Source organism: Desulforhopalus sp., assembly GCA_030247675.1.
In the GTDB taxonomy this organism is placed as follows: Bacteria; Desulfobacterota; Desulfobulbia; order Desulfobulbales; family Desulfocapsaceae; genus Desulforhopalus_A.
In genome coordinates this window covers 115,343-173,013 of the sequence record JAOTRX010000010.1, presented here as the reverse complement: position 1 = coordinate 173,013, position 57,671 = coordinate 115,343, and the positions used below count along the sequence as shown (strand labels likewise).

Genomic DNA, 57,671 nt, shown 5'->3' with positions numbered 1-57,671 from the left:
TTTTTGTATACGTTTTTGCTCATCGCTTTGGCAAAAGCCAAACAACAAACAAAAGAATAATCCTGGGGACTGCTAATGGACATTGAGGATATAAGCTTCGGAGACGAAGTCACCACCAATATTAAAAATCAAGATCTGGTCAAGGAACGAAGGCGGCAGATAGCCGATGGGGCCGTTAAGCTCTTCATAAAGCATGGATACCACAAAACAACCACCCGCGCCCTGGCCAGGGAAACCGGGCTGTCCATTGGTTCGCTGTATGAATACGTATCGACAAAGGATGACGTGCTCTACCTGGTGTGTATTGCTATCCATTCGGAGGTTGAAAAAGGAGTGAAGGAGGCCCTCGCCAGGCCAACCATCGGTAAAGCGGCTCTGGCCGAGGTCATCCGCGAGTATTTTCTTGCCTGTAATAGAATGAGCGACCACGTCCTGCTGATGTATCAGGTCACCCACTTCCTTCCTCTGAAATGGCAGGAAAAGGTGCTTGAAGCGGAATTGCGGATCACCGGTCTTTTTATTGAAGCGATGTACGAACTTCGCAGCATAGGCAAGTTACCGATGCTCGAAGATGATACGATCAATCTAATCGGCCATAACATATCAGTACTCGGACATACCTGGGCCTTTAGGCGCTGGTACTTCGGTAAACACTTTACCATCGAGCAGTATATAGAAAAACAAACCGAATTTATTATGAGTTTTCTTGAGGAAGCAAAAAATGCCGGTCACGATCCAGCGACGGTTGTGTCGATTTAGAAGTCCCTTGACTGCCATTTGCCTCCTACAAACCATGACCCGCTCATCCTCAGCTTTTTGAGCGACACAAGGAGAAATCATGAATGCGAATGTTGTAGTCTACCGGCCGAAAAACCTTGTACGAGTAATCACCGCCACCTCCCTTTTCGACGGCCATGATGCCTCCACCAACATCATGCGCAGGATTATGCAGGACTCAGGGGTTGAAGTTATCCATCTGGCGCATAACCGCTCGGTTCAAGAACTGGTTGACACAGCCATCGCCGAAGACGCTCAGGGTATCGCCATGTCGAGCTACCAGGGCGGGCATATGGAAGCCTTCAAATACATGATCGACCTTTTAAAGGAGAAAAACGCCTCGCATATTAAGGTCTTCGGCGGCGGCGGCGGGGTCATTGTCGCCGACGAGATAAAAGAACTCGAACAATACGGTGTGGCGAAGATCTATTCTCCTGAGGACGGCGCCTCGATGGGCCTCCAGGGAATGATTAACCATATGGTTGAACTCCTCGATTTTCCGACCCTTCCCTACCACGACCTGCAGCCGGATCATCTGCTCTGGAACAACCCGAAGGCCATCGCCGGCTATATCTCCGCTGTCCAGCAGGCCAAGATCGGCGGCCAGGACAATCTTGGTCAGCTCATGGCGGCTATCAGCCCGCTTGCCGAGAAAAACCACCCGCCGGTCATTGGCATTACCGGTACCGGTGGCGCCGGCAAGTCATCGCTCACCGACGAGATACTTGTCAGGTTCCTCCATGATCTGAAAGATATCCGCATTGCCGTCATCTGCTGCGATCCCTCCCGGAAGAAAACCGGCGGCGCCTTGCTCGGCGACCGTATCCGCATGAATTCGCTCAGCCAGTCGGAAAACATCTATATGCGCAGCCTGGCAACCAGGGATTCTGCCAGCGAGGTCTCCGAGGCACTGCCGGAGGCAATCCAGGTGGCAAAGGCCGCCGGCTTCGATCTGATCATTGCCGAAACCGCCGGCATAGGCCAGGGCGATTCGAAGATCACCGAAATCGCCGATGTTGCCATCTATGTCATGACCAGCGAGTACGGCGCCCCGTCGCAGCTGGAGAAAATCGACATGCTCGACTACGCCGACATCATCGTCGTCAATAAATTTGAAAAAAAGGGCAGCGACGATGCCATTCGTGATATCCGCAAGCAGGTGCAGCGCAACCACAAGGCCTGGGACATGGCGGCGGAGGACTTCCCGGTATACGGCACCATCGCCTCAAAATTCAACGACGACGGCATCACCGCCCTCTACCATGGAATTATCGAGGAACTGAAGAAGAAAACCGGCCTGGAGCTCCACCCCAGCCTGCCCAAGCCGGCGGAGAAGATGTCCTCGTCCAAGACTATCGTCATCCCCTCGCAACGCATTCGCTACCTGGCCGAGATCTCGGATACGGTCCGCAGCTACCACAATACCACCAAAAAACAGGCCACAGCGGTTCGCCGCCACCACCACCTGCAGAAAAGCCTGGAAATATTGCTGGCCGACGATCAGGACAAGCCGGAGGTTGCCAAACTGCTCGGCCACCTGAAGGAAAAAACCGCCGCTCTGGCCGGGGCCATCAGCCAAGAAACCTCCGGCCTCCTGCATGGCTGGGAAAAAACCAAGGAAGACTATTCCGGCGACCAGTTGGTGTATACGGTGCGCAACCGGAAAATCTGCGTGCCCCTCGTCACTCAGTCCTTGTCCCACTCCAAGATTCGCAAGGTGGCATTACCAAAATTCACCGATCCGGCAGATATTTACACCTGGATGCGCAAGGAAAATCTACCCGGCTACTTCCCCTACACCGGCGGGGTCTTCCCGATGAAACGAACGGGCGAAGACCCAACCCGGATGTTCGCCGGCGAGGGCGGCCCTGCCCAGACCAACAAGCGCTTCAAACTGCTTTCCGAGAATTATCCGGCCAAACGGCTGTCCACCGCCTTTGATTCCGTTACCCTCTATGGCTGGGACCCGGCGATTCGCCCGGATATCTACGGCAAGATCGGCACCTCGGGAGTCAGCATCTGCACCCTTGACGATCTGAAACTTCTCTACGACGGCTTTGACCTGTGTTCACCGACGACCTCGGTGTCCATGACCATCAACGGCCCGGCGCCGATCATCCTGGCGATGTTCATGAATACCGCCATCGACCAGCAGGTGGAAAAATTCGCCGCAGAGCATAACCGCCGTCCGGACACCTCGGAATACGCTGAGATCAAAGCCCTGGTCCTCGCCAACGTCCGGGGCACCGTCCAGGCGGATATCCTCAAGGAAGACCAGGGGCAGAACACCTGCATCTTCTCCATCGAATTTGCCTTAAAGATGATGGGCGACATTCAGGAGTACTTCATCGCCAATAAGGTCAAGAACTTCTATTCGGTGTCGGTGTCCGGCTATCATATCGCCGAGGCCGGGGCCAACCCGCTGACCCAGCTGGCTTTGACCCTTTCCAACGGCTTCACCTACGTTGAATACTATCTGGCGCGGGGCATGTCCATTGACGAGATAGCCCCGAACCTGTCGTTCTTCTTCTCCAACGGTATGGACCCCGAATACACCGTTATCGGCCGGGTCGCCAGGCGCATCTGGGCGGTTGCCATGCGCGAAAAATACGGCGCCTCAACCACTTCCCAACGGCTCAAATACCATATCCAGACCTCCGGCCGGTCGCTGCACAGCCAGGAAATCCAGTTTAACGATACCCGCACCACCCTGCAGGCCCTTTGCGCCATCTATGACAACTGCAACAGCCTGCACACCAACGCCTACGACGAGGCGATCACCACCCCATCCTCGGAATCGGTGCGCCGGGCGCTGGCTATTCAACTGATTATCAACCGGGAATGGGGCCTGGCGAAAAACGAAAACCCCAACCAGGGCAGTTTTATTGTCGAGGAACTTACCGACCTCGTCGAGGAAGCGGTCCTGGCGGAATTTGACCGGCTCACCGAACGGGGCGGCGTTCTCGGTGCCATGGAAACCGGCTACCAGCGGAGCAAGATCCAGGAAGAATCGATGTATTACGAGCGCCAGAAGCATTCAGGCGAATTGCCGATCATCGGCGTCAACACCTTCCGTAACCCGAATGCCGACTTCGATGCCCTGAATGCCACCCTGGAATTGGCCCGGTCCACCGATGACGAAAAGAACGAGCAGATCAGCAGACTTGCCTCCTTCCATGAACGCCATAAACATGAAAGCGAGGCGGCTCTCAGCCGATTGCAAGGGGTTGCCCTCTCCGGTGGCAATATCTTTGCCGAGCTCCTGGATACGGTGAAATCCTGCAGTCTCGGGCAGATCGCCAACGCATTGTACGCGGTGGGAGGGCGGTACCGGCGGAATATGTAGGCGGGTATTCACACCGCAAGGGCTGGTTTTCGATTGGGCTTACTAGCTGCCAACGTAGCCTTACCGCCAGGCAAAGGTGGGTTGTTCGTAATGACCGACCCTGATCTCCCGCCCGAGAAGTGCGACCTCGCGAAATTGAAGGAGCATGGCAGCGGTCGGGGCGGCAATCCAGGTGTCACCAACCGGCATGAAAAGCACCGGTTGGTGATCGCCGCCGACGGTTTCGAGCAGGGGTGCATCACGGCGTAACAATTCGGCGCAGGGAATGCGGTGGATCGAGGAGACCTCGCGGTCGTTCTTGACGAGCACGACCCCGGGCCCGCCCCAAACCACCACCGGCGTGATGATGAACCCGGATCTGGTTATAAAGTCATCAAGGCAGCCAAACACCCGGTCGGGCGTCAGTTCCAGGCCAACCTCCTCGTTCAGTTCACGGAGGGCGGCCTGTTCCGGGCTTTCACCGGCATCCAGGCGACCGCCCGGCAAGGCCCACTGCCCCGGATGATTCTTCATGGTTTTTGCCCTTCTCGTCAAAATTAGGGCAGCGCTATCAAGTGGCACCGGAGCAAGGCCGTCCAAATCGCCCTCGCCGCAATAGTCAACGACGCAGAGCGCCACCGCCGCTTGCCGCAATTTGGCCGGCGGCAGGGCAAGCCGCTGATGACCTGCGATTTTTCCGGCGATATCCTGCCGTAGTTTTTCGGTGCAGAGAAGATCGATGACGGCCACCTCTTACCCTTTGCTGGAAACGGGAAAAGGGCTCGGGACCTTCGCCTCTTCTGAGCCGTGGGTGTAGCCAACCACGGTAAAATCCCTGGAAACCTGCTCAATAAACCGGTGGTAATTGGGGTCCTTGCCGCGCAGACAGGTCGACAGATGGATAACCTCGACCCCGGACTTCTTCAGTTTCGCAAGTTTATGGTCAAGGTCACCGCCGGTATGAAAGAATGCTACCAATTCAACGTGTTGCCCACGATACCTGGCAAAGCTTTCAGTTTTTTCAAAAAAGCTGCGCAGACAACCTTTACCGGTACAACGCTTGGTGGTTTCTTCCCGTACCAGGATGGCGATTTTTAATGGCAAAGCCCCTTCCCTCCAATTCTCATTGAATTGACTGATACAAATTGTCCGACTTGACGGTTATAGTAATGATCCTTGGTGAATATGCAAATATCGACCGCCGCTCTCGACAATGTTTACTCAATCCGCCCAAATCCCTATAGACTCCGGCAAACAATAAAACTGTGCTACTGTTTGGGCAATGCGTAGCATCACCACTCGGAGATACTTATGAATCAAAACCACTTCTATCTTGTTGAAAAGCAGGGTCCCATCGCCTGGGTATACCTCAATCGTCCGGAAAAGAAAAACGCCATGGGCCCGGCGGCCTGGACGGAGCCGCTGGCTATCTTTGCCGGCCTCGATGAAGACCCGGAGATTCGGGTAGTCATTGTCGCCGGCAAGGGATCCTGCTTCTCGGCAGGAATTGATCTCCAGGGAATGGTTCCCCAACTTCCTGAACTCATGGATAAAAACCAATCAGGTGCCACCAAATGGCGCTTTCTCCCGAAGATCAGGCAGCTCCAGAACGGCATCTCGGCCATTGAAAAATGCCGAAAACCGGTCATTGCCGCCATTCACGGCCATTGCGTCGGGGCCGGACTCGACATGGCCACCGCCTGCGACATCCGTATCTGTTCAGCGGACGCCCAGTTCTCCTTGAAAGAGGCGGCGGTCGGTTTTGTCGCCGATGTCGGCGTTCTCCAACGCATCCCTTTGATCGTCGGCCAGGGTTATGCCCGGGAACTGGCCTATACCGCAAGAACTATCGATGCCGCCAAGGCCAAAGAGATCCTTCTGGTAAACGAGGTCTGCCCCGACCAACAGGCCCTCATGGAAAGAGCCCTGACACTGGCCACCGAGATCGCCGGCAACTCGCCGCTGGCCGTCCAGGCATCGAAGGACGTCCTCAATTATTGCGTAGGGAAATCGATCGATGACGGCCTGAAATATGTGGCCTCGATCAGCGCTAATATCATCCCCTCCAGGGACTTACAGGAGGCGGTGACCGCCTTCGCCGAAAAACGCAAACCACAATTTACCGGAACCTGATTGCCATGTCTGAAGACCTTAATCAGTACCTGCTGCCCACCTTCTTCCTCGATTTCGACAGCCCCGAGGTGGCGGCTTTTGCAAACGGCGTCTGCCGCGAGGAAAAAATGCCGATGAACCGGGCACTTGCCCTGTACTACGCGGTGCGCGACCAAATCAAGTACGATCCCTACGATCTGCGCTACTCTCCTGAGGCGATGAAGGCCAGCTCGGTCCTCAAAAAACAATCCGGCTATTGCGTTGCTAAGGCGGTTCTGCTGGCTGCGGTCGGCAGGCAACAGGGCATCCCCTGCCGCCTGGGCTTCGCCGATGTCACCAATCACCTGTCAACCGCCAAACTGCGGGCGATGATGGGCACCGACCTCTTTGTCTACCACGGCTATACGGAGATGTACCTGCAGGAAAAATGGGTCAAGGCGACCCCCGCCTTCAACCTGGCGCTATGCACCAAGTTTGGCGTGGTCCCTCTTGAGTTTGACGGCATCCATGACTCGATCTTTCATCCCTACGACACCCATGGCCAAAGACACATGGAATATGTAAAGGATCACGGTCACTTCGCCGACCTGCCCTTTGCCAGAATCTTCGAGGCCTACGGCAAAACCTACCCGAGATTCTTTGAGAACTTCGGCGGGCAACTAAGCGATTTTGCGGCAGACGCGGCAGCTGAACTGGGACAGAAGTAGACCGCCGCTAAAGACCCGCCCGGGCCGCGCTACACCACACCTCCGGCGACCATGGCGGCTATCTGGTCGTCCGTGTACCCGGCCTCGGCCAGAATCTCCCTGGTTGCCGCCCCGAAGGCAGTGGGCATCGTCCTGATGCTGCCCGGTGTCCTGCTCAGCTTCACCGGGATCCCAAAGCCGTGGCGCTCTGCCCCGTTGGCGTCGGTGTAGCTGTAAACCATCTCCCGCTCTTGAAACAGCTCGTTGGTCAGGACCTCATCCATGGTTCTGACCACCGTGCAGCAGATGTCAAGACCTGCCAGCTCCGCTTCCCAGGCGGCAAGGGTCTTGCCGAGAAAGGTTTGGCGAAGAAAGTCGATGATCTCTTGCCGCCGTGTCTCGTCATACTGCAGGGCAATATATTCCGGACACTGCAGGTGATCACAAAGTCCGCGCCAGAACTTGTTTTCGACGGCGCCGAGGGCGAGATACCGGCCGTCGGCGGTTTCATAGGTGTTGTAGCAGGCGTAGCGATGGGAAAGCAGGGCATCACCTTGTTGCGGAGGCTGTCCGTTTTGCCGGGCAAAATAATACGGCAGGGAAAGAAAGCCGACCATACCGTCGGTCATTGAGATATCGATATACTGGCCTTCGCCGGTTCTTTCCCTGGCAAGCAGGGCCAAGAGGATGCCAATGACCGCATTCAGTCCACCGCCGGCAATGTCGGCGACCTGCACGCCGGGGATGGCCGGCGGCCGGTGCTTCTCGCCAATAAGGCTGAGCACCCCCGAGGCGCTCAAATAATTGACATCGTGGCCGGCCCGGAGACGTGCGGGACCGGTCTGACCGAAACCACTAATCGAGCAGTAGATGATCCGGGGATTTTTCTGCCGTACCGTCTGGTAATCCACCCCCAGCCGCTCCACAACCCCGGGGCGAAAACCCTCAAGGATGACATCGGCCTTCTCCACCAGCCGGAAGAATACCTCCATGCCTTGCGGGCTTTTCAGATTCAACGACAGGTGGCGTTTATTGCGGTTCAAATCGCTGAAAAACAGGCCGTCGCTCTGAAACTTTTTATCCTCGATGGCAATGACCTGGGCACCGTGATCGCCAAGAATCATCGAACAATAGGGGCCGGGGAGCATCCGCGACAAATCGAGCACCCGAATTCCTGTCAAAACACCTTGCTGTGGCATAATTTTCTTTCCCCCTATGGATTCATGAAAGGCCGTCCCACCCGTAAAATACCTCAGAATTCTATGCCTTTCTGGGCTTTAATGCCTTTTTCGTAGGCGTGTTTGATGCATTGGATGTTCGAAACGGTATCGGCAACTTCCACCAACTGCGGATCGGCATTTCTACCGGTCAGGATGACCGACAGACGCTTTGGTTTTTGCCGCAGCAAACCAACGATATGCTCAACAGCCAGGAAATCGTAGTGCGGCAGATAGGTAATCTCATCGAGAATCACCAGATCATAGAGGTCGCTGAGAATCTTTTCCTCGGCAAGGGCAAAGCCATCTCGGGCGACATCGCGATCCTCTTCGATATTTTCCTTATTAAAAACAAAGCCCTTGCCACAGATAAACCAATCGAGGTTGTCGGTCTTGCCGGCCATCAGCCGCTCGCCATATTTCCCCTGACCCTTTAAAAACTGAATGACGCATACCTTTTGCCCGTGGCCAAGTGCCCGAAATGCCGCGCCGAGAGCAGCGGTAGTCTTCCCCTTACCGTTGCCGGTGATTACAATTATCCTGCCGTCTTCGTTCATAGCCTCTCCCTTCCTGGCGATTTTCCCGCTTTTTGCTCGAAAGCAGATCCTGCTGCAACACTACCACAGTATGTTGCCAAAACAACCTCAGATTGCCTTCCTTGTCGAATTTTCCGGTAAATAATCCGGTTGTTATCTCTTTCAAACCGAGGTATTGATAGAGCGCGAAACCAACCAATTGCCATCCCCGGCGAACGGTACTTTTTCATAACCTTCCGTAAGGCGTACAACGGACACAAGAGAATGACTTTTCAAGTTGCCATCAACGGTTACGGGCGAATCGGCCAGAGCGTGCTGCGTGCCATCTATTCAAGCCCGTTCAGGTCGAAGATGCGGATCGTCGCCATCAACGATCTGGCCGACATTGAAACCCTCACCTACCTGACCCGCTACGATACCACCCATGGCCGCTTTCCGTATCCCCTCCGCTTTGACAAGGATTTCCTGTATATAGGCGAAGACCCGATACGCATCATCAACCAGGCGGACCCGGGCAAGCTGCCCTGGCGTGAGCTTGGCATCGATCTGCTCTTTGAATGCTCCGGCTCCTTTTTCGATCTGGCCCCCGCTGAATCGCACCTGGCACAGGGGGCCAGACGGCTGCTCCTGTCACACCCCTCCCTGCCACAGGTGGATGCAACCATCATCTATGGCTATAACCAGGAACTGCTGCGCAGCAACCACCGCATCGTCTCCAACGCCTCGTGCACTACCAACTGCATCGTGCCGATTCTTGATATCCTGCACCGGGAGTTCGGTATCGAGAGCGGCGTCACCACCACCATCCATTCGGCGATGAACGACCAACCAGTGATCGATACCTACCATCACACCAATCTCCGCCTGACCCGCAGCGCCCTGCACTCGATCATCCCGGTCGACACTGGCCTGGCCAAAGGCATCAGCCGGCTCATGCCGCATCTGGCAAATCGTTTCGAATGCCTGCATGTGCGGGTGCCGACCATCAATGTCTCGCTGATGGACCTGGCCATCAACGTCGAAAAGAACACAACCGTAACCGAGATCAACGCCATCATGGCCAGGGAATCACAGAGCAGGCTCAAGGGGCTGCTCGGGTATACCGAAGAACCGCACGCCTCCGTCGACTTCAACACCGATCCCCGTTCGGCGGTCGTTGATGGCACCCAGACCAGGGTCAGCGGCGGACGACTAATCAAGATGCTCTGCTGGTTTGATAACGAATGGGCCTTTGCAAGCCGCATGCTGGACGTGGCCAACCACTGGCTTTCACTGCCGTCCGAAACCTAGCGGCGGCAACGGCATTGCCCCCGGCCGGCACCATATTCCGACAAGCGGAGCAGGCATCAGATTTCATCAACAATACATAGCACAAGAGAGGCGCCGATGATCATCTACCAACGAGACAAGAACATGCCCTGGAACCTCGATCGTATCCGCTTTCTGTATCCCCCCGACGATTTTACCGGAAGCTTCGCCAACGCCAAGATGCAAGAACGGCACAAGGCCCTTCAGGACCAAAAGATCAAGGTGATACTCGACCATCTGGAAGGTCACAGCAAGCCCCTGGAGGCAATGCAAGGACTCCATCCCCTCGACCACCTGCAGTTTCTCCATAACAACCTGGAGAAATTCCGCCAGGCCGGCGATCTGGAAAAGACGGTTTTGCTATTATATTTGAAGAAAAACACCCCCTTTGCCGCGGTCGGCGATTATGCCGAATGGAAATCCCTGCTGCTGCAGTGCGACCCAGCCCGTTTGTACGCCGAGGGCAAACCTTTCCCGTTTCAAAGCACTACCGCCTACCGCGGTTCGATGACCGGAAACCCCCTCGGCCTCAGCTGGTCGGTTAGTCGTGAGGATGTAGACTGGTTTCTTGAGCGCTGGCAAGACAAGAGCCTCGGCGGAGGCACCATCTTTGCCATGGAAATAACCAAGGAAGATATCCTGCTTTACAAAGAGGACGAGAAGCGGCAGGAGGTTCTCCTCCGCCCGGACGTGGCCGAGAACCGAATGGCGAGGGTAATCGACCGTCTGTAATCAGGGACAGCCGGCACCTAAAAAACACAGCCGGGCAAAGGCCTCCCCCACCCGGCATCTTGCCACAGTCAAACTACCGCCTATTCGACGGTAACACTCTTGGCCAGGTTGCGCGGTTGATCGACATCGCAGCCGCGTTTGGTGGCGATCTCGTAGGCCAGCAGCTGGGCCGGAATGGTGTAGAGGATGGGATTCATCGCCGAATGCACCTCGGGGAGATAGATAACGTCATCGGTGATCGTTCGCAGATGGCTGTCCCCTTCGGTACCGATAAGGATGATCCGCCCCTGCCGAGCCTTGATCTCCTCGACGTTGGAAATCGATTTCTGATAGACCTCATCCTGCGGTACCAGGGCTAGCACCGGCATGTCCTTGTCGATCAGGGCAATCGGGCCGTGCTTCAGTTCCCCCGAGGCGTAGCCTTCGGCGTGGATATAAGAGATCTCCTTGAGCTTGAGGGCTCCCTCCAGGGCGATCGGGAAATTGAGGCCACGTCCGACAAAGAGAAAATCCCGGCTATCGTAATATCTTTCAATAAGCTGCTCAATTTCCTTTTGGATACGCGGCAGCTCGCGGTCAATGACACCGGCGATACCGATCAATTCCCGGCCGAGTTCAAGCACCAGATGCTTGTCAAGGGTCCCTTTTTTCTGGGCGAGATAGAGGGTAAAGAGAAAGAGGGCCGCCAGCTGGGAGACGAAGGCCTTGGTGGAGGCAACGCCGATCTCCGGGCCGGCATGGGTGTACACCGTGCCATGGGCCTCGCGGGTCATGGTCGAGCCGACCACATTGCAGATGGTGATGATCTTTGAGCCCATCGCCTTGGCGATGCGAATCCCGGCCAGGGTGTCGGCGGTCTCCCCGGATTGTGAGATGGAGATGGTCAGTACCCGCTCGTTGATGAGGAGGTGCCGATACCGGAATTCCGAGGCGATATCGACCTCCACCGGGATGTGTGCGTATGCCTCTATCCAGTATTTGGCGACAAGGGCGGCATGCCAGGAGGTGCCGCAGGCCACGAGAAAAATCCGGTCAATGCCGGCCAGATCAGCCTTGCTGAGACCTATCTCCGGCAGCACCACCTCGCCGGTTTCCGGATTGATGCGGCCGCTCACCGTATTGGTAATCGCCTGCGGCTCCTCGAAGATCTCCTTCAGCATGAAATGTTTAAAACCGGCCTTTTCAGCCATCGCCGCGTTCCAGTTGATGGTCTTTACCTCTTTTTCCACGGGCAGGCCGGTGGCAAGCGAAAAGATCTGATGGCCGTCGGCGCGCAGGATGGCCAGCTCCATATCGTCCATGAAGATAACCTCCTTGGTATAGGGCAGGAGGGCCGGGATGTCCGAGGCAAGAAAGGTCCCCTGGTCCTTGCTGACCCCGAGTACCAGCGGGCTCTGATTGCGCACCGCCACCAGGGCATCGGGCATGCCCGTCCACAGAACGCCGATGGCGTAAGAGCCCTCGACCCTGCCGATGGCCTTTTTCACCGCAGCCACCAGATCGTCCTGCAAATAGTCCTCGATCAGGTGGGCAATGACCTCGGTGTCGGTCTGGGAGGTAAAGATATGGCCCTTTTCCCGTAATTCCTCGCGCAGGGAATGGTAGTTTTCAATAATGCCGTTATGGATGACCACCAAATTGCCGGTGCAATCGCTATGGGGATGGGCATTGGCGGTCGTCGGCGCGCCGTGGGTGGCCCAGCGGGTATGGCCAAGGCCGATATGGGCCGGGGCAATGATCGCATCGTCGATTATCGCCTCAAGCTGCGACAGTTTCCCTTCCGACCGGTGTTTGATCAGTTTGCCATCCTGCAGATAGACAATGCCGGCCGAGTCGTAGCCGCGATATTCCAGTCGCCGCAGGCCTTCAAGAATGACCGGAACAACCCGCCGTGACCCAACATAACCAACGATACCACACATACCGCACCCCTTATGAGTAAGTTCTATTCAGTACTTCGACACTATTCGACCGATATGCAACCACGCCGGCCGCAAGCAGCGCAATGCAGCCCATAAGGCCGGAAGCAAGAATCGTTCCGAAGGCCAGGATATGGCACCTTCGCAACGATCGCACACCCTAACACCGCATTTCCAGGCTTTGCCAGTTTTTTCTTCCATGCTCGTTAAAAAAAAGGTAGTATCGCCTGCAATTCGGCTATAAAGCTGAGTTGAGTAGCTTTTCTGCTCGTACGAAACGTATGCCCTTGTGGTACAACAGGCATTGCAACTGACTTTTCCTCCCATCTTACCGCATATTCCCATGGACGAAAGACAACGACTTAAGGAAATTCTTCTCGAAAAATCATACCGTCAGGGCACCTTTACCCTCACCTCCGGGAAGACCTCCGACTTCTATATCGACGGCAAGCAAACCGCATTGAGTGCCGAAGGGGCCTTTCTCTGTGGCAAATTGCTGTTTGAACTGTTGCAAAAATCACCCACCCCCATTCATGCAGTCGGCGGCATGACCCTCGGCGCCGATCCACTGGTAACGGCGGTGTCCATCGCCAGCTATCTGGCCGGCAAACCGATCCCAGCCTTCATAGTCCGTAAAGAGGCCAAAGGCCACGGCACCGCTAACTATATCGAAGGTCTGAAAAACATGCCCCCCGGCTGCACCGTCGCCCTGCTCGAAGATGTAGTGACCACCGGCGGCACCCTGATCAAGGTCATTGAAAGGGTGGAGGCGGCGGGATTTAAGGTCGGCCTCATCGCCACGATCATCGAGCGGCAGGAAGGTGGCACCGAGGCCCTTGCCAAGGCCGGTTATACCCTGCAGGCACTCTTCACCCGCGAGCAACTTCTCCAGTAGATGTCTATGAAGTGTAAAAAATGCTCGGGCAAGCTCGAAGTCCATCGCCAGTGCCGGCGGGTGCGGATGCGCTGTACCGTCTGTGGCCAGGAATATCAAATTCATGAAGTGGCCAGCGAGCTTGACCGGGAGACTGAAGAGATCCTCGAACGATACACCACCATCATTTACGACTGATGCCCCGGAAGGCTTCGCCCGACCTGGGTATATTTCCAAGACATTTCCATACCTTACCCAATCTTGCCCGAAAATATCGCTCTCCTTGTTTACATACGATTTGAGCGGCACCCAGTCTCATCTGCCATGACTTTGGTAATACATACCTGAAACCAAGGCCTCGCGTATTTTTTCCCGAAGAATCGGCTCCACTAAAAAACGGTCAGGTATTTGCTTTCGATTTTGATCACGTGTATACTCACAAACATGATAGAACAAGCACCCGCCCATAAGTCATTTGTCAAATCAAACGACGAGGCCACGATAATCTGCCCGAGCTGCAAAAGCGCCAAGATTATCGCTGTCCGGGAATTCCGGCATCGTCTGCATATGCTGAAAGTGAAATGCCGATGCGGCTACGCCTTCAAAGTGCAGCTGGAATTCCGTCGTCATTACCGGAAGCCGACCAACAAACTCCCTGCCACCTATGACCTCATTAAACCGGCCACGGGCGGCGGCATAGCGAAGGTTGTCAACCTCAGCCTGAGTGGCGCCTGCTTTGAGGTGCGCGGTATTCATGACCTGAAAATAGGCCAGAAGGGAATGCTGGTCTTCACCCTGGACAACCGCAAGGAGACGGTCCTTAAGAAGAGCATCATCATCAGGACCGTCGCCAACAACCGCATTGGTTGTGAATTTCTGGAAGATCAAGCCTTTGAAAAGGATTTAGGCTTCTACCTGCGGCCCTGATTGGGCGTCCAAGACCTTACCGATTATCTGCTCCGCCTGGTACAAAAAGCCCCGTAGTGTTTCGGCGTGTATGGCGCTGATGGCAAATCCCTCATTCGCTGAATGTAACAGCACCTGCTGCCGCTCCTCCAGGGAAAGAAGGTCTATCTTATTAAAGAGCGTCATCCTCGGCAGAGAACCAAGCTCCAGTTCATTCAACAACTTTTCCACCACCGCCATCTTATCGCGGTAGGACGGGCTTGACACATCGACTACGTGGACAAGAAGGTCCGCCTCCTTGAGTTCTTCCAGGGTGGCCATAAAGGCCTGGAGGAGGTCGGCGGGCAGGTTGTCGATAAAGCCGACGGTATCGGTGATAATAACCTCCAGTTCCGTTGGAAAGCGCAGCCTTCGGCTGGTCGGATCGAGGGTGGCAAAGAGCTTGTCCTCGGCGATGATATCGCTGTTGGTGAGGGTGTTGAGCAGGGTCGATTTTCCGGCATTGGTATACCCAACCAGGGAAAGGACCGGCAGCTCCTTCTTGCGCCGCTTGGCCCGGCGGCGATAGCGTTCCATGCTCACCTGCTGCAGCTCCTTGGCAAGGCGGGTCAGCCGGTCATTAATTCGCCGCCGGTCGATTTCGAGCTTGGTCTCACCCGGTCCCCGTGCTCCTATCCCGCCGGTCAGCCGCGACAGGGCATCGTCGCGCGACGACAGCCTGGGGAGCATGTATTTCAGCTGGGCCATCTCCACCTGCAGCTTGCCCTCCCGGCTCATCGCCCTGTTGGCAAAGATATCGAGGATGAGCTGGGTGCGGTCAATGACCCGCAAATCGGTGAAATCGGTGATCGATCTGATCTGCGAAGGGTTGAGCTCCTGGTTAAATATCAAGAGGTTGGCATCAAGCTGCAGGGCGCGGATCATGATGTCGGCAAGCTTTCCCTTGCCGAGAATGAGGCGGGGATTGATCTGGCTGCGCCGCTGCAATACCGTTTCCAGCACCAGGACATTATCCGACCGGGCAAGTTCGGACAGTTCGGCAAGCGAGTCCTCAGCCCGGCCCTTCGGGTCGGTTGTGACGCTAATGAGGATAGCCCGGTCGATCTTCTGATCGACGGCCTTGCCTTTATGACCGGCGCTCAGTTCCCCTTCAACGGTAGCAATCAACTCATCGATGGAATCACTTTGGTTTGCCGGATGAACTGGCGCAAGAAAGGCCCAGTTTTTGCCGTCCTTGCCGCCGGGGACAAGGTGCGTTGAGTACATTCTCTCTGGCAGGCCATCAGCCGCCACCTTGATCACCGACAGCAAATCAAGGCGCAAAAAGAGCAAGTCCATCAGGTCTTCGTCGCTGATATCCTCACCCGACAAATGGGTGTGAATGAGGCGCAGGCCGCGCAGCCTGCCGCCGGAGGCACGCACATTGCCAAGGGGAGGAATAACGATTTGGGAATGGCTGCCGACAATGATGTTTTCAACCTTACCGGAACGGTGCACCAGCATGCCTATCTGCCGGTTCAACTCAAACGACACCTGGCAGAGCGCCTTGGCCATCTCCGGGTTGATGATCAAATCCCGCCCTACCCGCTTGGCGGCCAAGCGCTCCAGGGCCTTTAGCTGGTTGGTCTTGAGCCCTTCGGTATTTCCAATAACTATGCTTATGGCAGCACCTCGCTGATTGTTTTATTCCCGGAAATTCTGGACATTCGGGTAGCGGCGGCCATAGCCGAAGGCCTTGGTGGTCACCTTCAGGCCCATTGGCGCCTGTTTGCGCTTATATTCATTGATGCGTACCCGGCGCAAAATGTCGCTGACCATTTTGTCGGCAAAACCGAGGGCGACGATCTCTGCCCGGCCCTTGCCTTGTTCGAGATGCAATTCGAGGATCTGATCAAGGACCTCATAGGGCGGCAGATCGTCCTGGTCCTTCTGGTCCGGCTTCAGTTCGGCGGTCGGCGCCTTGGTAATGGTCCTCTCCGGGATGATCTCGCGGTTTCTGTTGACGTAGGCCGCCAGCTCATAGACCAGCTGTTTGGGAACATCGGAAATCACCGCCAGACCACCGCTCATATCGCCGTAGAGGGTGCAATAGCCGACGGCCATTTCACTCTTGTTGCCGGTGGTGAGGAGCAAATGACCAAATTTATTGGATAAGGCCATCAGCAGATTGCCCCTGATGCGCGCCTGAAGGTTCTGTTCGGTGATGTCCTCGCCAAGTCCTGCAAAGAGTCCGGCAAGGTTACTGCGAAAGGTGTCAAACAACTCGGCAATCGGCAAGACAGTAAAGCGACAGCCGAGGTTTGCGGCTAGCTGCTGGGCATCTTCCATGGAATCAGGCGAACTGTACGGAGAAGGCAGAGCCACTCCCAGGACCTTGTCCGGTCCCAGGGCATCGACGGCAATGGCTGCCGTCAGGGCGGAGTCAATACCGCCTGACAAGCCGAGAACCACCGAAGAAAAGCCACATTTGCGCACATAATCACCAAGCCCCATACACAGCCCCCGGTACACCGCCTCCTGCTCGGAGATCAGCGGCGCGCCATGCATCTCACCCTGCCAGCCGTCGCTGTCGACAAGAATCATGTCTTCGCAGAAACCATGGGCCTGGGCGACGGTCGTGCCGCTGCTGTCCATGACCAGGCTCCGTCCGTCGAAAAGCAGGGAATCTTGGCCGCCGATCTGGTTGCAGTAGAGAAAGGGCAGGCCGTGCGACCGGCAGATTTTCTCAAAAATCCCTTTGCGGATCTTTTCTTTATCGCGCTGAAAAGGCGAGGCCGAGATGTTGATAAGGGCATCGATTTTCAGCCCCTTTTGTTTCGCCCTGGCAACGATGTCGGCAACCGGTTGCACCTGGTATTGGTTGACCTCGTCGCTCCACACATCTTCACAAACAGTGACACCGAAAGTCAGGCCCTGCACCTGATACAGCCCGGAAGGTTGTCCCGGCTCGAAATACCTTGTTTCATCAAAGACGTCGTAGGAGGGCAGCAATTGCTTATGGGCCCGGTAGACGATTTTGCCCTGCCGGGCGACCAGGGCGGTGTTATACAGAGCCTTGCCCCGCTGGCCGTCCCGCTTTTCAAAACAGCCGAACATGACATCGATATCCTGGGGGAGCTCGCAAATAAGCCTTGCCACAGCACGGTCGTGTGCCAGAAGAAAAGACGGTCTTTCGAGAAGGTCCTGGGGCGGATAGCCGGAGATTGCCAGTTCCGGAAAAATCGCCAGACTGCAGCCCCGCGCCCTGGCCTTCCCGGCCCATTCGACTATCTTCGCGCAATTGTTCTCAAAATCACCGATAACCGGATTCAGCTGAATGAGGGCAATCTTCACCGTCTTCTCCCTTTATAGCACTGCGATGTTCTTCCGCACCCTGTACCCCGGAAACTACTTGACCTTCCGGCGTTGATAGCGTTGCACGGCATTGTTGTGTTCGGCAAGAGTTTCAGAAAAATGGTGGGTCCCGTCATTTTTTGACACAAAGTACAAGTCTCTGGTCGGCGTCGGGGCAAGCACCGCCAGCAGGGCCTCCTTGCCGGGGCTGCAAATCGGTCCGGCGGGCAGTCCGGCGACGACATAGGTATTATACGGAGTTGCCGTCTGCAGGTCGGCGCGGGTAATTGTTCCGGAGAAATGTTCCAGGCCGTAGACCACCGTCGGGTCGGATTGCAGGCGCATCCCCTGCTGCAAGCGGTTGAGAAACACTCCGGCGATGAGAGGCCGCTCGGCCGCGGCCCCGGTCTCTTTTTCGACCATAGAAGCCAGGACCACCGTTTTTTCCCGGTCAGGTTTTTCGCCGTGCTTGGCGGTGATCTCTTCCCAGACCTTGTTGAAACGGCCGACCATAAGGCTCATGATCTTTTCCGCCCCCCGGCCGTCTCTCGTCAGGATGTAGGTGTCGGGATACAGGTAGCCCTCCAGGCTGTCCACCCCGGCCAGGCCCTGTTTGGCGATAAACTCCTTATCGACCAGCAGGTTGGCGAAGCTGCGCGGATCAAACCAGCCGCCCTCGGCAAAGATTGCCGCGATCTCGCTTGCCCGCAGCCCCTCACGGATGGTGACGGAGTGTTGAATCGGCTTGGCCGCAGCCAGCATCTTTAATACTTCCAGGGGATTCTTGCCGGTATCGAGGCGAAATTCACCGGCCTTCAGCATACCGCCATAGCCGGAGACCTTCGCCAGGATGAAAAAGCGCAGATCCTCGTCAATGATCCGCTTTTCCGCGAGAATGGCGGCTATTCCCTGAATGGATGAACCACGGGGGATGGTGACCACGGCATTTTCCCAGCGGGCCTGCGGGCCGGGACGAAGGCCATACAGGGCGAGCCAGCCGGAAAGAAGCAGCACCGGTATAATACAACAGAGGATTGCCACGAGGACAATCCTCTTTAGAAGCGAAAATATTACAGGTTTCACTGGCAATTAGAATCAGACTCCAGTCGAACTCTGCTTCACAGCGGCCTTTTTGGCTTTTTTCTGAGAAGCGCCGGCAAAGGCTATCCGTACCACCTCGTCCATGTCCTTGACCGGGAAGAACTCCATCTTCTCGCGGATATCCTTGGGGATTTCTTCCAGATCCTTCTTGTTCTGATCGGGAATGATGACCTTGTTGATCCCGGCACGCAGGGCGGCCAGGGCCTTTTCCTTCAGACCGCCGATCGGCAGGACGCGGCCGCGGAGGGTGACCTCGCCAGTCATCGCCAGCTTGCCGATGACCGTCTTGCCGGTGATTGCCGAATACAAAGCGGTGGCCATGGTGATACCGGCGGACGGGCCGTCCTTCGGGGTGGCCCCGGCGGGCACATGGATGTGGATGTCGATCTTCTCGAAATGATCCTCGGCAAGCCCCAATTCCGCCGAACGGCTGCGGCAATAGGTGAGCGCCGCCTGGGCCGACTCCTTCATGACATCACCGAGCTGGCCAGTGAGGGTCAACTTGCCCTTGCCGGGCATGAGATTGACCTCGATCTGCAGGATCTCCCCGCCCACCTCGGTCCAGGCCAGGCCGGTGACCAGACCGGGCTGCTCAAGCCGCTCGATCTCCGATTCGGGGATGGTCTTCGGCGGCCCAAGATAGCGGTCGATATTGCGGCCGGTGATGACATAGGGCCCTTTACCGCCTTCAGCGATTTTGCGTGCCGTCTTCCGGCATACCTTGCCGATCTCCCGCTCAAGGTTTCTCAGGCCGGCCTCATAGGTATAGTGGGTGGTGATGTATTGCAGGATCTCATCATCCATCTTCAGCTGGCTGGCCTTGAGACCGTTTTGCTTGATCTGCCGGGGCAGCAGGTACTTCCTGGCGATAACCACCTTTTCTTCAAGGGTATACCCGGACAGACGAATAACCTCCATCCGGTCGAGCAGCGGACTGGGGATGGTGTCACTCATATTGGCGGTGGTAATGAACATGACCTTCGACAGATCGATGGGCAGGTTCATATAGTGATCGGAGAACTCGAAATTCTGTTCCGGATCAAGCACTTCCAGAAGTGCCGACGAAGGATCGCCGCGGTAGTCGGAACCAATCTTGTCGATCTCGTCCATCATAAAGACCGGGTTATTGGAGGCAACGGTTTTCAGGCCCTGGACAATCCGCCCGGGCATGGCACCGATATAAGTGCGCCGGTGACCGCGGATCTCCGCCTCGTCGCGCATGCCGCCAAGCGACAGCCGGTAGAATTTCCGCCCCATAGCCCGGGCGATACTCTGCCCAAGTGAGGTCTTGCCAACGCCCGGAGGGCCGACAAAGCAGAGGATCGGCCCCTTGGTGCCCGGATTGAGTTTGCGTACCGCCAGATATTCGAGGATCCGCTCCTTCACCTTATCGAGACCGTGGTGGTCGTCGTCGAGAACCTGCTTGGCCGCCACCAGATCGAGTATGTCGACCGTGCTCTTCTTCCAGGGCACGTCAATAATCCAGTCGATATAGGTGCGGATGATCGTCGCCTCGGAGGAGTCGGGGTGCATCATCTCCATCCGGCTGAGCTGTTTCAAGGCCTCCTTGCGGATGCTCTTCGGCATCTTCATCTTTTTCAGCTTGCGCTCCAGCTCGTCGATCTCCTGGGTGCGATCATCGACATCGCCGAGCTCTTTCTGCAGGGCGTGCAGCTGCTCGCGGAGGAAATATTCGCGCTGCGACTTGCTCATCTCCTCCTTCGCGTCATTCTGGATCTTCGCTTGGACCGTCGATACCTCCAGTTCCTTGGTGAGCAGGTCGCTGACCAGCTTGAGGCGCTTCTCCGGGTCGGTCTCTTCAAGAATGAGCTGCGACTCGGCAATCTTCAGCCGCAGGTTCGAACCAACCAGATCGGCCAGACGGCCGGGCTCCTCGATATTATTGATGATCATCATCAGGTCGGCGGAGAGAATGCCGCGCAGCGACATGATCTTCTCCGTCTGCTCGCGCACCGATCGCATCAGGGCCTCGGTGACAACGGTAATCTCCTTGACCTCGGTCTCTTCGATGACCTCGACCGACACCTGGTAGGACGGCTCGGTGCGGATAAAGCTCTTGATCCTGGCCTTGGACATCGCCTGCACGAGCACCTTCAGCCGTCCATCGGGCAGCTTCAAGGTTCGCATGACCATGCAAACCATCCCCACCTGATAGAGATCTTCCTTGTCGGGATTATCCTTGGTGGCGTCTTTCTGGGTGACGAGCATCAGCAGTTTATTGGCCCCCAGGGCCTCGTTGACGGCCTCGACCGAACCGGGACGGCCGACAAACAGCGGGATAATCATATAGTTGAAGACTACCACATCGCGAACCGCCATCATCGGCAGAACTTCCGGAATTTCCATATCTTCGTTATTGGAAAAATCGTCCATGCCAATGCTTAATGAATCATTAAATTCCACTCAAACCTCCTGCGTAACAAGGGCTTCGGGCTCTTACCCGCGCCGCATTCAAATCAGTTTCTTGAATCTGCTCGTATTGTACTGTAATTATCTCTCTATTCAAATAGATAGCAACCAAAACCACCCTTCTGCCGAGAAAAACCTCGGAAATACTAAACATCCGGACAACTTAAGTCAAGCCGGGTTTATACCACAGCCGCCCTTCCCCGCCGCTTTTCCCTTGAAGTCTTGCCGAGATTTTCGCATAGTGAAAGGCAAAACAACCGGATAGTTTGCCCACCAGCCTATATTTAAATGAGGAAATTATGTTGACCGTGCAATCGTTTTTTGACCTTGCCGACTTCCCTTGCAGCAACTTCTTCACCCCGACCTCCTACGTCTGGCAGCCGCTCGCCGACCTGAAGAACAATATGGACGGCTATTCCTACCCGGAATACGACCGCACCCTGATCGGTGACGGCATCCCCCTGCCCGGCCATGTCATCATCCACGAGGGCCGTGCCATCCCGGGGACGGAGGCGGAAATCGTCTACGGCGATACGACCAAAGGCAAATTGAAGATCAGCCTGGCGGGTACGGTGCTGGAGGGGGCCTCGCTGATTATGGCCGGAGCGGTGCTCATGGGCCGAAAGATTGCCATTGGCCGCGGGGTACTGGTGGAAAGCGGGGCGATGATTAAATCACCGGCGATCATCGGCGACCACACCGAGGTCCGCCAGGGCGCCTACCTGCGCGGCTACTGCCTGGCCGGCAAACGCTGCGTCCTCGGCCATACCACCGAAATCAAACACTCGATCTTTCTCAACGACGCCAAAGCCGGGCACTTCGCCTACCTCGGCGACTCGATTCTCGGTAACGACACCAACCTCGGCGCCGGCACCAAATTCGCCAACCTGCGCTTCCTGCCGGGGACCATCACCATCTTCCATCAAGGCCACCGCATCGATACCGAGATGAAGAAGCTCGGCGCCGTCCTTGGCGATGCCTGCCAAACCGGCTGCAACTCGGTGACCAGCCCCGGCACCTTGATGGCCAAAGGAGGGGTGCTGATGCCTAACGCCACCGCCAAGAGCGGCTATCACCTTGAAAAGGCTGTACTTAAATAACAAGAGGAGCTTTGGATTTGTGGGGCTGGGCGCTTCCTTAATGATGAGGCTTTGTCCGGTGTGGGTATAAACTACGGGCTTGGCAATAAGGGCAAGGCACTTTATAAACGCGAAAATCCAAATACACCAATGAGCCTAGTGATCTAAGGCCATTAAAGACTTTCGTCCTCGGACCGGAAAACTTGCTTTCCGAGAGGAAGGAGTGAAAGCTATCATTGAGGTGGGTTATGGCCATCCGTGTCATGCAATCGCAGAGTAATCAAGACCGTGAAAATATTTACCGATTCTTATATGAAATCTGGTCAAATGAATTTCGCCGGTCTATGGCGGGCATGGATCACCAACGCCGAATTATGAAGGATGACCTTGATGACACGGCACATCACTTCATCGCCGTCGATGATTCCGACCGGATCCTTGGCTGTGTACGTGCCAATATTCTTGGAAAAACAAAGCTTTCCGACTCCCTCCAAAGGCATTTACAACCGGAGAAGTTGATCGAGCTGTTTACCGGCAATGGTGTCGGATACGCATCACACTTTGCCGTCGCTCCCGAAGCCAGGGGAAAGACCGTCGCCTCGCTGCTCATTGCAGCCCTCTACCAACACTATCTCAACGAGGGGGTTCTTGTCGGTATTTCGTACTGCGCCCTCAATCTCGTTTCCTTTTATTATCAACTTGGCTATCGGCCATACACGGAAAATTTCAGAATTGATGTTGGTATTCGTGTCCCGGTTGTCCACTGTCTCCGCGATTTCACCTATCTGAATGAAATCAAGAGCCCTCTGGCCAGAATATGCATAAAGGATCTCAACGACCATGGCGCCACAGCCAGAAAGATTGCCGAGCGATTTCCGGATTTCAAGAGACCTGGCTTTTCCCGGATACCAGTGCATCACCTCTGGGCTCGACTTGCCCATGCCACCAGCACCGACACAACCCGCAATGATCATCTTTTTTTTGGCCTGTCTGCAGAGGAACAACAAATTGTTGGACATCGTCTTTCGGAAATAGCCTTTGCCTCCGGTGAATATGTGTACCACCGCGGTGAGACCGAGAGAGGAATGGGGGTACTGTTGTCCGGCTGTCTGGGGGTCGAGGTGGCCGCCGGAGAGGATTCCAGGATCATCAATGTCGTTTTCCCAGGCGAGCCATTTGGCGAAATTGCCAGTATCAGCGGGGTACGAAGGACGGCGAGCCTTGTCGCCCTCGAGAATTCGCAAGCCTTCCTCCTGCCCTTTGACTTCCTGGACCGAATCGGTCGGGCGGATATGGGGCTCGGACTCAAGCTTGCCAAAAGGCTTTTAAAGACCATTGCCGGGCGATTTGTCAATCTCACCGATGAGGCGGTTCTTCTTGCCGGGCCATCGAGGCTTGCGCTGCGGGTCAACCGACCTGCCGAGGCAGCACCGGCTGACGCCGGCAAGGTGCAAGGCCGAGCAGAATCCTACCGCTTTCGTACCCTTGGCGATCAGGAAGGTGAATCCAAGCGCCTGATAAGCCAGGCAACTATAGGTGCCGACCTTGAATTTGCCGTGCTTGGCGGCCTCGGCCTCGCCGACGGGGCAAAGGTTCTCGACCTCGGTTCCGGGCCAGGTGTCACTTCGCTCCTTATCGCTCAACGTCTGCCGAAGGCCATTGTCACCGGTGTTGAGCCCGAAGATCTCCTGCGACAGAAAGCGAAAACGCTCGTTGCCAGCCAAGGCCTGGAGAATCGGTGTCGATTCTTGAAAGGAACCGGCGACCGGATTCCTTTAGGCAATGGCGAGGTCGATTTCAGTTATGCCCGGTTGCTCTTCCAGCACCTTTCGAACCCCCTCGAAGTTCTGAGCGAAATGCGCCGTGTCACCCGCCAGGGAGGCATCATCACCATACTTGATGTCGATGATCGCTCCAATATTATCCACCCGGCACCGAAAGGGCTGGAAGATCTTGAAAAACGCATTGCCCAGGTGCAGGCAGCCAACGGCGGCGACCGTTATGTTGGCCGCAAACTCCATGGTTATATGCACGCAACGGGCCTGCATAATATCGCCGTGGAGGCCATCCCGATAACGGCTGCCGTCCTGGGACGCGAGGCATTTTTCTCTATTGTCTACAGCTTTAAACGCCAGGTGCTTGAACGTGCCGGAGAGCTTGACGAGCAGACCGCGGCAATCTTTGCAGCACTGGAAGAGAGTATCGCTATGCCGACAACATTTGCCATGACTACGGTTTTTGCTGCCCACGCAACGGTGCCTTAGAGCGATGGGTATCTCTTTTGATGTTTAAGCAAAATCAAAAGTGATACCCCTCACCGAGCTATGTAATATGACTACTGCTTATTTGTGGTGCCGTACCCATTCGGCAAACCGGTCCATCCAGGTCTGCAGGAAGGCCCTGCTGCCTTCACCGATGTTTCCCGATGCGTCGATCAAACCCTCTTTAGCCTGCAGAAAAGCCTCCGGCTGGCCAAGGGTAGGCATATCAAGGTAGGCAAGGACATTGCGAAGGTGCTGTTGCGCCATGGCCGTGCCGATAGGGCCGGGTGATACTCCCAGGATTCCGGCTGGTTTTCCCGCCCAGGCACTCTGACCATACGGGCGAGATGCCTGATCAAGGGCATTTTTCAATACACCGGGGATGGAACGGTTATACTCCGGGGTGACGAACAATACGCCGCTGGCGGCACGTATTGTCTCTTTAAGCCGGATGACAGATTCGGCGGGGTTGCCATCACTGTCCTGGTTGTACAGCGGTAAATCGCCAATTTCGACGAGATTGAATCTGAAGTCTGCCGGGCCAAGTTTGACGATTGCCTGGGCAAGCGCTCTGTTTACCGATTCTTTCCGTAAACTGCCGACTACGACGGCAATTGTATAGGTGCTCATGCTGTTTCTCCTCTCATGTTGAACTGTTTTCCGGTAATGAATTGGACGAATGTCTTCCTTCTGGGCAACCTAGCGTAATTGCTTGTTGCTTTTGTCATTACCAACGATCAAGGCATCGAATGACCAGCGTCCTCCGCCGGTAAACATCAGGGTTAATGCCATGCCGACCACCAGGATATGGTATTCAAATCCTTCCCCGGCCTGCTTGCCAAACCAGTTCATAAAGAAGCCATTGGGGATGTGAACCATCAAGGCCGCCACTCCGATGGTAACGCCGACACCAAAGGCGCAAAGCCGGGTGAAGAGACCGGTGATCAAACCCACTGCACCGAGGGATTCGGCAAGCACCGCCATCAGGGCGAAGATATAGGGGATCCCCATGTTTTCGGTGAAAAAGTGCAAGGTCCCGGCAAAACCATGGCCACCGAACAAACCGAATACCTTCTGCAAGCCGTGCGGCAAAATGACCAATCCGAGGGTGATGCGCAGGATTGTGCTGGAAAGTTCATCGCGTGTATCAAGAAATCTGGTTAACATATCATTCACCATTGGTTGTAGTTGTTGCATCTCATTTCGCTCGTTGTCGAGCGATAATTTCCTGTATTATTGAATCGTTACATTCCGAAAGCATAGGCATCCATCCTGACTGTGCCATAGCTTGTCGCGGTGTGGATCTGTTTTCCGGGAATTCCGCCGCCAGCACCCATAGCCAGAAACAGTGGGAGAATGTGTTCTTCTGTTGGATGATTTCTCCGGGCGTGCGGAGCCTGCTCCCGGTAACTGAGCAGGGCCTCGCGATCGCCAGCCTCAATACGGTCCCGCATCCAGTCGGCGAAATCGGCAACCCATTGCGGCGACGAAAGGCCATCGCCTGAAAACATCATTTCACTGAGATTATGGGTCATTGCCCCCGAGCCGATGATCAGGACATTCTGCTGACGAAGCTCCTGCAGCGCCTCACCCAGGGCGTAATGGTATGCCGGTGAAAGGTTTGGCTGGATGGAAACCTGCACGACGGGAATATACGCCTCAGGGTACATGAGGAGGAGCGGAATCCACGCCCCGTGGTCGAGAGATGCGTGCTCGACCAGTTCCGCCTTGCCGTCGGTCCCTCTGACCAGCTGCAGCACGATGCGGGAAAGGTCTGGATTGCCCTTGGGTGAATACTGCATGGCATACAGGCGGGGGTCGAAGCCACCGAAATCGTAAATGGTTTTGTACGATGCAGTGCTTGAAACCATGACGTGATCGGTGGTCCAGTGCGCCGACAGAATGACGATGGCATCGGGCCGGGGAAACATGCCGGACGCCTCACACAGGAAACGGTAACTGGGATGATCCGTCTTGACCGCTATGTCGGGTGCTCCGTGGGATATGAAAAGGCTGGGTTGAGCCATGGTGATTCCTCATTTATTCAAATTGTGGATCAACACCGTGTCGATCCCTCTTGACTTGCACAATGGTGATGGAGTATTTGCAAATCAATTGGCTAAAAATGCAAACAAGGAATGCAAATATGCATACAGAACATGGCTGGGACGACTTCCTCTATTTCCTGAAGGTCGCTGCCTGCGGCAATATGAAGGCTGCGGCGGCGGAACTGGGTGTCAATTATTCGTCGGTATTCAGGCGAATCAATGGCCTCGAGGAACGGCTGAGCGTACGTCTCTTTGAACGGTTGAAATCGGGTTACAAGCTAACCAGGGCCGGAGAGGATATTCTCGACCGCGTCCAGCAGGTCGAGGAACAGATGAATGCCATACAGCGCCTCATCGAGGGCAAGGATGTGCATCTCAGCGGCTATTTGAAGATCTCAACCACGGATACCATCGGCTATTACTGGCTGCCTCCCTACATCGCTCGCTTCAAGAAACTGTATCCGGACATCATCATCGATCTGGACATCAATACCCGTTACACCAACTTGAGCAAAAGGGAGGCGGATATCGTTATGCCGGCGGTCAATACCCAGCCTGACTATATGGTCGGCAAAACGCTAGCGCCGATCTATGTCCGACTCTATGGTGCCAAATCCTACCTGGAGGAACACGGAACGCCGCAGACGGTCGCTGACTTCGACCGGCATCGTTTCCTTCTGCCGAACGAATCGCTCGCGGGAATGCCAGCCAACAAATGGCTGAGAAGGCATGTCGATGAAAAGAATATTGCAGCCTGCAGTGACAAACTGACCGGTCTGTACCATATGGCCCGTCAGGGACTGGGGCTGACGGTCATGCCGCATTATGTCGCCGAGTCTGACCCCGACATGATCGAAGTCATGCAACTGCCGGCAGAGTGCAACCATCATCTGTGGATTCTGACCCATCCTGACATTCGCTTTACCGCACGGGTTAAGGCGTTTATGCAGTTTATGTATCAAGAAACTGAGAGGAAACCGCTAGCGAGCCAGTGACCAAAACCTTGGGGAGCATGTCGCTTTTTTTCCAGGCAACGCGAGGTCCATCCCCCGAACTAAACAAACACGGAGTTTTTCTGTATTCATGGGGTTAGAAAGAGCGGAACTCATTTCATTTTTGGAAAATTGGCAGATGGTGGTTAGATTTCTCTTATCCGCTTCTTCTATCGGAATATGCACATGCCGGATAAACAGAACCGCAGGTATTGCACATGGGCAGGCCGGATTTCTTCCCCCGCTTCGTCGCCATCGTTCTGCTGATCGCCGCTTCACTGGTTATAAGCGGCTGCGGGGCAAAGCACAAAGTAGCTGTATATGTACCAGAAGTGGTCGAGCTCGATCCGGGCCGACAGCGGCTTGCCGATTGGTACGCCTTAATAAAAGAAAAGCGCGACTCCCCGGAAATGGAGAAACTGGAATCGGTCAATAATTTCTTCAATCAACTGGAATTCGTCGATGACCGGATCCACTGGGGAAAAGACGATTATTGGGCCACCCCCCCAGGAAATGTTGATAAGCAACGGTGGAGACTGCGAGGATTTTGCAACTGCCAAGTATTTTACCCTGCGCATGCTTGAAATCCCTGATCAAAGGATGCGTCTCACCTATGTCAAATCTCTGAAACTCAACCAGTCGCATATGGTCTTGAGCTACTATTCCGACCCGACTACCGAGCCCCTTGTCTTGGATAATCTGGTCAGCGTGATTCTTTTTGCCTGGCAAAGACCGGACCTCATTCCGGTCTATAGTTTTAACGCCCGGGAGCTCTGGCTGGCAAAAAAACAAGGCTCGTATCTTTTGGGAGGGCCAGAGCACTTGAGCCTCTGGCAAGACTTGCAATCACGGTTTAACCGAGAGGCCCAGGCTGCCCCGTTTCCGTAATAAAGCAGGGCGAGAATCCCGGTAAGGGATTAAAGGAAATATTATCCATCATAAAGGGATACAACCTTTCTCACGAATTTCGCCTCGCACCGGCAAACTCCTCAGTAAACAGTATGGGACTATTTCTGGGGTAAGGTTGACCCTGAAGCAAACTGGCAGATTGGCTGGTATTCTTAATACTGTCAACGAACAGTATGATCGACGCTCTGGCCTCCTGCAGTTGCCTTTCCGATTGATGCTTCTCCTTCAGTTTTTCAATAAATGGTTGAAGAATTTCTGAGAGATTGATTTCAAATCCATATTTTCCACACATATCTTAGTAATACCGAAACTATTTCTTATAATCACTCTGCCTGCCGGCAGGAATGGCACTCCGAACCAAACAATCTGCAAATTGCCTTCTCATGCCTTCCGGGACAGCAATCATGGATTCTTCATTATGACGTAGAACCAGCTATTTTTGCGTGCTTGTCAGAAAGAGGCAACTAACATCTTGCCTTTAGTTCGTAAACATATTTATATGGACTTTTAGGAGGTTACATGAACATTGATGGAGCAATTTCGTCGGTCTCCAAACAGTTCAACTTTCTGATTGGAATTGTTGTTACTTTTGGGAATGCTGGTTTCATAGAAACTAGTGAATCCCTTGTTATGTTCAAAGAAAAATGAAAACTGCACATATACTAATTGCCCTTTTTTTCTTCACTGCTGTCTCATAAATTTACGAGGGAATACCAATAATTAAAGGCCCGGAGAGCTTCTTGTGTTATAATGAAATTGCGAAATAACATATAAATACAAGGAGATCCGAGCCATGGCATATTGTAACACAATACTCAATCAACTTGCCGCATTTTTCCCGAGATATGATTTTGAAAAACTGGCCAACGAACATCATCGAGGACAAAAGTTCCGCTCCTATAATCGTTGGAGTCAGTTCTGAGCCATGATGATTGCGCAACTGACAGGCAGGAAGAGTTTACGTGATCTGGTTGGCAATATAGGCGCGCAGGGCAAGCGGATCTATCACCTGGGTATGAAAACAACCAGCAGAGCCACACTTGCCCGAGTCAATGACAGGCAGCCCTACGACATTTACAAAGAAATATTTTTCCAGCAGTTGCAGAAATGCCAGTGGCGTGCCCCCAAGCACCAGTTCAAATTCAAGGGTAAAATTTACCTCCTTGATGCCACAACCATCAAACTTTGCATCGCTGTCTTCCTTTGGGCAACCTTTCGACAGGCTAAGGGTGTGGGTAAGCTCCATTTCGGTCTTGATGCCGAAGGCCATCTCCCGGTATTCATGGACATGACCGTCGGTAAAAAACATGAAATAGACTGGACGCGAACTCTCAGCCTTCCGGCCGGGGCTTGTGTTGTCTATGATCGGGGCTTTACCGACTATAGTTGGTATGGCGATCTCGATAAAAAAAAGATCACGTTTGTCACCAGGCTGAAGTCCAACTCCAAAGCATATGCATACGGCAACAAACGAAAACCCGATAATCCAGCTGTTATCAGTGATCAGAAGGTTAAGCTACCGGGTTACACCTACACCTTCCGGAGAATTGATTACATCGATCCAGTGACCGGTATTGAGTATCAATTTCTGACGAACTCGAAGAAGCTGCAAGCGTCCGAGGTCCCCGCCATTTACAAAGAGCGGTGGAAAATCGAACTGTTTTTCAAATGGATCAAGCAAAACCTCAAGGTGAAAACCTTTCTCGGCACTTCGGAAAATGCGGTACTGACGCAATTGTGGATAGCCCTGTGTCTGTACCTTCTGCTGGCCTATTTAAAGTTTCAGGCTAAGCTGGGCTTGTCGCTTTCGGTCATCTTACGACTATTGCAACTAAATCTGTTTGATCGTCGCTTGTTTTCTGAGTTGTTTAAACCGCCTGACAAATCCCAAATTGTTGTTTCTCCACAACGTTCATTGTGGAATTAACTGTGAGACAGCAGTAAATTGAAAGAGCAAAATTGCACCGACTGGTATAACTCAAATTTTTTAATATTCTGTAAAGGATCTCCTTATGAACAAGCTAATATTCTGTCTTATTATTTTTTTGGTTGGTTGGGGGTGGCAAAGTGATGAAATGAAACGAGGTGTTGAATGGTTCGAGATAAAAAAATATGATAAAGCTATAGAACAGTTTCTTGCGGAAATAGAAAAAAAACCAAAATCTGAGGAAGCAAGATACTACCTGGCAAAATCATATTTATTAGGTGGAGGTATTTTAGGAATACCCCAATCATTAAAATGGAAAAATGAATTAAAAAATATTAATAGCAAGAATAAACAAATTGCCGAACTAGATGAGGATATAAGAAGGACTATATCTGAAAAATTAAAATCTATTGAAGGTGATATCGAAGGTCGTTATAGGAAAGCATTAATAATTGCTGAAGATTACGGCATTGAAAAATTCATAGACGAACTTCCATCTGTAATAGTTAACGGAGATTCTCAGGATTATAAAAAGGCAATTGAATTGTTGGTTAAAAATTTGCCAGGAGACAAATCAGCATCAAAACTTGGGTACGTTTTTTCATTAGACACAAACCTTGAAAAAAAGTTATATATCGCGCAAGTCTTGTGGAACAATAACAAAGACATGAATGCTGCAAATTATATAAAAGAAGTTACAGGCCCTAAATTTTTAAACGGCAATAGTTCTGAAGTTACCAAGGCATATAATGACTTAAAAACACTGCCCTCTGACTTAGTTAAAGATCTATTTTTAACCACATTAAAAAATTCCAAAGAAAGGACTATTCAATTCGTTCATTCAATAGAGTATTTAATCTCAGTGAAAGATAATGATGCAGGTAATTACATTTTAAGCACAATTGAAAAGGCTTTGAATCTCAAAGAACAAGAATCAGTATGTGGCCGTTTGGTTATAGAGAGTTCTCCTCTCGCAAGTTTCTCGAATCTTCCTGACTCTGAGAGAGTTATCAGAACTGCGCTAAACGTGTCAGCAACTCTTAAATCTTTTCCATGGATAGATAGAGGTAAATGTATGCGCTCCTATGTAAACATTATGGGAGATATCACTAAAGATAATAGATGGAATACCTTACCATTGGAATGGCACGGGATGGATTATTATGGTGAATTTGGTATAGTTGGGCGTTTTTTAGAAAGGAACTTAAGACTTGATTATATGTTCGAGACACCTGGCGGTGGGCCTATCGCGATTGTTCAAGAGAGGAAGGATGAGGTATCGGCTCAGATTTCGAAAGTCAAACCCGATTTTTTAAAAAAATATACAGAAAAGGGCGTCTGGGCCAATTCTGTAACAAGAAAATATTCTTTCAATACAATTAGTGCTGAATTTGCTTCACCAGAAGAAGTGTCAATGGAAGGAATTATTCAAAATGAGAAAGATGCAACTATTAATGACAGAATAAAAGTAACATTTAGAAAAGGAAAAGATGAATTTACTAAAAGTGAATGGCTAGTGTATGATTTTCATGTACTTAGTGACACTAGAAAAGAGGACAGATCTTCTGATTTAGAACAAAAGGATAGTCAAAATAATTCCAAGAGTTTTGATAATAAGAACACAGAAGAAAAATCAGAAACTTCAGTCGCCAATTCAGCAACAAATCCAAATATAGAAAAGGGGACAGACCACAAAAAAGCTATTAACACTGATAATCCTATCGCGTTAATGAAAAAACAAACCACCTTACATGAGAAAAAACCTAAATTATCTAAAGATGAAAGAAGATCGATGGCACTTAAACTTGTTGGCGATACTCTTGAGAGGGGTAAGAACGGGATAGAAAATTCAGTTACTTGGGAAGGAGAAAATATTTTAGGTGTTATTCCCATTAATACCTATAAATATTTGAATAAATACCCCTGTAGAGAATACAGGGTCATATCTTACGAGTATAGTAAGGCTGTTATAAAGACTGAATCTTCCCATGCTTGCAGGATTGAAGGGAAATGGTATCCGCTTGCAATGTTGGAGAATCCAAAGAAAAAAGGTATATCTAAAGAACAATTTTATAGCGAAATGATTGGCAAGAATTGGTAGCATATTAATAGAGAGCGGGAATACGCGTGGTCACACGGGGTCACGGGGTCACACGCAGGAATATGGGGTCAGAGTAAATTTAATCTTCGTGATGCACGGATTTTCACTTTTGCTCTGTTTGAATGCATAAGTAAGAGGTCATTGCAGGAAACCTCCAAGCGGTTCACAATGTTTGTGTAGCGCTCAAACTGGTGGGTTGTATCCAACGATAGGACCTGCCCCAATTACCTCAGGAAGGTCATCGGCGCGGCAGGTCACCCAAGGCGTTAACCACCAATATACAACTTGCAGGTTATAATAATAAGACCTATAATAAGTATATATTTTTGACCTAAATAAAAAAATTACAGGTGTGATTATGGAATCTGTATTAGCGAATTGCTCAGTGAGCATTTCGGAACTAAAGAAAAACCCTTCTGCCCTTATTGAACAGTCAGGCGGTGAGCCTATTGCCATTCTTAATCATAATAGACCAACAGCATATCTCATCCCCGCAGCGACATACGAAGCGTTACTCGAAAAAATTGAAAACTACCAACTCGGAGTCATTGTTAAAGAACGGCAGTATGAAAAAATTTCAGCCGTTGAAGTAACGTTAGATGAGCTATAAATTAAAGTTTCTCCCCACAGCCCTTAAGGAATGGAAAAAGCTCGACAATACTATTCAGATTCAACTCAAGAAAAAGTTAAAAGAACGTCTTGAATCTCCACATGTGCCCAGTTGCCAGCTTTCAGGTTTTGAAAACCATTACAAAATTAAACTCAGAGCCAGTGGTTACCGTCTTGTTTATGAAGTAATCGACGAAGAAATTTTTGTTTTGGTAATTGCAATCGGGAAAAGAGACAAAAATCTGGTCTATAAAAAGGCCAGTGAAAGAAAATAAAATGGTTAGCAATGCGCTCCAGTTGACCGTTGAACTGCGCGGCAACTGACCCTCCAGCAGACAATCCCTCCCCACAACCTAAGACTATCCCTGCCTATATCCCCTGCAGAACAAGGCGCAGTTCGATGCTTATCTGGTCAAAGACCGCGTGCATGCCAAGATGCTCAAAGAAGCGGCTGGAGCCATAAATGACACCCCACTCGGTGCGGTCGAGATCAAAATGAGCTTCCACTCCCAGGCTGCCGTTCTCCCATACTGCAAATATTGCCGGAAAATCAAAATCTTTCGTCACACCGCGCAGACTGAGCGAACCTTTGAGCAGACAGTTGGCAGTTGTCCTGTAGGGAATTTCGGCAAGCTCTCCTTGATCAATGATAAAGGTCGCCGTTGGAAATACCTTGGTGAAGAAAAAGTCATCGGATTTCAGGTGGGCGAGAAGAATCGGCTGAAGTTCATCACCGGCCAGATTGATGTTTTCCATGGCGTCCATATCAACAACCAGTTCCCCGGTAAGAGAACGTCCGTGCACGACAAGGCGCCCGCTTTTCAGCGGAAGTGTGCCGAAGTGCTTATTATTCTGGTTGCGACCGGACCATGCCACGATGCTGGCTGCGGTATCTACTTGATATTCTCCGTTTAAGGGTGGCAGTCGGCTTGTAGGATCAACGTCCCCCAGGGCTGCGTCGCCTTCCACCGGCAAACCTGCCCCGCGCCAGGCAACAATACCCCCATCCAAAACGAAAACCTGCCGGTATCCGCTCCTCTGGAGCTTTTCCGCCGCAGTCACCGCATCGAGAGAGTGTTTGCTGGAGCCGTAGAGGACAATGGTCTTGTCCGTATCTGCGCAGAGGGATTTCATATCATCAAGAAAGGTGACCTGATAGACACAGGCATTGACGGCCCCTGGAAGATGTATTTTGGCAAAATGCTCCGCCGGAAGGGTGTGAATGAGCAAGGCCCCATCTTTAATCTTCAGAAGGGCCTCCTCAGGCTTGATAAAGGTTACATTCATGGCATGCTCCACTTGTTGAACGACAGATCAAGTCTTGCGAAAGTGCAACATTGCAGAGAGGAAATTCTCCTCTTCTTGCCACTATAAGAATGGCCATCGGATACACAAGATTTCCGGGGCGTTGCCCAAGTTGGGAGAATGGTCACTTCGGTGAGAAGAATTTCCGGCTACATGCCTGAGATGATTTTTGCAGGTGTAAAGCGAATGGTGGACACGTTCAAATTCCCCGCCGGTGCATGGCCGCTTTGGGGTTTTCCGGCAGTCTTTTCGTCCCTGCCGCTCAGTAGCCTCCGGAGGCACCGCCGCCGCCAAAACTCCCGCCACCGCCCTTATCCCCACCTCCCGAGGAGGACCGGTTGTCTTTCGAACCATTGCTGCTGGAGAGTGCGTCGAGCAGCGTGCTGGCAACCATCCCGGCGCCGGTTACGGCCACCTCCTTGGCTATCTCGGCAGCGCTACGTTTGTGCACCATGCCCCGCATGATCATGATGACAAAGACCTGCAGGAAAAGTGGCGCCAGAACGCCGGCGAGAAAGGCAAAGAAGAAGGGATCGGTGCTCTGCCCGGCGGCGATGGGGAAGGATACGCCTGATTTTTTCAGGATAAAGAAAAACAGGCCGACGCCGAGGAGGAGAGCGCCCAGCCAGGAGCAGATAAGCCAAGGTAGTGGAATCGGAATATTTTTCTTTTTTCGAGGGTTTTTCTTGGGCATGCGGCTCCTCCATGGAGATGCGGTCAGGGCGCTGTGACGCCCCGTGCCGGGGCTGGGGTTTGTCTCTGCCTCTCTGTGCTATCACCAGCCACTGGCCTTATTCAAATACGATTCGGCAATTGTCCTTGGCAACTAAATTCACCATGAAGTTTTTTGCCATGCTTAACGTGGCACTCTTGCAATTTGAATCTGCCGAAGCTAAATTCATGTCAGGAATCTGAGACTTAAATGCTTAAAGGCACTTTTAGGTTGCTGCGAACACCTTGTCATAGATTACTACCATAACCATCTTCTAAAAGCCGGCACAGATACCAGATTATACTGTCTTATACCGCAAGAGCATAAGTTTCATTTGAGCAGGCAAGCTGCTCAACTCAGCTTTAATGGCCAAGAAAGAAAGTCTCCATCCATTCATCCACCGCATGCTGTGGATGCTGATCAGGGCGATTGCCCTGCTTGGTGTCGCCCTCGGCATGTTCACCACCTTCAAGTGCGCTGGCGAGGGATCATGGTACCAGGCGGGTGGCGGTCTGCTGGTCATGCTGCTCGGCCTGTTGCTTGAACGCTACCATCTCCGCCTCCTCAATGGTTACTTGCCGCCCCGCTGCCCCGAATGCGGCGAGGTTATGGATACCAGAGAGAAGCTCTGGGAGGTACCCGACGATTCGCCGCAATGGTATATGGAATACGCCTGTCGATCCTGCCAGCTGCACTATACCAACGATGTCCTCGGCAAGGCGATGTTCGGATGGCCGCCGAGAAACCCGTATACCCCTCCCGAACAAGCACCTTTTACCCTGGCCGATGGCCTGAAAACCGCGATCGCCGTGCTGGTTGCAGTCGGACTCATTGCTCTACTCTATTGGGCCGGGCTAGCATAAATGCGCGGCAAAAACAGATTCTGCATATCTCTTCAACACAGCCAAATCGTTTCACCAACGCAAGGCAGCCATATCGCGAAGACATCTCGATGAGTTTGCGCAGCTTGTCTACTCAAACGAAACGAATGGCCCTGCGACACAAGATGCATTTCTCAAAAAGCTCTATTGACTTTTTCATCCAGAAGCTAGTAATTCAACGTGAACGTTACGATTTTCATCGAAACAGGTCTGCAAAACAGTTGTTCTCAATTGAACAACAAAATCCAAATCAAACGGAGGGGTTTATGATTATCTCACTCGCAGATGGCCGGCAAATACCCATGGAGATGCATCGGGTAAAAATTGTTCAAAAAATCAATCTTCTTCCAGCTGCTGAACGGCTGCAATGCCTGCAGGCGGTCGGCTATAACACCTTTCTTCTCCCCTCCAGAGAAGTTTTCCTCGATATGCTGACCGATAGCGGGACCAATGCCATGAGCGACAACCAGCTCGCCGCCATGATGGTCGCCGACGATGCTTATGCCGGTTCCGAGAGCTTTTACAAGCTGGAACGTTCCGTTAAAAAGGTTTTTGGCTTCAACTACACCTTGCCGGTGCACCAGGGACGGGCGGCAGAACATCTGCTTGTCAAGGTTTTGCTGAAACCGGGCCAGGTAGTACTGAATAATTACCACTTCCCATCGACACGGGTCCATGTGGAGATTCTTGGCTCGCAGATTTTCGATCTGGTGAGCGACAGTGCGCTCATCCCCGCCGGCAACGAACCCTTTAAAGGCAACATTGATATCACCAAACTGAAAAATGCCGTGAAAGAATATGGTCCGGACCGAATAGCCTTTATCCGGATGGAGGCAACGACCAACCTCATCGGTGGCCAGCCCTTCTCCATGGCCAATCTGCGGGAGGTCAATAAGGTTGCCAGGGACAATGGCATCCTCCTCATCCTGGACGGCAGCCTCATTGGCGAGAATGCCTATTTTATCAAGCAACGCGAGGAGGGGTATCGCCATAAATCGATCCAAGACATCCTCAACGAGATGATGAGCTATGTGGATATTTATTATATGTCCGGCCGAAAAAGCGGCGGAGCCCGCGGTGGGCTGATTGCCACCAACATTAAAGAACAATTCGATCACCTGATGAACTGGCTGCCGGTTTACGAAGGCTTCTCCACCTATGGCGGCATGTCCACCAAGGAAATTGAGGCCATGGCGGTGGGCCTTGAAGAGATGACTCAGACGGAAGTGGCCGGGAGCAGCCCGGAATTCATCAAGTTTTTTGTCGAACGCTTACAACAGTACGGTGTGCCCGTCGTTACCCCGCCGGGCGGATTGGCCTGCCATATCGATGCCAAGGCCATCCTGCCGCACATCCCGCCCCTGCAGTATCCGGCAGAGGCCCTCAATGCGGCACTGTATCTTATCTCCGGAGCACGCGGGGTTGAGAGGGGGACGATGTCCGAAGACCGGGACAGGGACGGCAATGAGATCACCGCCAGAATGGAACTCGTTCGCCTTGCCGTACCGCGGCGCGCCTTTACCCTCGGCCATATCGAGTATGTGGCCGACCGCGTTGCCTGGCTGCATAAACATAAGGAACTGATCGGCGGGCTGAAGTTTGTCCAGGAACCACCGGTAATGCGCTTCTTCTTCGGCCGCCTCGAACCCCTGGGAGGCAATTGGGGCGCCAAGGTGGTAGAGGCATTCAAGGCCGATTTTGGCGAGGACTGCTAAGGACGTAACCGCTTAAAACTCTTGACCGGCCGGGCACAACCTACAAAAAGTGTACCCGGCCGGGATGGTCAAATCTCCGCCTGCCCGGCTCCGAGGAGCTCCCCCGAATTGATTGCCTCCGTCAAACCCCGCAAATCGTGATCCAGACGCCGGTCAGAGCCAAGGACCGGGGAAAAGGAGCGGATGCGCTTTAATAGCTCCCTGCCGCTATCGGAAAACTTCTCCTCGTCGCGCAAGGCCGCCGCATTGGAAAGGGCTACCAATAAGGACGCCACCACCCCTTGAAAGAGTTTCATGACTTCCAAGGCGTTCAGGGCGGCGTTCTGGCCCATGCTCACTTTGTCCTGATTCCCCGCCTCGGTGGGCCGCGACAGCAGGGTGTCCGGGTTGGCGCGCTGCACCGCCATCGCCGTCAAGGCGCTGCTCGTCAACTGCAGGGCTTTGACGCCACACCCCTCATAACCGACAAGGGTTTCCGGCAAACCGACGTTGAGACGCGCGTCGACCAGCAGGGCATATTGCCGGTCCATCAGATCGGCAACGGAGGCGGCGGCGATCTTCACCAGATCCATGGTCAGCGCCACGTGGCCGCCGTAAAAATTGCCGGCGAAGAGCATCTCCCCTTTTTCCGGGTCGACGATTGGGTTGTCGTTGACGCTGTTCAGTTCCCGGCCCAGCACCTGCCGCACCCAGGTCAGGGAGTCGCGCGCCGCGCCAATGACATGGGGGGCGCAGCGAATGGAATACGGGTCCTGCACCATCCGCCCATCCGCTTTGCCTTGATCGACCATCCGGCTTCCGGCAAAGGCGGCCCGCATGGCCGCTGCCGCGGCGATTTGACCGGGATGGTGCTTGAGGCTATGGGCAAGGGCGGTAAAGGCCTGCGAGCGGCCGTACAGCACTTCGGCACACAGGGCCGTAGCCCCTTCGCAAGCCTGGAGAGTTTTGGAGAAACGGGCCGCAACAATGGCGCCAAGGGCGGTCATGACGGCCGTACCGTTCATGATGGCCAGGGACTCCTTCGGCACGAATTGATGCGCTTTTAACCCGGCTTTTTGCAGGGCCTCTGCCGCCGGGCAAATACCACCCTCAAAATAGGCCTCGCGCTCACCCGCCAGCACCGAGGCCAGATAGGAAAGTGGTGTCAGATCACCGGAGGCGCCAACTGAACCCAAGGAGGGTATGACCGGGATAACCCCTTGGTTCAGAAGATTGCAGAGGGCCTGCAAAAGCTCGATGCGCACCGCGGAATAGCCTTTGGCAAGACTCACCAGCCGGGCAAAGACGACGGCGCGCCCCTCTTCGACGCTGAGCATCTCGCCCAGCCCACAACCGTGCTGGCGGATGATCTGGTAGGCAAACTCATGAGTGTGGTCCGCGTCTATGGTATGCCCGGAATTGTAGCCAACACCTGTGGAAACACCATATATCCTGTGGCCGGAAGACAGAGAGCGTTCGATGATGGCACGGCCCTCCTGCAATTTTTCCCGCCATTGCCGATTGTCGGAAAGTTGTACGTGTCTCCCCTCGAAGGCCACCGCCAGAAGATCTTCCAGCGCCATGTCAGCATCGCCGACAACTATCTTCTCCTGCCAACCTGAGGCATCCGGTTGTTTTTCACTGTTCATGAATCCCGCACTCCTTTGATGTGAAAGCCTGAGACAAAAGCTTTGCCTTAATCTCCTGCTTATGAACTTTGCCGCTGCCGGTTTTTGGCAAGACCTCGGTGAAAATCACCCGCTTGGGAATTTTGTAGGGCGCGAGTTGTCCCTTCAGGGCGGCGATCAAGCCCTCGGCACTCACTGCGCCTGCTTCCTTCAGCACCACGAACGCCACCGCAATTTCGCCGCGATTGGCATCAGGCGCCCCAACCACCGCCGCCTCAGATACCTGGGGCAGGGCCTCAATGGCATGTTCCACTTCGGCGGCGTAGATATTTTCGCCGGAACAGATGATTACATCGGTTTTCCGGCCGACAATATACAAAAAGCCTTCTTCGTCACGCCTGCCCAGATCACCAGTGTGGAACCAGCCGTTCCGCAGAGCCTCGGCAGTTGCCTGGGGATTGTCCCAGTATCCGGCGAAGATCGTCGGGCCCTTGACAATCATTTCGCCGGCGGCACCGGCAGGTACATCCCGGCCATCGTCCCCGACTATGCGAACCGTGGTGTGGAAGACCTCCTTGCCGATGGAGCCAACCTTGCGTTCGGCGTCGATAAGCTCAAGAGCAGTGATCCGCTGGGTTTCGGTCATGCCGTATCCTTGGGCGAAATGCACTGCCTTTTCCGTATGATACTGACGCATCAGTTCAACAGGCATGGGCGCCCCCCCGGACATGAAAAAATGCACATGGGAAAAGTCGGCATCGGCCCAGGCCGGGGCCTTGGTCAGCATCTTGAACATCACCGGCACGGCGAAGATATAATTGATTTTCTCCCTTTCTATGAGATGCAGGACCTCGGAAGGATTGTCAAACGGCCGGAGTATCAGGATTCCCCCGGCGTAGATGACCGGCGCGGCGGATGCGGCCAAGGCGCCGATATGAAAGAGGGGCGCTATCACCAGAGAGATGGTGCCGGGGTTGAGGCCGTAGCTGAGGAGGCCATGGATGGCTCCGAAAAGAAAATTCTGGTGGGTCAGCACCGCCCCTTTGAGGGTGCCGGTCGTGCCAGAGGTAAACATGATGACAACCGGGTCGGTCAGTGCCACCTCCCAGGATATATGCGGCTCGCCGCCTGCGTCCTCCGCAGGAGGCCCGTCAAAAGCCGTAGCCGCTTCAAGAGTCCCTTCCGAGTGCATGAGATAGCAGGAAACCGGCGTGTCAGTGGCCTTCAGCTCATCGACCACCGCGCCAAAGCTTGCAGAATACAGCAGGATCTTTGGCCTGCAGGTGAGGACAATCCGTTGCAATTCCGGCGCCGCCAGCTGATGATTGAGAGGTACCAGAACCGCGCCGATCTTGGCACAGGCAAAAAAGATCTCTAAAAAGGCGCTGCCGTTTACCATGAGCACGGCAACACGATCGCCCATGCCCACTTGCAGACCAAGCAGGGCATGGGCGGCATGATTGACCCGTTCGTTAAACTGCCGGTTGGTGCAACAAAAGTCTTCCTGTTTTAGAAAGGTCCGCTGCGGATACAGATGTGCCCTCTTGGAACTCCATTCACCGATATTCATAAGCCTCTTCCCCGTTTTTATACCGCAAGGGCATAGGTTTTCTTTCGAGCAGGCAGGCCGCTCAACTCAGCTTTACTCGATCTTCTTAAAAATGACGGCGACAAAGGTGCCGCCAGAGGAGATGCCGTTGATAAGGCCATAGCGCATCGATCTTCGGCTGCCGGCGGAGCGGATAAAGTTCAGCCCGGCAATCGGTTCATGCAGGCCGATGACGGGGGCTGCACATTGATGGCCGAGTGACAACGCCATCGCTGCCGCACGTATGCCGCCGGAGGAAAGGCTTTCGCCGAGCGCGCCTTTTAAGGCGGTGATCCCCGGCCCCTTGCCCGCCAGAGGAAATATCCGCTGCAGGGCATCGGCCTCCAACCGGTCGAGACGCGGATTGCCGTTGGCCGAGGCGCAGACATAATCGATATCGGCCGGAGTAAGGGCCGAGGCTTCCAGGGCCCGGGTCATGGCCAGACAGGGTCCGCTGGGATCGGTCGGCCAGCCCGCCCCGGCGGTTGGCGCAGAACTCATTCCCCAGCCGACAATTTCACAATAGGGGGTGGCTCCTCGGGCGAGAGCACCTTCCAACGATTCCAGGCAGACGATACCGGCACCTTCGCCGATGACCGTGCCGTTACCCTGCACATCGAAAGGCCGCAGTCCTTCGACCCCACCGTTTAGCGGTGACAGGGTCTTGAAGTGCGATACTACATTGAAACAAAACTCGGAGAGGATATCTCCGCCACCGGCCAGGACCGCTGCCGCCCGGCCCCGCATGATCTGCGCCGCCGCATAGGTCAGGGCCGTCTCCGCCCCGACTTCATGATGATTGACGGTGGTGTTGATGCCGCGCACCCCCAGCTCGATGGCCACATGGCCCGCCGGAGCGTTCATCACCGTATTGGGGACGAGAATGGGATTAACCCGTCGCGGCCCCTCATTGAAGAGCACCTTGCCGAATTGCGCCGCAACATCGGTACCGCCGAAACAGGTGCCGAGAATAACGCCCACCGCATCCCGATTTTCAGGTCCGATGGATAGGCAAGCATCGTCCAGGGCCATACGCGCCGAGGCGGCAATCATCTGTGACAACCTGTCCATGCGGCGGATACTGGCGGGACGAATGTGATCCTTGGCGGCAAAACCGGTAACCTCACCGGCCAATTTGCTGGCAAAGCCCGAGGTATCAAACGAGCTGATCGGACGAATCCCGCAAGCACCGCTGAAAAGTTGTCCGGTGAAGGCGGTCTTGCCGACCCCGAGGGGGCTTACCATGCCGACGCCGCTAATAACGACTCGCCTATTCATGGCCGCACCCATTCCCAGAAAATCTGCCGAAAACCAGGGCAGTGTTGTTACCGCCAAAGGCAAAGGAGTTGGAGAGCACAACCCGAAGAGCCGCATCCCTGGCACCTTCGGTGACGTAATCGAGGTCACAATCGGGATCGGGAACAGTGGAATGGATCGTCGGTGGAATAAAGGCATGATACAAAGCCAGCAGGCTGACAACGCCCTCGATGGCCCCGGCGGCGCCCAGGGTGTGTCCGGTCATCGATTTGCTGGAACTTACCGGAACCTGATAGGCCCGATCGCCGAGGAGGTGTTTGATGGCCTTGGTTTCTATCTTGTCGTTGGCCGGGGTGCCGGTGCCGTGGGCATTGATGTAATCGACCGCCTCAGGGCCTACACCTGCATCTTCCAGGGCACGCGCCATGGCCAGGGCGGCTCCACCTCCCTCAGGGTCGGGCGAGGTCATGTGGTGGGCGTCGCAGCTGACGCCATAGCCGAGGACCTCGCCGTAGATACGCGCGCCGCGCTGCACGGCATGGGTGTACTCTTCGAGGATCATAATCCCGGCCCCTTCGCCGAGGGAAAGCCCCTGACGGTTTTTATCGAAGGGCTTGCAGTATTGGGGATCTACCGCCTGCAGAGAGTTAAAGGCCGAGTAGGTTATCCGGCACAGTGGTTCGGTGCCGCCGCAGATGATCGCCTTGGCCGCCCCGGTTTGCACCAGATCGCGGGCATAGCCGATAGCCGTGGCGCCGGAGGAGCAGGCTGTCATAAAGGTGGTTTTCGGTCCCATGAGTTCTAATTGAATGGCAATTTGATCAGCCGAAGAGGCGCAGCCAAAAGAAGAGAAGGCCGAATACGCCGGCATCTTGCCGGCACCATGCAGGTAGTCGCGATACACCGCCTCGCATTCCAGCATGCCCCCTGCCCCGCCACCGATGACCACACCAATTTTCGGGAGCAAGCCAGCAGGCAGCGGGAAAAGGCCAGCATCGTTTAAGGCCTCAATGGCGGCGACCATGGCCATGGCATCGGAGCGTGAGAGACGCTTTAAGCTGAAGCCCCGGGGAAGCATTGCTGCGGGCCGGAAATCTTTGACCTCGCCGCCGGTTTGCGTCCGGAAATCGGTTGCATCAAAAACGCTTACCGGGCCGATTCCGCAACGGCCGGTACGCAGGGCCCTGTAAAATTCAGCAACATTGCCGGCCGTCGCGTTGACGGTACCCAGACCGGTTACCACAACCTTCTTTAAATCCATAGATCTCCCCTTCATTTGCCGGCGTTTATATATTGATTTCTCTTTACATTACCCGGCATTAAAAGCAAAGGGCCAGTCTAGCACAGGAGAATTTCAGTCGCAGCATTTATTTCAGCTGCTCGCCAATGCACACAACCGGCTATCTCCATCAAGGCTCCTCTAAACTCCCCGTCTCGCCAGATCTGAATACCAAGGAAGTACGCCTTTGTAAAAGAGTTGCTGTATCAAGGTACAATATCAAGACCCCTGGCGGCAGGAACATACGATCAACATCGGCCCATCAAGCTGCCTTCTCCCCGTGAGAACCGGAAGATCGGCAGGACTCATTCTGATTCTCCAAGCTAGGCTTTTCTTTTAAATGAATTTCCGCCGGAGTGCCGCCAGTCTCCGGCCAATCCGGCGTAAGGTGCCGCCTTGGCCGTTGTTCTGTCGATCGGCCCCGTGGTCGAGAAAGGAGCTGTAAAGACGCACCCACCACGTGATATGGCGAGGATGGGTAAACCAGCGGCAACGGTACCAGGCAAGACGGCCATCAACCCCGTAATACAGACGGGCCCACCACTCGGGCGGCAAAAAGGTGTCGCGGAGGATGGCAAGCAGGCTTTTTCCCCGCTGCTCTCTGAGATGCCACCGCGGCCACCCTTTAAACGGCTCGCCAACGGCGGCAGGTGATATCGCCGGTCCCGGCACGAATTTTTCCGCGACCTGGTCCTGCCAGGGCGTCAGACACCCAAGCAGGGGCAGGGCCCTGAGGACTTCCGGATATTCAGCTTCCATCACTTGCCTGTCAATTTCCATCCATCTGGTTTCGATCAGAGTGATGATATCGGCGGCAGCGATCAGCTTGAATGGCTCATAGGTCAGTGGGGCGTGAAACCCGTGGTGGAAAACGTGCCAAAGCATGTCCTCGTGCCCGAGGGTGAGAGCCTGCCAGCCGGCCAAATTGAAAAGGACAGCCCGGGGCCGCAGGCTGGCAAAGTCATGTCGCCGGTAATAGGGTGGGCAGTCGGGAAACAGGCGCAGGTGGATTTCGATGCAGACGGTAAGGCCATCTATGGTTGTGTGCAGGGACGGGAGGTGAAAGTGATCGATCGGCTGGGGTGCATTCGAGGCGGCGTATCCCCTGGCGATGAGCAGATCCTGGGCCTGTTGTGCTTTGTCCGGCGGCAGGAGAAGGTCGATATCCCGCATCGGACGCAGACCGATCTCCGGATAAACGGTATGGCACAGGGCGGCACCCTTCAGGACCAGGGCCTCGATGCCGGCCTTGGCGAAAATTGTCAAAACCTCCCCGAGAACCCGGCCATAGACCGTATTTGCATGGCGATGACGGAGGTAGAGCAGACGGAGGGCACGTCGGCAGTGCTCGGGAATTTCGCTGGCGCGAGTCTGCAGATGCCAGTGTAGCAGAGGCGCAAGCCCATGGGCCTCTGCCTCGGTCAGCAGGCGGTCCCAGTCGTGTACCTGCCCACAGGCCCCGTCGATCAGGGCTGCAAGGCCGGGAAAGGTAGTTGCCCTGGCGCAGATATGAAGTAGTTTTACGGTCACAGAAAGAGCTTCAGGTCTCGCCGAACAGGATCGGTCGAAAACAGTCCAATAAGCCGTCAAACCTGCTGTATTTCAGGATGTGAGACGGAGTTTGCCGGGTGCTGTTCGCCTTTCCGCGAAAGCCATAGTCAGGGAGGCCGTTCGCCTGGGTACCGGCAATCGAGTAGAGCAGGATCTCGTTGTCGAATCGCTCAAATTTAAATTCGGCGTTCTGGGCCGGAATTGGTGTATCCAGCATGGTTTTTCCCTTAGTGGCTGGTGGAGACCTGACGCAATGCCGCTTTGAATTGTGAAACCTACCCGAAGCGCAATGGTAAGTCAAAAGAGAACCTGAAAGGACAAAGCAAACGCCTACCTGATCTCGTTCACCGTGGTATTCCTTTCGGCTCGAGAGCCACGGTACAAAGTGAGATGCCATAGCCTTATGACTTGATTCCAAGACCCGCCCGGACAGGCGGTGGACCATGTCGATCTAGGGTGCTGTGACGATCAAGAGGGATGTCGCTGATAAGGGAAAAAAGTTCGAAGAGTGCGGATCCAATCCTCAGAAAAGATCAGACCGCAGCCGATTCGATGAAGAGCTGGAAATTCTAAGAGGTTCTTCTAGGATCTTTTGCAAAAGATGATGTTTAAGCTCCAGCACCTTTTTGCGCAAATTTCGACAAGGACGTACCGGAAAACCTGCAGTCCTTGTCGGATTTGGAGAGGGATTATCGAGAAAAAGATGTGCTTTCGAACATCCTCAAACTGTATGCATTCGCCTAATTAGGCTCTGGAACGGCCATGGAGCAGGACGCCGTTCCACTGGCGCCAGATGAAGTAACGGTTGCACCGACCGTTAGAAAGCCTCCACCGGCATGGTTAGGCCCTATACCGAGGGAATATTCGCCGGCCGCATCGGTGACGATATCAAAGGAGCCTGTAACTACCCAACCCGTGGTCTCAAAAGCCACATTAATAGGTACACCTGCCCCGGGCGGGGTGACTGAACCGTAGACGGCAAAGGAAATGTTGTCTGAGGTTTGGTCCCCTGCTATCCAGTCAATGGTGCAGGCCGCCAGAGTTCTGCCGCTCGTTTGCGCATGGGCCGGCAATACGACATTGCCGATAATGGGCGCCACCCAGCGCTCTGGCAAGACCGCACAACCGGCTAAGGCCCCAAGACCTACGGCCAATTTTTTCAGCGCCTTTCTTCTTTCCGTATCAACTTGAGAATGTCCCACCTTCATTTCCCCCCTTGATTGCTTAGTTTTTATATCTGCATCACCTGTATAGCCCCAGCTTCGACATACCCGCATGCCTCTAATGAGGCTCAATCAAATCGATATTGCATCTTTAAGTTGTTAATCTTAAACAAATACCCCAGAAAAACAACAAAAATTTAGAAACTTAAGTCGTTTGGCAAAAAATATCTGGCGAACGATCGATGGACAGGATGGTTATCAGTGATCAAAAAGGTGGTCTGCCAGGTTGAGCAATGCGCCGTCCTGAAAAATGTACTCTAGCAATTTTTCCCAGATTGAATTGGCTTAAAACCACTCTCCGGCATAAAAAGACGAATGAACAACGCGCATTTTTAACTGGACAAGTCCGCGGCAAAAAGTTTGAAATTGAGATGTTGGTTATTCAAAACCAGCTCTGCCACTGTCACCGGCATCAAACAGGCTTGCCGGCATGCCATCCACGCCATCCCGGCGCAGCATAGACAAGGAGAAGATCATGAAGACATCGATTGGCGCCAATACCCTGGCCTGCCCCAACCCGGTCTGGTGTGTCGGCAGTTATGATGCCGACGGCAAGGCAAATGTCATGACCATTGCCTGGGGAGGCATCTGCTGTTCAAAACCGCCGGCGGTGACCGTCTCGCTGCGCAAGGCCACCCACACCTACGGCTCGATCATGGCACGGAAAGCCTATACGGTCAGCGTTCCTTCCGAGAAATATGTCGCTGAGGCTGATTATTTTGGTCTTGTTTCCGGCAAAAATACTGACAAATTTCAAACCACCGGCTTGACGGCCAAGCGCTCGGAGGTAGTTGATGCTCCCTATGTCGACGAATTCCCGCTCATTATCGAGTGCAAGCTCATCCATACCTTCGACCTTGGACTGCACACCCAGTTCGTCGGCGAGATCGTCGATATCAAGGCCGACACCGAAGCTGTCAACATCAAGGGCCAGCCCATGCTCGACAAGCTGGCTCCTTTTGTGTTTGGCCCGGGAATTCAAGAATATTGGTCGCTCGGCAAGCTTGTCGGCCAGGCCTTCTCTGCCGGCAAAAAGTATCTGAAATGAGTGCGGCAAACCGGGCAATTGGGCCGGCAATTGGTTTTTTGGTATTTGAATGGCATGAACAATCACCGGTTATTAATGTAAAATTCTACACTTACCAGGAGTGCTGTCATGAAACAGGAAAGAGACGTTGAAAAATCATATCCGAAAAAAGATTTTGTCGCCAAATTGCGACGCCTTGCCGATGCGATTGAAAACGGCAGCAAGTTTGAGATTAAGGTAGCCGGAGAAAGGATCTACGTCCCGGTGCGGGCAGAATTCAGCATCGAACACGAAAGAGAGGGTGGCGGCGAAGAACTGGAATTCCAGGTTAAATGGAAATCCGAATAGCAACCAGGCTTTCCAGGGGCTGCAAGGTCCCCGCTTATTGACGGATTTTTTTATCCACCGCAGGGGCCACGTTGCGCTTGAGGAGCCGGATGCGTACCTCGGTTAACCCTGCTGCGGAGAGTCCTGTACTAAGGAATCGGTCATTTTTACAACGATCTGGTATTACTAGAGGTTTGCTCATGCAAAACGAACTGACGCCCGAACGCCTGGTGTTTCTTGAAAAAGATTTTCAGCGGGGCTTTATTAAATTTTGTGGTTTTCAGGCAGTCCGTATAGGACCAGGACTTTTTGAGTCGCAAATCACCATAGCAAACGACCACAAAACCCAGGATAATTTTGTCCACGCAGGATTGATTGCCACCATGTCCGATCATACCGCCGGATATGCTGCCTATACCCTTGTTCCCGAGAGTATCAGGATATTGACCATCGAATTCAAGATTAACTTTTTAAAACCTGCCTATGGCAGGGCCTTGAAATGCAGATCGGAGGTCATCTCCCGGGGAAGACAGATCATAGTCGCCCAATCCACAGTATTTGATATCAGGGACACTGAGGAAAAAATGGTTTCGAAAAGCACGATTACCCTGATGGCCCTCGATGCCGAGAAGCTCACGGCCAAAGACCGCTAGAAGAAGCTCTTGATCATGAACACCTTGCTCGTTGCAGGTCGTCATGGCCAACAGGTCAGGATTAAAGTGAATTCCATTATCGGAGGAAACCGCAAACGTTAAAATTTGCATAAAAAATCTGGAAAGTGTAGCCTGAATGTATTGGATTTCCAGGATTTCGAAGTACACGCGCAGGGGCGTAGAACGGCTCTTGGTCACCGTGTCCTTTGCATCACCTGCCGACTCAATTACTTCGTATAAAAGGGACAAGTCACCCAGGGAAAACCTTCGTAACGGCGATTTTTTCAGGTGGCAAAACACTCATAGGCCATTTTTGCAAATCATGGAGGGGATAATGACAGCAGGACGGAAATTGTTCGTTGCAGTTGCGGTGGTTTTATGCGCCGCCGGGATGTTTTTTGCGCAAACGGGATGGGTGGCAGCAGAGTCCAAGGTGGCTTTTTACGCCAACATTACCTCCGTCGAACCGATCATGGACGCCTTTGCCAAGTCCTCCGGCATCAAAGGCGAATATACCCGGATTTCGACGGCCAAGTTTCTCTCCACCGTCTTTACTGAATTCGAGGCAGGCAAGTTAATGGCCGATGTCATCCAGGCACCGCTGCCCGTCCTGGAAATGCTTAAAGAAAAAGGGGTCATCTCCTCGTATGTGTCTCCTGCCGCCACCACTTATCCGGCTTGGGCCAACAAAGACGGCATTCAGCTTTTTGGCATTGAATACGTCGGGCTCATCTATAACAAGGAGCTGGTTAAACCGGCCGATGTGCCGAAGCGCTATCAGGACCTGACCGATCCGAAATGGAAGGACAAGATCGTCATGGCCAACCCAACCAGCCATGCCACCACCATCTGCTGGCTGGTCGCCTTAAAGGACACGGTTTTCACCTCCGAGGCCGAGTGGCGGGATTTCCTCAAGGGTCTGGCTGCCAACAATCCGATGTTCGTCACCTCCTTTGGCCCAACCCCGGCGCCGATTGAAAGCGGTGAGAAGCTCATCGGCATCTCCATGCCCAAATATATCGTCACCAAGGCCCCCGCCCCCTTAGACTGGGCACGACTCGAAAACCAGCCACTGATGGGCACGCCGCGGGCAATGGGCATCTCCACCAAGGCACCGCACCCGGAAGAGGCCAAGAAATTCGTCGACTACTGGCTGTCAAAAGAGGCCATGACCATCCTCGCCAAGGATGTCGGTGAATACGTCCTGGCAGACGGGGTCTTCCCGCCCATAGACGGTATGGATAGGGCCAAGGTCATTGCCATCAAGGAACTCTCCGACGACGAGATCACCAAGTGGGGCGAAGACTTCAAAAAGATTTTTGCGGCCAAGTAACCGACCGGTATCATGGAAATAAAAATTACCGGCCTGCGGAAGCATTACACTTCCGAAGGCCGGATTATCAAGGCCCTGGACGATGTCGGCCTGACCATTCCGGCCAATCGTATCTATACCCTCTTGGGTCCGTCCGGCTGCGGCAAGACCACCCTGCTGCGGGCAATCGTCGGCCTTGAAACGCCTGATTGCGGCGAGATTCGCATAGGTGAGGATATCGTCTATTCCTCGGAAAAAAACATTGCCATCCCCACCGAAAAACGGGGTTTGGGCATGGTTTTTCAAACCTATGCCATCTGGCCGCATATGAACGTCTTCGACAATGTCGCCTATCCCCTGCAGAACCGCAACGTAGCCAAGGATGAGATTCGCAGGAGGGTCAGCGAGACCCTGTCCCTGGTGCAGCTCGAAGGCTTTGAGAACCGCCCCGCCACCAAGATCTCCGGCGGCCAGCAGCAGCGTGTGGCCCTGGCCCGGGCCCTGGTGGCCAGGCCCAAGGTCATTCTCTTTGACGAACCGCTCAGCAACCTCGACGCCAAGCTGCGTGAGGAGACCCGCAAGGAGCTGAAGTCCTTTCTCTCCGAACTGGAAATCACCGCCGTCTACGTCACCCACGACCGGGTTGAGGCTCTCGCTCTGTCCGACACCATTGCCATTATGCGGGCAGGCCGGATCGTTGAAACCGGAACGCCGAAAAAGATCTACTTCGAGGCGGAGAGCACCTTTGTCGCCGACTTCATCGGCCGAGCCAACCTTATAAAGGCGGTGGTGTCCGAGCAGCTGCCGGAGAGCACCGTCGTTGATTCCGCCATCGGCCGGATCTGTTGCAAGAAGACGGGTTTTCCGGTTGGGGAGGCTGTTACCCTTTGTCTGCGCCCCGAATTTATCCGCCTTGTTCAGGGGACCAAACAAGGGCCGAATGTTGTTTCAGGCACAATCACCGATCTGATCTTTGTCGGTGAAGCGTATGAAGGCGAGATTCGCGTCGGCAAGCAGCTGCTTCTCGCCCGCCTTGAGCCGGAAACCGAACTGACTGCGGGTGCGGCAGTCAGCTTCCAGGTGAGCCCCGACCACTGCTTTCTTGTCGCCGCGTAAAACTACCATGACCGGCAGACACAACCAATTAACCCTGCTCCTCATCGTCATTGTCGGCTTTCTCACCGTCTGCCCGGTGGTGATGCTGGTCTTCGGCAGCCTTTCCAAGGGCCTCACCGCCTCCGGGGAATTTACCCTGGCCAAATACATTGCCGCCTATTCCGACCCAGGTCTTCTTGAAGTCCTCTGGAACACGGTGATTTTCGTGGTCGGGGCATCGCTTGGCGCCACGATCCTTGCCTTATTTCTCGCCTATCTGAACATCCGTACCAATATTCCCTGCAAATTTATCTTCGGCATCATCTCGATCATTCCGATGATGATCCCCCACATCCTTTTCTCCGTCAGCTGGGTTCTCCTGCTCAACCCATCAAACGGCATACTCAATCTCATCCTCAGGGAAGCCTTTGCCCTTGACCGGTCGCCCTTCAATATTTACTCCCTGCCCGGGATGATTCTCGTCGAAGCCTTGCTCGACCTGCCCATCGCCTATCTCATCATCGCCCCGGCCATGGCGGCCTTTGATGCCTCGCTGGAGGAAAGCTCCCGGGTCTGTGGCGCCTCAACCGGCAAGACCATCTTCCGCATTACCCTGCCGGTCCTGCGTCCGGCCATTCTCGCGGCCTTCGTCCTTTGCGTCATCCGCGGTCTCGCCTCGTTTGCCGTGCCCTCGGTAATCGGCATGCCCGGCCGGATCTACGTGCTCGCCACCCATCTCTATCAGATGGTCTCAACCGGCTTTGCCGCCGATTACGGCAAGGCGGCGGCCGTCGGCATGAGCGTCATGGTGGCCTCGATCATACTCATCTATCTCTACCGGCACCTGACCTCGGCGGGCGACAAGTTTGTAACGGTGGCCGGACGTGGCTATAAACCAACGATTATTACCTTAAAGAGTTCAAAGATACCGCTCTTTGTCATTCTTGGGCTGTTGTCGTTTATCCTCATCATACTGCCGGTAATCGTCCTCGTTTACACCTCCCTCGTACCCTACTCGATGGTACCCAGCGCCCGGGCCTTTTCCCTCATGGGCTGGAAACATTGGATCGATGTACTGAATGACCCGATTTCCCTTCTCTCCCTGAAAAACAGCCTGTTTCTCGGGGTGGGCGGGGCGACTATCGGCATCGTCCTGTCGATTTTCGTCGCCTACGTCATCGTCAAGGTGCGGACACGGAGTGCCGGTGTTTTGGAATCGCTTAGTTTTCTGTCCTTTTCCTTCCCGGGCATCGTCATCGGTGTCGGTTTTATGTGGTTTTTCGTGCGAACCCCGCTCTATGCAACGATCTGGGCCCTGCTGATCGGCTACATCGCCACCTATCTGCCTTACGGGATCCGACCGCTTTCCAGCGCCTTTGCCCAGATCCACAACCATCTGGAGGAATCATCGCTGGTGTCCGGCGCCTCCTATCTGACGACGCTGCGGCGGATCATCATCCCCCTGCTGGTGCCGGGAATCGTCTCCGGCTGGGTGTTGATGGCCACCATGTTTGTCCGGGAACTTTCGCTATCGGTGGTGCTGTCGCGTCCGGGAACCGAGGTCCTGGCGGTACAGATCTTACGGTTCTCCGAGGATGGCCTGTGGGGAAGGCTTTCGGCCCTGGGTATCATGATGATCGGCATTTCCACCGCGCTGGTCATCACAGTCAATGTCATCGGCAATTGGTTCCGTCCGGTTGACACACGATCATCATAAGGATAAATGGTCAAACATACGGTCTGGTTTGAGGTATTGGCAAAAGGATATGAATGACAAAGCGCTAGAGGATTTCGATTACTGGTGGCAGGTACCCGGAGAATGGATTGAGCCGCCGAATGCGCGTCGAGGCGGAACTAGCGGGGTGGTTCGCCATGTGCCGGAACAGGGCCCGACTCTTTATATAAAACGCCAGGAGGGCCACATTTTCCGGTCCTTCCGCTACCCTTTCGGGCGGCCCACTAGTCTTCGCGAGGCTGGGGCACTGGAACATTTCCGGGCCATCGGACTCCTGGTGCCGACCACCCGCTTTTTTGGCATCAAAAGAAAGGACAAGTGGCATGCCGTTCTGGTGACTGAAACCCTCCCACAGGGCTTTGTCAGTCTTGATAATCTGTATCCACAGACAAAAATTGCACCTTTCAGTCCAACCATACAGAACATGCTCATTGAGAAACTGGCAACCACTCTGGCCCGGTTGCACATGAAACGGTGGCAGCATTCCTCCTTGATGCCGAAGCACATCTTCGTCCGGTATTCCGAGGCAACAGCCGACGGCCAGGCAGCCCGGGTGGAGGTGGCTTTTCTTGACCTGGAGCGGGCCCGCAAACAGTTTTCATCGGCAAGGGCAGCACGTCGCGACCTACGTTTTATGCGAAGTCTCTTAACCTTCTGGTCGGAACAGGACTGGATGCTGTTCGACCAGTGTTACCGCCGCGTCTTCGGGCGAAAGGTCCAGTATTGAAAAATTCCCTGCTTCATAGTTACCAAGGCTTATGATAGTATGTTCGTATACCTGCAAGAATCCTGAGCAAGTCCCGTCTCGGCATGACACGTGAAACTGAAGACTACCCAACGTACTCCCGGAAAAGGAGGGCAAATATGGCCACTGCGGTCACAAAAAATCCAGCATTGCAATTGTCGAAGACTTTTGCCTGTTGTCTGTTACTTACAGCAACTCTCGGATTATTCAGCCAAATAGCGGTTGGTGCACCGCCAAATGGACTTGGCGGCATTCGTGAAGCGAACCAGCCAGAGACAGCAGATCCTGCCCCTGGCTCAATGTCGGTTGCCAGGATTCAGTCCGCCGCAAAAAAAGATGTCGATGAAGCGGTTTTGCAGGAAAAATCGAGCGTTACGACAAGCCCACCTCAGCCGATGCCCAAAAGTGGCGGACGGGTGAAGAGGGTAAAAGCCCTGAGCGATCCGTCGTCTGAGAAAAACGACATGCGGGCTATTCGCGGCGCCGGCGCCGGTATCCAGGAAGAGGATAGTCTTTCCGGTGGATCCAGCACAAAAAGCGCTCCCACCAAAGCAAAAGCGGGCGCTAAAGAAGATTCTTTTTAAGGCGTGAAAAAAAGAAAATCAGGGCGGTTGGCATCGGCAGGCTGAGGGCCTGTCTCGCCTGATCAACCGCTGGTTTTTGCACGATATGTAAGCAACACAAAATGAAAAGGAAACGAACATGCTTTTAAAAACGGTTTTCCCGGGAAAGTACATCCAGGGCGAGAACGCTCTCAATCAATTACCGCAGTGGGTGAACGTGTTTGGCAAAAACGGCTTGATCATTGCCTCACGAACCGCCAGAGAAAAAATCCTTCCCGGGCACAGCGATGCCTTGGCCGCAAACTCGATCAGCGTCGAGCCTTTCCAGGGAGAGTGCTGCGAAAACGAATTAGACCGTTTAGCCTGCATTATCAGTGACAGACAGGTCGGAGTTGTTGTTGGCATGGGCGGCGGCAAGGCGATTGACACAGCGAAAATTGCCGCCGACCGGGCCAATATTCCGGTCATCATCGTCCCCACTATCGCCTCGACCGATGCGCCCTGCAGCGGCTGTGCCGTGGTCTATACCGATGGCGGTGTCTATGCCGCCACCAGCTATCAGAAAATGAACCCGCAGGTCGTCCTGGTTGACACAACGATCATCGCCAATGCCCCGGCCCGCTTCCTGGTGGCCGGGATGGGCGACGCCCTGGCAACGTGGTTTGAGGCCAGATCCTGCGACCGCACCCAATCGAAAAATGAATGCGGTGGCTACAGCACCATGACCGGCTTGCATTTGGCAAAACTCTGTTATGACACCCTGTTGGCCTATGGCAGTGCCGCAAAAATTGCCGTCCAGGAGCATGTTGTCACTCCTGCCGTCAATCACATTATCGAGGCAAATATCCTGTTGAGCGGCCTGGGCTTTGAAAGCTGCGGCCTTGCGACCGCCCATTCCGTCCACAATGGCCTGACCGCCCTCGATGAAACCCATGCCTTCTTCCATGGCGAGAAGGTGGCCTTCGGCGTTCTGACCGGTCTGCAACTCACTGACGCCTCGCCGCAAGAAATAACGGAGGTGTATTCTTTCTGTGAAGAGGTTGGCCTGCCGACCACCCTTGCCGATATCGGCCTGCCAGAGATTGGCCGCGACAAGCTGATGCTGGCAGCAGACAAGGCCTGCGCCCCTGTGGAATCGATCCATCACGAAGCAGGTACGATCACCCCGGAAAAGGTCTTGAGTGCCATGGTCGTCGCGGATGCCATGGGAAAATCGCGCCAATGCGCTAAAAAGTAGCCGGAACCGCCCCTCCCCGGACCGCAACCCAGCAGCTACTTTCACTAAGGAGTGTACCATGAGAAAATATGCCTTATTTGTCTTCAATGGCGATCCTATGTGTTTCATCCACGTCCTTTTGAACGCCCTGGACATGAAAACTCGGGGCCATGAGGCGAAGATCATCATTGAAGGGGCCGCGGTGAAACTGCTTCCTGAACTCATCAATCCCGACAACCCTCTGCATGCATTGTGGAAAAAGAGTCTCAAAGGGGGGGTGGTTGAAGGGGTATGCAAGGCGTGCTCCAATAAACTTGGTACCCTGGAGTCCGCCAAAGAGCAAGGACTGAACCTTCTTGACGATATGTCCGGGCATCCCGGCATGGCATCGTACCGGGAAGAAGGATATGAGCTCATAACCTTCTAGAACCCACAAAAAGCGGGGTATTATTGAAATAGCTGCCGTACTCCACCCGTAGCCAAAGGCGTTCTGACTGCATCCTCCTGGAGAAAGTCATATGAATGAGATTGAAGCCATCAAATGGCATCTGGGCCGGTACCGCGCGGTCCTGGCACAGCAGACTGACCGTTTGTACAATGCCCTTGAAGAACTGCAACGCACCTCGTTGTTTATCATGAGTCTCGGCGAGGCGGCGGACGACAAAATCGATGAATGGCTGCATCGCCAAGGCTTTGCCGTTGATGAAGACGGTTTCTTCCAGAGCCGCCCGCTCCTCGATGCCTTTCGAGGCGGCACCGCGCCGAAAGACGCCGTCAGCCTTTCCTGGGGCAAGCATCTGCGTGATGACCGGACGGCCCGGCAACGAACCTACAGCTATCGGCATATTGGTCCCCATCTCAAGCATCTCCACGACCGCCTCGGCGATGTTGGCTGGATTTATTACCAGGACGCCGGCAACACCGCCCTGCAGTATCCTTATATCGATCAACGCACTGCCATCCCCTTTGATTTCGATTGGTCGACCTACCATACCTTTCACTCCGTCTGCCCGGCAAACAACCCGAGCCGCCAGATTCAGTGGACCCCGCCCAACATTGATTATGCAGGGGAAGGGCTGATTCTCTCCGTTTCCATCCCGGTCTGGCAGGATGAATCCTTTGCCGGCCTATGGAGCATCGACCTGCCGATTCGCTATCTGTATCGCGATTTCGCCGCCTCCAAGACCTTCGCCGATCAAGAGCAATTCATCGTCAACGACAAGGGCATGCTGGTTCTGCATGACAAACTGCAGGCCGAAACCGATAAGACCAAGGGCCGGGTTTTTCTCCATCCGCTGACCGAACTCGGGGGCCAATGGGCCACTCTCGACCTGGCAACACTCAAAGACCAGGAAGAAGGCGTGCTGGCGGTGACCGACGCCCTTGGCGCTGAATGGCTTTTCTGCTACTGCCACGTGCCCGGTGTCGAGTGGACCCTATTTTGCGGCCTGCCAAAGGCATCAATGGAGGAGGCCGCGGCCCAACGGTTGCGTCAGGCCTTCCAGCAAATCTCTTTCGGCAATTTTTCTCATCGCATTGAATCGTCGCCGACCAGCGCCCTGTCGACCCTCGTCGACGAGTTCAATACCATGAGCCTGCGGCTCAGCCAGGCCGAGGAACACCGTGAAGAGATGGAAAAGCAGCTGCGTCAGGCGCAAAAGATGGAGGCCGTCGGCAGGCTGGCCGGCGGGGTTGCCCACGACTACAACAACATGACCAACGTGATCCTCGGCTATGCCGATATGGCCCTGGAAAAAATAAATAAGGACGATCCTTTATTTGCTGACCTGCAAGAGATCAACGGGGCGGCGCTACGTTCCATGGAGCTCACCCGCCAACTCCTGGCTTTTGCCCGCTGTCAGGCTATTGCCCCGAAGGTCCTCGATATCAACGGCGCAGTCTCCAGTATGCTGCGGATGCTCCAGCGACTCATCGGCGAAGACATCCAGCTCGAATGGCGCCCCGGCGTCGGAGTGTGGCCGATTCAGATCGATCCCACCCAAATCGATCAGATTCTCGCCAACCTCTGCGTCAATGCCAGGGATGCGATCGACGGCATCGGCAAGGTGACCATTGAAACCGCCAACGCCGAATTTGATGATGCCTATTGTAGTCTGCACCGGGGGTTCATCCCCGGCCAATTTTCCCGGCTGACGGTACGCGACAACGGTTCGGGGATGAACCAGGCAACCATAGACAAGATCTTCGAACCCTTTTTCAGTACCAAGGCCATAGGCCACGGTACTGGTCTTGGCTTGGCGACGGTGTACGGCATCGTCCAGCAGAATCAAGGTTTTATCGACGTTTTCAGTGGACCGGGACAAGGCGCCGCCTTTTCGATTTACCTGCCGCGAATTATCGGCGAATCGGTTGAGATGGTCTTAAACAGCGGAGCCAGCGTCGAATTGGGTAATAATGAGACTATATTGCTGGTGGAAGACGATGCCGCCATCCTGCAGATGGTCGAGAGAATGCTCGGGCAACTGCGCTATCACGTCCTGGTGGCCAAATCCCCGCTTGATGCGATTATCATCAGCGAAAACCACCCGGAAGGCATCGATCTGCTGCTGACCGACGTAGTCATGCCGGAACTGAACGGCAGCGATCTAGCCAAGCGGCTGCGCGATTTGTTTCCGAATCTGGCGGTGTTATTCATGTCCGGGTATACTGCTAACATCATCGCGCACCGGGGCATACT

At 54.0% G+C, this 57,671-nt stretch carries 52 protein-coding genes and 1 pseudogene (1 of these 53 cut by a window edge); 32 read left to right on the top strand and 21 right to left on the bottom strand.

Annotation, left to right across the window (positions count from 1 at the left end; genetic code table 11):
* The first annotated feature begins 75 nt into the window (after positions 1–75).
* On the top strand, positions 76–759 hold the full coding sequence (locus OEL83_19050) for a TetR/AcrR family transcriptional regulator (protein ID MDK9709146.1): 684 nt from the start codon (positions 76–78) through the stop codon (positions 757–759).
* Positions 760–838: 79 nt separating this feature from the next.
* Complete coding sequence (locus OEL83_19045) at positions 839–4,123, top strand: methylmalonyl-CoA mutase family protein (protein MDK9709145.1); 3,285 nt, start codon at positions 839–841, stop codon at positions 4,121–4,123.
* Between the two features lie 60 nt (positions 4,124–4,183).
* Here the strand turns inward: OEL83_19045 and OEL83_19040 are convergent, their stop codons facing one another.
* Positions 4,184–4,852, bottom strand: a complete 669-nt coding sequence (locus OEL83_19040; GenBank protein MDK9709144.1) for a CoA pyrophosphatase — start codon at positions 4,850–4,852, stop codon at positions 4,184–4,186.
* Positions 4,853–4,855: 3 nt separating this feature from the next.
* The gene (locus tag OEL83_19035) at positions 4,856–5,206 is read right to left on the bottom strand and encodes a CGGC domain-containing protein (protein ID MDK9709143.1); all 351 of its coding nucleotides are present in this window, start codon (positions 5,204–5,206) and stop codon (positions 4,856–4,858) included.
* A 207-nt stretch (positions 5,207–5,413) separates the two neighbouring features.
* Here OEL83_19035 and OEL83_19030 point away from each other — a divergent pair, with 207 nt between their 5' ends.
* Complete coding sequence (locus OEL83_19030) at positions 5,414–6,235, top strand: crotonase/enoyl-CoA hydratase family protein (protein MDK9709142.1); 822 nt, start codon at positions 5,414–5,416, stop codon at positions 6,233–6,235.
* A 5-nt stretch (positions 6,236–6,240) separates the two neighbouring features.
* The gene (locus OEL83_19025) at positions 6,241–6,921 is read left to right on the top strand and encodes a transglutaminase family protein (protein ID MDK9709141.1); all 681 of its coding nucleotides are present in this window, start codon (positions 6,241–6,243) and stop codon (positions 6,919–6,921) included.
* A 29-nt stretch (positions 6,922–6,950) separates the two neighbouring features.
* Here OEL83_19025 and OEL83_19020 read toward each other — a convergent pair whose 3' ends face one another.
* The gene (locus tag OEL83_19020) at positions 6,951–8,099 is read right to left on the bottom strand and encodes a CoA transferase (protein ID MDK9709140.1); all 1,149 of its coding nucleotides are present in this window, start codon (positions 8,097–8,099) and stop codon (positions 6,951–6,953) included.
* Between the two features lie 53 nt (positions 8,100–8,152).
* Positions 8,153–8,695: a cob(I)yrinic acid a,c-diamide adenosyltransferase gene (cobO, locus tag OEL83_19015; protein ID MDK9709139.1), complete on the bottom strand. Its 543-nt coding sequence runs from the start codon at positions 8,693–8,695 to the stop codon at positions 8,153–8,155.
* Between the two features lie 222 nt (positions 8,696–8,917).
* Between cobO and OEL83_19010 the strand changes: the two genes are divergently transcribed.
* Entirely contained in the window at positions 8,918–9,943 is a 1,026-nt protein-coding gene (locus OEL83_19010) for an erythrose-4-phosphate dehydrogenase (protein MDK9709138.1), read from the top strand.
* A gap of 96 nt (positions 9,944–10,039) precedes the next feature.
* Complete coding sequence (locus OEL83_19005; protein MDK9709137.1) at positions 10,040–10,693, top strand: hypothetical protein; 654 nt, start codon at positions 10,040–10,042, stop codon at positions 10,691–10,693.
* An 80-nt stretch (positions 10,694–10,773) separates the two neighbouring features.
* Here OEL83_19005 and glmS read toward each other — a convergent pair whose 3' ends face one another.
* Complete coding sequence (glmS, locus tag OEL83_19000; protein MDK9709136.1) at positions 10,774–12,615, bottom strand: glutamine--fructose-6-phosphate transaminase (isomerizing); 1,842 nt, start codon at positions 12,613–12,615, stop codon at positions 10,774–10,776.
* Between the two features lie 340 nt (positions 12,616–12,955).
* On the opposite strand from glmS, the gene pyrE reads away from it, so the two are divergent.
* The 3 genes from pyrE to OEL83_18985 all read left to right on the top strand — a co-directional run bounded on the left by pyrE (position 12,956) and on the right by OEL83_18985 (position 14,413).
* Positions 12,956–13,507: an orotate phosphoribosyltransferase gene (gene pyrE, locus OEL83_18995; protein ID MDK9709135.1), complete on the top strand. Its 552-nt coding sequence runs from the start codon at positions 12,956–12,958 to the stop codon at positions 13,505–13,507.
* A gap of 6 nt (positions 13,508–13,513) precedes the next feature.
* On the top strand, positions 13,514–13,684 hold the full coding sequence (locus OEL83_18990; GenBank protein ID MDK9709134.1) for a hypothetical protein: 171 nt from the start codon (positions 13,514–13,516) through the stop codon (positions 13,682–13,684).
* Positions 13,685–13,930: 246 nt separating this feature from the next.
* The gene (locus OEL83_18985) at positions 13,931–14,413 is read left to right on the top strand and encodes a PilZ domain-containing protein (GenBank protein MDK9709133.1); all 483 of its coding nucleotides are present in this window, start codon (positions 13,931–13,933) and stop codon (positions 14,411–14,413) included.
* On the opposite strand, the gene hflX is transcribed toward OEL83_18985, so the two are convergent.
* The 4 genes from hflX to lon all read right to left on the bottom strand — a co-directional run bounded on the left by hflX (position 14,390) and on the right by lon (position 21,220).
* A complete protein-coding gene (hflX, locus tag OEL83_18980; GenBank protein ID MDK9709132.1) occupies positions 14,390–15,991 on the bottom strand; it encodes a GTPase HflX in 1,602 nt (533 codons plus the stop codon). The two genes, OEL83_18985 and hflX, sit on opposite strands and share 24 nt — an antisense overlap.
* 84 nt (positions 15,992–16,075) lie before the next feature.
* The gene (locus OEL83_18975) at positions 16,076–17,725 is read right to left on the bottom strand and encodes an NAD+ synthase (GenBank protein MDK9709131.1); all 1,650 of its coding nucleotides are present in this window, start codon (positions 17,723–17,725) and stop codon (positions 16,076–16,078) included.
* Positions 17,726–17,779: 54 nt separating this feature from the next.
* A complete protein-coding gene (gene mltG / locus OEL83_18970; GenBank protein ID MDK9709130.1) occupies positions 17,780–18,766 on the bottom strand; it encodes an endolytic transglycosylase MltG in 987 nt (328 codons plus the stop codon).
* 54 nt (positions 18,767–18,820) lie between these two features.
* Positions 18,821–21,220: an endopeptidase La gene (lon, locus tag OEL83_18965; GenBank protein ID MDK9709129.1), complete on the bottom strand. Its 2,400-nt coding sequence runs from the start codon at positions 21,218–21,220 to the stop codon at positions 18,821–18,823.
* Positions 21,221–21,555: 335 nt separating this feature from the next.
* Here lon and OEL83_18960 point away from each other — a divergent pair, with 335 nt between their 5' ends.
* Positions 21,556–22,356, top strand: a complete 801-nt coding sequence (locus OEL83_18960; protein ID MDK9709128.1) for a hypothetical protein — start codon at positions 21,556–21,558, stop codon at positions 22,354–22,356.
* A 242-nt stretch (positions 22,357–22,598) separates the two neighbouring features.
* On the top strand, positions 22,599–24,599 hold the full coding sequence (locus OEL83_18955; protein MDK9709127.1) for a GNAT family N-acetyltransferase: 2,001 nt from the start codon (positions 22,599–22,601) through the stop codon (positions 24,597–24,599).
* 78 nt (positions 24,600–24,677) lie between these two features.
* On the opposite strand, the gene OEL83_18950 is transcribed toward OEL83_18955, so the two are convergent.
* From OEL83_18950 to OEL83_18940, 3 genes are all read right to left on the bottom strand, one after another.
* On the bottom strand, positions 24,678–25,226 hold the full coding sequence (locus OEL83_18950) for an NAD(P)H-dependent oxidoreductase (protein ID MDK9709126.1): 549 nt from the start codon (positions 25,224–25,226) through the stop codon (positions 24,678–24,680).
* Positions 25,227–25,295: 69 nt separating this feature from the next.
* Entirely contained in the window at positions 25,296–25,763 is a 468-nt protein-coding gene (locus tag OEL83_18945; protein MDK9709125.1) for a DoxX family protein, read from the bottom strand.
* Positions 25,764–25,840: 77 nt separating this feature from the next.
* Positions 25,841–26,623: a dioxygenase gene (locus OEL83_18940; GenBank protein ID MDK9709124.1), complete on the bottom strand. Its 783-nt coding sequence runs from the start codon at positions 26,621–26,623 to the stop codon at positions 25,841–25,843.
* A 119-nt stretch (positions 26,624–26,742) separates the two neighbouring features.
* Between OEL83_18940 and OEL83_18935 the strand changes: the two genes are divergently transcribed.
* The 8 genes and pseudogenes from OEL83_18935 (at position 26,743) to OEL83_18900 (ending at position 33,457) form a co-directional block, all read left to right on the top strand.
* Positions 26,743–27,639: a LysR family transcriptional regulator gene (locus OEL83_18935; protein ID MDK9709123.1), complete on the top strand. Its 897-nt coding sequence runs from the start codon at positions 26,743–26,745 to the stop codon at positions 27,637–27,639.
* A 215-nt stretch (positions 27,640–27,854) separates the two neighbouring features.
* Entirely contained in the window at positions 27,855–28,220 is a 366-nt protein-coding gene (locus OEL83_18930) for a hypothetical protein (GenBank protein MDK9709122.1), read from the top strand.
* Positions 28,213–28,524: a hypothetical protein gene (locus OEL83_18925; GenBank protein MDK9709121.1), complete on the top strand. Its 312-nt coding sequence runs from the start codon at positions 28,213–28,215 to the stop codon at positions 28,522–28,524. The genes OEL83_18930 and OEL83_18925 overlap by 8 nt, the downstream gene beginning before the upstream one ends.
* Before the next feature lie 540 nt (positions 28,525–29,064).
* Entirely contained in the window at positions 29,065–29,193 is a 129-nt protein-coding gene (locus OEL83_18920) for a hypothetical protein (protein MDK9709120.1), read from the top strand.
* A gap of 145 nt (positions 29,194–29,338) precedes the next feature.
* A pseudogene (locus OEL83_18915) lies at positions 29,339–30,472 on the top strand (IS4 family transposase).
* Between the two features lie 85 nt (positions 30,473–30,557).
* Positions 30,558–32,573, top strand: a complete 2,016-nt coding sequence (locus tag OEL83_18910) for a hypothetical protein (GenBank protein ID MDK9709119.1) — start codon at positions 30,558–30,560, stop codon at positions 32,571–32,573.
* Positions 32,574–32,931: 358 nt separating this feature from the next.
* A complete protein-coding gene (locus tag OEL83_18905; GenBank protein ID MDK9709118.1) occupies positions 32,932–33,183 on the top strand; it encodes a type II toxin-antitoxin system prevent-host-death family antitoxin in 252 nt (83 codons plus the stop codon).
* Positions 33,173–33,457 (top strand): type II toxin-antitoxin system RelE/ParE family toxin, encoded by a 285-nt coding sequence (locus OEL83_18900; GenBank protein ID MDK9709117.1) that lies wholly within the window; start codon positions 33,173–33,175, stop codon positions 33,455–33,457. The genes OEL83_18905 and OEL83_18900 overlap by 11 nt, the downstream gene beginning before the upstream one ends.
* A gap of 94 nt (positions 33,458–33,551) precedes the next feature.
* Here the strand turns inward: OEL83_18900 and OEL83_18895 are convergent, their stop codons facing one another.
* Together OEL83_18895 and OEL83_18890 are read right to left on the bottom strand one after the other, a co-directional pair.
* Complete coding sequence (locus OEL83_18895) at positions 33,552–34,469, bottom strand: YceI family protein (GenBank protein ID MDK9709116.1); 918 nt, start codon at positions 34,467–34,469, stop codon at positions 33,552–33,554.
* A 280-nt stretch (positions 34,470–34,749) separates the two neighbouring features.
* The gene (locus OEL83_18890; protein ID MDK9709115.1) at positions 34,750–35,181 is read right to left on the bottom strand and encodes a hypothetical protein; all 432 of its coding nucleotides are present in this window, start codon (positions 35,179–35,181) and stop codon (positions 34,750–34,752) included.
* Between the two features lie 383 nt (positions 35,182–35,564).
* Between OEL83_18890 and OEL83_18885 the strand changes: the two genes are divergently transcribed.
* Positions 35,565–36,062, top strand: coding sequence for a hypothetical protein (locus OEL83_18885; protein ID MDK9709114.1), 498 nt, complete (start codon positions 35,565–35,567; stop codon positions 36,060–36,062).
* Positions 36,063–36,346: 284 nt separating this feature from the next.
* Complete coding sequence (locus OEL83_18880; protein MDK9709113.1) at positions 36,347–37,795, top strand: tryptophanase; 1,449 nt, start codon at positions 36,347–36,349, stop codon at positions 37,793–37,795.
* 68 nt (positions 37,796–37,863) lie between these two features.
* On the opposite strand, the gene OEL83_18875 is transcribed toward OEL83_18880, so the two are convergent.
* The 7 genes from OEL83_18875 to OEL83_18845 all read right to left on the bottom strand — a co-directional run bounded on the left by OEL83_18875 (position 37,864) and on the right by OEL83_18845 (position 46,279).
* Positions 37,864–39,423: an aromatic amino acid ammonia-lyase gene (locus OEL83_18875; protein ID MDK9709112.1), complete on the bottom strand. Its 1,560-nt coding sequence runs from the start codon at positions 39,421–39,423 to the stop codon at positions 37,864–37,866.
* Positions 39,413–40,972 (bottom strand): AMP-binding protein, encoded by a 1,560-nt coding sequence (locus OEL83_18870; GenBank protein ID MDK9709111.1) that lies wholly within the window; start codon positions 40,970–40,972, stop codon positions 39,413–39,415. The genes OEL83_18875 and OEL83_18870 overlap by 11 nt, the downstream gene beginning before the upstream one ends.
* A gap of 72 nt (positions 40,973–41,044) precedes the next feature.
* Positions 41,045–42,268, bottom strand: a complete 1,224-nt coding sequence (locus OEL83_18865; protein MDK9709110.1) for a beta-ketoacyl-[acyl-carrier-protein] synthase family protein — start codon at positions 42,266–42,268, stop codon at positions 41,045–41,047.
* The gene (locus OEL83_18860) at positions 42,261–43,508 is read right to left on the bottom strand and encodes a beta-ketoacyl-[acyl-carrier-protein] synthase family protein (protein MDK9709109.1); all 1,248 of its coding nucleotides are present in this window, start codon (positions 43,506–43,508) and stop codon (positions 42,261–42,263) included. The genes OEL83_18865 and OEL83_18860 overlap by 8 nt, the downstream gene beginning before the upstream one ends.
* Positions 43,509–43,862: 354 nt before the next feature.
* The gene (locus OEL83_18855) at positions 43,863–45,056 is read right to left on the bottom strand and encodes a nucleotidyltransferase family protein (GenBank protein ID MDK9709108.1); all 1,194 of its coding nucleotides are present in this window, start codon (positions 45,054–45,056) and stop codon (positions 43,863–43,865) included.
* Between the two features lie 10 nt (positions 45,057–45,066).
* Positions 45,067–45,294: a hypothetical protein gene (locus tag OEL83_18850; GenBank protein MDK9709107.1), complete on the bottom strand. Its 228-nt coding sequence runs from the start codon at positions 45,292–45,294 to the stop codon at positions 45,067–45,069.
* A 523-nt stretch (positions 45,295–45,817) separates the two neighbouring features.
* The gene (locus OEL83_18845) at positions 45,818–46,279 is read right to left on the bottom strand and encodes a hypothetical protein (GenBank protein MDK9709106.1); all 462 of its coding nucleotides are present in this window, start codon (positions 46,277–46,279) and stop codon (positions 45,818–45,820) included.
* 496 nt (positions 46,280–46,775) lie between these two features.
* Between OEL83_18845 and OEL83_18840 the strand changes: the two genes are divergently transcribed.
* The 11 genes from OEL83_18840 to OEL83_18790 form a co-directional block, all read left to right on the top strand.
* On the top strand, positions 46,776–47,348 hold the full coding sequence (locus OEL83_18840) for a flavin reductase family protein (GenBank protein MDK9709105.1): 573 nt from the start codon (positions 46,776–46,778) through the stop codon (positions 47,346–47,348).
* Positions 47,349–47,456: 108 nt separating this feature from the next.
* A complete protein-coding gene (locus OEL83_18835) occupies positions 47,457–47,675 on the top strand; it encodes an amphi-Trp domain-containing protein (protein ID MDK9709104.1) in 219 nt (72 codons plus the stop codon).
* Positions 47,676–47,854: 179 nt separating this feature from the next.
* Positions 47,855–48,307, top strand: coding sequence for a PaaI family thioesterase (locus OEL83_18830; protein MDK9709103.1), 453 nt, complete (start codon positions 47,855–47,857; stop codon positions 48,305–48,307).
* Between the two features lie 334 nt (positions 48,308–48,641).
* Entirely contained in the window at positions 48,642–49,640 is a 999-nt protein-coding gene (locus OEL83_18825; protein MDK9709102.1) for an extracellular solute-binding protein, read from the top strand.
* 12 nt (positions 49,641–49,652) lie between these two features.
* Positions 49,653–50,735 carry an ABC transporter ATP-binding protein gene (locus OEL83_18820; GenBank protein MDK9709101.1) on the top strand — a complete coding sequence of 361 codons (1,083 nt, stop codon included), beginning with the start codon at positions 49,653–49,655 and terminating at the stop codon, positions 50,733–50,735.
* A 7-nt stretch (positions 50,736–50,742) separates the two neighbouring features.
* The gene (locus OEL83_18815) at positions 50,743–52,431 is read left to right on the top strand and encodes an iron ABC transporter permease (protein MDK9709100.1); all 1,689 of its coding nucleotides are present in this window, start codon (positions 50,743–50,745) and stop codon (positions 52,429–52,431) included.
* Between the two features lie 49 nt (positions 52,432–52,480).
* Positions 52,481–53,176 carry a hypothetical protein gene (locus OEL83_18810; GenBank protein ID MDK9709099.1) on the top strand — a complete coding sequence of 232 codons (696 nt, stop codon included), beginning with the start codon at positions 52,481–52,483 and terminating at the stop codon, positions 53,174–53,176.
* Between the two features lie 137 nt (positions 53,177–53,313).
* Positions 53,314–53,778 (top strand): hypothetical protein, encoded by a 465-nt coding sequence (locus tag OEL83_18805; protein ID MDK9709098.1) that lies wholly within the window; start codon positions 53,314–53,316, stop codon positions 53,776–53,778.
* Positions 53,779–53,896: 118 nt separating this feature from the next.
* Positions 53,897–54,994: a glycerol dehydrogenase gene (locus tag OEL83_18800; GenBank protein MDK9709097.1), complete on the top strand. Its 1,098-nt coding sequence runs from the start codon at positions 53,897–53,899 to the stop codon at positions 54,992–54,994.
* Positions 54,995–55,052: 58 nt separating this feature from the next.
* Complete coding sequence (locus OEL83_18795) at positions 55,053–55,400, top strand: DsrE family protein (protein ID MDK9709096.1); 348 nt, start codon at positions 55,053–55,055, stop codon at positions 55,398–55,400.
* A gap of 91 nt (positions 55,401–55,491) precedes the next feature.
* On the top strand, positions 55,492–57,671 hold the 5' portion of the coding sequence (locus tag OEL83_18790) for a response regulator (GenBank protein MDK9709095.1). The gene runs 94 nt beyond the window's last position; 2,180 of the gene's 2,274 nt are visible here — the first part of the coding sequence; its start codon is at positions 55,492–55,494; the stop codon falls past the right edge of the window.

Bases quoted from the DNA above. Each gene is read 5' to 3' on its own strand.
- OEL83_18890 (MDK9709115.1), bottom strand. From the start codon at position 35,181: ATGCCCAAGAAAAACCCTCGAAAAAAGAAAAATATTCCGATTCCACTA.
- OEL83_19025 (MDK9709141.1), top strand. From the start codon at position 6,241: ATGTCTGAAGACCTTAATCAGTACCTGCTGCCCACCTTCTTCCTCGAT.
- OEL83_18905 (MDK9709118.1), top strand. From the start codon at position 32,932: ATGGAATCTGTATTAGCGAATTGCTCAGTGAGCATTTCGGAACTAAAG.
- OEL83_18950 (MDK9709126.1), bottom strand. From the start codon at position 25,226: ATGAGCACCTATACAATTGCCGTCGTAGTCGGCAGTTTACGGAAAGAA.
- OEL83_18805 (MDK9709098.1), top strand. From the start codon at position 53,314: ATGGCCACTGCGGTCACAAAAAATCCAGCATTGCAATTGTCGAAGACT.
- OEL83_18880 (MDK9709113.1), top strand. From the start codon at position 36,347: ATGATTATCTCACTCGCAGATGGCCGGCAAATACCCATGGAGATGCAT.
- OEL83_18825 (MDK9709102.1), top strand. From the start codon at position 48,642: ATGACAGCAGGACGGAAATTGTTCGTTGCAGTTGCGGTGGTTTTATGC.
- OEL83_18815 (MDK9709100.1), top strand. From the start codon at position 50,743: ATGACCGGCAGACACAACCAATTAACCCTGCTCCTCATCGTCATTGTC.
- OEL83_18920 (MDK9709120.1), top strand. From the start codon at position 29,065: ATGAACATTGATGGAGCAATTTCGTCGGTCTCCAAACAGTTCAACTTT.
- OEL83_18985 (MDK9709133.1), top strand. From the start codon at position 13,931: ATGATAGAACAAGCACCCGCCCATAAGTCATTTGTCAAATCAAACGAC.
- OEL83_18795 (MDK9709096.1), top strand. From the start codon at position 55,053: ATGAGAAAATATGCCTTATTTGTCTTCAATGGCGATCCTATGTGTTTC.
- glmS (MDK9709136.1), bottom strand. From the start codon at position 12,615: ATGTGTGGTATCGTTGGTTATGTTGGGTCACGGCGGGTTGTTCCGGTC.
- OEL83_18830 (MDK9709103.1), top strand. From the start codon at position 47,855: ATGCAAAACGAACTGACGCCCGAACGCCTGGTGTTTCTTGAAAAAGAT.
- OEL83_19050 (MDK9709146.1), top strand. From the start codon at position 76: ATGGACATTGAGGATATAAGCTTCGGAGACGAAGTCACCACCAATATT.
- OEL83_18850 (MDK9709107.1), bottom strand. From the start codon at position 45,294: ATGCTGGATACACCAATTCCGGCCCAGAACGCCGAATTTAAATTTGAG.
- OEL83_18930 (MDK9709122.1), top strand. From the start codon at position 27,855: ATGGGCAGGCCGGATTTCTTCCCCCGCTTCGTCGCCATCGTTCTGCTG.
- OEL83_18875 (MDK9709112.1), bottom strand. From the start codon at position 39,423: ATGAACAGTGAAAAACAACCGGATGCCTCAGGTTGGCAGGAGAAGATA.
- OEL83_18925 (MDK9709121.1), top strand. From the start codon at position 28,213: ATGCTTGAAATCCCTGATCAAAGGATGCGTCTCACCTATGTCAAATCT.
- OEL83_18835 (MDK9709104.1), top strand. From the start codon at position 47,457: ATGAAACAGGAAAGAGACGTTGAAAAATCATATCCGAAAAAAGATTTT.
- OEL83_18860 (MDK9709109.1), bottom strand. From the start codon at position 43,508: ATGGATTTAAAGAAGGTTGTGGTAACCGGTCTGGGTACCGTCAACGCG.
- OEL83_18800 (MDK9709097.1), top strand. From the start codon at position 53,897: ATGCTTTTAAAAACGGTTTTCCCGGGAAAGTACATCCAGGGCGAGAAC.
- OEL83_19045 (MDK9709145.1), top strand. From the start codon at position 839: ATGAATGCGAATGTTGTAGTCTACCGGCCGAAAAACCTTGTACGAGTA.
- OEL83_18960 (MDK9709128.1), top strand. From the start codon at position 21,556: ATGTTGACCGTGCAATCGTTTTTTGACCTTGCCGACTTCCCTTGCAGC.
- OEL83_18935 (MDK9709123.1), top strand. From the start codon at position 26,743: ATGCATACAGAACATGGCTGGGACGACTTCCTCTATTTCCTGAAGGTC.
- OEL83_19030 (MDK9709142.1), top strand. From the start codon at position 5,414: ATGAATCAAAACCACTTCTATCTTGTTGAAAAGCAGGGTCCCATCGCC.
- pyrE (MDK9709135.1), top strand. From the start codon at position 12,956: ATGGACGAAAGACAACGACTTAAGGAAATTCTTCTCGAAAAATCATAC.
- OEL83_18885 (MDK9709114.1), top strand. From the start codon at position 35,565: ATGGCCAAGAAAGAAAGTCTCCATCCATTCATCCACCGCATGCTGTGG.
- OEL83_18940 (MDK9709124.1), bottom strand. From the start codon at position 26,623: ATGGCTCAACCCAGCCTTTTCATATCCCACGGAGCACCCGACATAGCG.
- OEL83_18990 (MDK9709134.1), top strand. From the start codon at position 13,514: ATGAAGTGTAAAAAATGCTCGGGCAAGCTCGAAGTCCATCGCCAGTGC.
- OEL83_18870 (MDK9709111.1), bottom strand. From the start codon at position 40,972: ATGAATATCGGTGAATGGAGTTCCAAGAGGGCACATCTGTATCCGCAG.
- OEL83_18895 (MDK9709116.1), bottom strand. From the start codon at position 34,469: ATGAATGTAACCTTTATCAAGCCTGAGGAGGCCCTTCTGAAGATTAAA.
- OEL83_18910 (MDK9709119.1), top strand. From the start codon at position 30,558: ATGAACAAGCTAATATTCTGTCTTATTATTTTTTTGGTTGGTTGGGGG.
- OEL83_18820 (MDK9709101.1), top strand. From the start codon at position 49,653: ATGGAAATAAAAATTACCGGCCTGCGGAAGCATTACACTTCCGAAGGC.
- OEL83_18810 (MDK9709099.1), top strand. From the start codon at position 52,481: ATGAATGACAAAGCGCTAGAGGATTTCGATTACTGGTGGCAGGTACCC.
- OEL83_19020 (MDK9709140.1), bottom strand. From the start codon at position 8,099: ATGCCACAGCAAGGTGTTTTGACAGGAATTCGGGTGCTCGATTTGTCG.
- OEL83_18865 (MDK9709110.1), bottom strand. From the start codon at position 42,268: ATGAATAGGCGAGTCGTTATTAGCGGCGTCGGCATGGTAAGCCCCCTC.
- OEL83_18955 (MDK9709127.1), top strand. From the start codon at position 22,599: ATGCAATCGCAGAGTAATCAAGACCGTGAAAATATTTACCGATTCTTA.
- OEL83_19010 (MDK9709138.1), top strand. From the start codon at position 8,918: ATGACTTTTCAAGTTGCCATCAACGGTTACGGGCGAATCGGCCAGAGC.
- OEL83_18900 (MDK9709117.1), top strand. From the start codon at position 33,173: ATGAGCTATAAATTAAAGTTTCTCCCCACAGCCCTTAAGGAATGGAAA.
- lon (MDK9709129.1), bottom strand. From the start codon at position 21,220: ATGGACGATTTTTCCAATAACGAAGATATGGAAATTCCGGAAGTTCTG.
- OEL83_19005 (MDK9709137.1), top strand. From the start codon at position 10,040: ATGATCATCTACCAACGAGACAAGAACATGCCCTGGAACCTCGATCGT.
- OEL83_18840 (MDK9709105.1), top strand. From the start codon at position 46,776: ATGAAGACATCGATTGGCGCCAATACCCTGGCCTGCCCCAACCCGGTC.
- OEL83_18945 (MDK9709125.1), bottom strand. From the start codon at position 25,763: ATGTTAACCAGATTTCTTGATACACGCGATGAACTTTCCAGCACAATC.